A 57,671-nucleotide genomic window follows, 5' to 3' on the forward strand; every position below is an offset into this window, starting at 1 on the left:
TTGGTGCGGTGTTAGGAGCTGCTCTTTTGGGAAAAGCAGTCGGATTTTATCCAATTGAATCTGCTATTACAGCTGGACTGTGTATGGCAAACATGGGAGGAACAGGCGATGTAGCTGTGTTATCAGCATCAAAACGAATGCAGTTAATGCCGTTTGCCCAAATTGCATCAAGACTGGGCGGAGCGATTATCTTATTATTGGCAGGTTTGATCATTCCATTCTTTATATAAACGAATTAAAAAAACCGATGCTTAGATGATAAGCATCGGTTACCTCTTTTGTTCATAAACCTATTCATGAGTAAGTTACGAAGTTTAAAATGTCTAAATTTATACTTGATAAGTAAAACCAATTATTAATAGGTTTTATTTCGAGAATTAGCTGCCCAAGATGAAAAACGCGAGTACCATTGCATTACATGATTCTATTGTAACACGTGGGTAAGACGTATGCCTTAATAGTGTACGTACGAGGACCCTCTCTAAAAGGCAAATGGAACTAAAAGAATAAGGATACAACGATGAAAGTTCTGATAAAGTTTTTACAACAATGTTACAGTTTCGAAAAAATGAATGGTGTGTGATATGAATCACCGTCTTCACACAACAGTTTTGCTAGGGTAAAGGCAGTCACCTAAAACTTTATGAAGGGAAGAAGGATGTAACGTTCAATTGGTTGATATGTAAAGGGTTATTCGAGAGCAATAACAATCCAATTAAAGAACGTAGAAGGATATCATGGTGTGGCAATTGAAGGTGCGGATTTGAAAATTGACGGGGATGGCGAAGCAACAGTGACTCTTGAAGCAGGAGAATATATCATTTATTGCACGATCCCTTGTGGTGGTGGACATGAGGAAATGACAGCAAAACTCATTTGTAGAGTAAAACATTTTTTAAAAGATAAGAATGTATAAAAATTTGAATGACGATTCAAGCAGTGTGAAGGTTGTAACAATTCCTGCTTAATTAAACAGGAATAGGGAAGGAGTACAACGATGAAAAGAACTGATTTACCTCTAGTGTATTCATGCTCTGGATGTTCCTCGGCCGCACAAACAGCTAACATGATTGCGATAAAAATGGATCGAGAAAAAGTTGCCGAAATGTCCTGCATTGCTGGTGTTGGTGGGGATGTCAAACCACTTGTCAGAACAGCGAAATCCGGACGAGATATCATTGCAATTGACGGTTGTCCCTTATCCTGTTGCAAGAGTTCTTTAGCTAGGCATGAAGTTCAACCGAAGCATCATTTTGTACTATCTGACTTTGACGTACCAAAGGTAAAAGGTGAAGGTCCAAACCCTGACCTTTATATGAGTGCTTACAAACAGATTTTGGAGCTCACTACTAATAAATCTTAATTACAAAGCCCATCTAATGTAAGGAACACGTTTATGTCCAAACGTGTTCCTTTTCATTTTTGGCATAAGCCTTGCTCCAAAGTGTAATGGATATGTCATTCCCATTGCCAGAAAGCTAACTGCTTCTCACCTTTTGTACATCAGTTTATAGAAAAATACGTTTTGTGATACGTGACTTAGATCACTTTGCTTCCTTGAAAAAATTGATATCTTTAATGATAGAAATGAGGGGACCTCTTTCTAGCTTATAAGTTTTCTATTTAATTTCTAAGGGGAGGGGATAGTAAATGAGAATAATTAAGGTACCTTCTCTACAGTTGAGTGGGTATTTTCATTTCATATCTGAATTAAATGCACTTGTTAAACGAGGGGTGTTAGTCTCGAATGTGCTACCTGTTTTTATTGGGTTTTGGTTAGCGCTGCACTTTTCCAATGATTCTTTTAGCAATCATGTGGGTGCAGTTTTCCTAACGATAATAGGAAGTACATGCGTAGTTGCGGGCGCTCTCATCCTCAATAACTGGTACGAGGTTGATATAGATCGATTAATGGAAAGAACGAAAAAACGTCCAACGGTAACGGGGACGATTCCTCTTCAGGTCATTTTAACGATGGGGATTACCTTGACGATACTGGGCTTTATTCTTTTACTTTTTACAACTGTGGAAGCAACGATTTACGCATTTATTGGGTGGTTCACCTATGTTGTTCTGTATACAATGTGGTCAAAACGAAGATATACACTAAATACGATGATTGGAAGTGTTTCTGGGGCTGTTACCCCTTTAATTGGCTGGGCTGCTATAGAGCCTGCTTCACATATCGTTCCAATTGTCTTGTTTCTTCTCATGTTTATTTGGCAAATGCCACATACTTTTGCGATAGCGATGAGGAAATGTGAAGAATATAAAACGGCAGGAGTTGCAATGCTTCCTGTTGTACATGGATTTAACGTAACGAAGCGGCAAATGGTTGTCTATGTTGCCTGCCTGTTGCCACTGCCATTTTATTTAATGCCACTTGGAACAATCTTTGTGGTTATCGCTTCTTTCTTAAACGTAGCTTGGTTGGTTCTAAGTCTATACGGATTTTTCACAAAAAGTGATCTGAAATGGGCTCGTATCATGTTCTTTTATTCTGTCAATTATTTAATGATCCTATTTCTCTTGATGATTGTCGGTACATCACCAATATTCAGTTAACCAAAATATAGATGCCCTGGAGGTTTGCAATTTAATTGTAAACTTTCGGGGCCATTTTTTGCTATTCTCCTTCAATCTCTCTATTTCTCATCTCTATTTTTTAGAAAATAGATTTATGTTTTTCTTTTAGTTAGTTAGCAGTTCACTGCTTTGTCACTTTATAAGTGATTCAACTCACCATCTTGAGAGGCGTTATCAAATAGTATGTGAGTAAGAAGATAAGGAGGTTGATTATCTATGAGGGAAAAAAAGAATAAGCAGGAAGCTATGGTAGAACACGGTGCGCGAGTAGGTACCTGGTTTTCCTTGGGAGTAGTAGCGGCAGTTATTCTCGCAACGTATCTATTAATGTTTTCGGTATATTTAGCTAGAGTATAGGGGGATTAGTGATGAAATTTCATCTTGATGAAAAAATATGGCTTATTGTAAGTTTTGGTATGATCATAGGATTCATGTTTTTTACCGGTTATCAAACATTTGTTTTAGGCATGGGGCCACCAAGCCACATGGAAACCATTGATCCACAAAAGGTGGATGAAACAGCACCATTTGATAATCCAGGTGTGAAACAAATTGGTGAGAATGAATATGAAGTGGTTATGACATTGGAGATTTTTAGATTTAATCCAAATAACATTGAAATCCCTGCTGGATCGACGGTACATTTTACGATGACCTCAAAAGATGTGGTCCATGGGTTCCAAGTTGCTGGAACCAATTTAAATGCGATGGTGACGCCAGGACATATTCAAAAAATATCACAGACATTCAATGAACCAGGTGAGTATCTAGTCGTATGTAATGAATACTGTGGCATCGGTCACCAGCATATGGCTACAACGATTACGGTGAAATAAAGGGGGGAACCAAAAATGGAAACAGCTATAAAAAAATCATTAAACGAAAAAGCGAATAAAATGCTCGGTATAAGTCCACAAGATGCCATACTATCAAAATCCTATCTACTTGTAGCATTTGCAGCACTACTGATTGGTGGAGTTTTAGGGTTGTTGCAAGGGTTAAATCGAGCAGGACTTTTGGAATTACCATCATGGTTTACTTATTATCAAGTTTTAACCGCGCATGGTTTACTATTGGTTCTTGTGTTAACAGCGTTCTTTACGGTTGGTTATTTCTATGCAGCACTCTCTCATACGTTAGGGGGGCTTCTTCCTAAAGTAAGAAAGCTGGCATGGATCGGTTTTGGACTGAAAATGATCGGATTTGTGTTTGCGGTTGTCCCGATCCTCATGAATGAAGCATCGGTTTTATATACATTTTATCCGCCTATGGCCGCATCTCCGATTTTTTATATCGGTTTAGTATTTATTGTACTGGGTGTTTGGATGTGTGCTTTCGGAGCATTTATTCAAGTTGCGAACTGGAGAAAGCATAACAAAGGAAAGCACGTTCCCATTCTTGCTTACTTTGCTACTGGTGTATTCGTCCTATTGTTTTTCGGGAGTATCCCTGTGACGATAGAAGTTTTAACGATTATTCCTTGGGCAATAGGATGGGTCGAGACCATCAATGTGATGCTTGCTCGTACACTATTTTGGGCGTTTGGACACACATTAGTGAATATTTGGTATTTGACAGCCGTTTCCGCCTGGTATGTCGTTGTACCAAAAGTAATCGGTGGAAGACGATTTAGTGATACGTTAACTCGTGTCGTTATTATGTTACTTGTCATTATGAATATTCCGGGAGGGTTCCACCATCAAATTATTGACCCTGGAATTACAGAGCATGTTAAATTTTTGCACGTGTTTATGAGCTTAGCGATTGGTTTTCCTTCGTTAATGACGGCGTACGCCATGTTTTCTGTGTTTGAGAAAACGGCAAAGAAAAAAGGAGGCAAAGGCGTAGTCAGTTGGTTTAGAAAATTGCCATGGGGCGATGTTCGTTTCCTAGCACCAATGATTGCCATGATTGTCTTTATTCCAGGTGGAGCAGGGGGAATTGTTCAAAGTACGAACCAATTAAACCAAGTCGTTCACAATACGATGTGGGTTGTAGGTCATTTCCATTTAACTGTAGGAACAAGTGTTGTTCTTACGTTCTTTGGAATTAGTTACTGGTTAGTTCCTTATTTATCAAAGAGGGTATTAACACCTAGGGTAAATAGACTAGGTGTGATCCAAACACTGATTTGGACAGTAGGTATGTTATTTATGGCTGGTGCGATGCATTGGGTTGGCTTACTAGGTTCACCTCGTAGAACTTCTTATACAACCTATTTTGATAATGCCACGGCCTTAAGTTGGGACCCATATTTGATGTTTTTAGCTGTCGGAGGAACATTGTTAATGGTTGGGGTCATTCTCCAAGTATATGCAGTCGTTCATCTCATGTTTTTTGCGCCAAAAGGAGAAACAGAATTTCCTATCGCTGAAGTAGAAGATCATTCAGCGAAAACACCATATTGGACAGAGCGTTGGGGGCGTGTGATTGTTATTATGCTAGTAGTAATTGCCATAGGGTACGTGCTCCCGTTGTGGGAAATGATCGGGAATGCCCCACCTGGCTCACCACCATTTAAGACTTGGTAATTATTTGAAAGAAGGAGATAGCCTCCTGGTTATCTCCTTCTGTTCTTCATTGGTTCTAAACCGAATCTTTATTCCTTGCAAAACTGAATAAAAATCAGACATACTTCCGTCTTAATTTTGGTGAAACAAGTCATAGTATATCTACTTTTCGCTTTCTAGGATATTTCCTTGAACTTTGAAGGTTAGATAATGTGATCTACACGACTTTGTTCATGAACCATCAGTTAAAGTGAAAGATCTCACAGTTTATTTTAGACATTATTTATATAGTGAGTAAGAACCTTTAGAAAATATATTACTTGCTCGGAAATGAAAAGGTAAGTGACTTTTCTTTTAGAACAGGAGAGGAGAGAGGAAAAAATGAAAGATGAGTTAATTATTGGTGGTGTCAAGTTGAACAATCGACTTTTTATAGGGACCGGAAAATTTCATAATGACGGGGTGATTCCTGACGTGATAAAACGTTCAATGGTGCAGGTTATTACAGTAGCTATGCGTCGTGTTGATCTACGTTCATCTGAGGAAAATATTATGAACTTTATTTCTAAAGATATGATTCTACTTCCGAACACTTCTGGTGCAAGGACGGCCGAAGAAGCTGTTCGTATCGCAAAGCTAGCAAGGGCGGCTGGCCTTGGAGATTGGGTGAAAATCGAAGTGATTACGGACCAAAAGTATTTACTCCCTGATAACTATGAAACTTTAAAAGCAACGGAACGTTTAGTAAAAGAAGGATTTGTTGTCTTACCTTATATGAGTCCTGATTTAGTAGTAGCTAAACAGTTAGAAGAAGTTGGGGCAGCAGCCGTTATGCCTCTAGGCTCACCAATTGGTTCAAATCGCGGTTTTAGAACGAAGGAGTTGGTCCGTATTATGATTGCAGAAAGTAAGGTTCCCATCGTTGTTGATGCAGGGATTGCTAAGCCTTCCGAAGCTTGTGAGGCAATGGAGTTAGGAGCGGATGCTGTGTTAGTCAATACAGCTATTGCGACTTCAAACAATCCTATTGATATGGCAGAAGCCTTTGCAAACAGTGTTAAAGCAGGAAGAACAGCTTATTTAAGTGGGGTGGGTGCTACTACGTTAGAGGCAAGAGCGTCCTCTCCATTAACAGGGTTTTTGACTTAGAGAATAAACCAACCAAAAATAGATTGTGATCTTTAGGGAGGGGACATAGATAGTGAGTTTTTATCATGTATATAAAGAATTAAAATTGTTTGATTTTGAAGGCTTTCTCAATTCGGTAACGAGCAATGATATACATAGAATAATGCATAAAGAGTTGTTAAACGAAAAAGATTTTTTGATGTTATTATCACCTGCTGTAGAGGAATACTTAGAGGAGTTGGCTCAAAAAGCCCATCAACTAACCGTTCAACATTTTGGAAAGACGATTCAGTTGTTTAATCCAATCTATATTTCCGACCATTGTGTTAACCACTGTACGTATTGTAGTTTTAGTGTTATTAATCAATTTAAACGACAAAAGCTTACGATGGAAGAAGTAGACAGGGAAGCGAAAAACTTAGCGAGCATGGGGATCAAACATATTTTAATTTTGACTGGAGAATCGAAGCTACATTCTTCAGTTGCGTATATTAAGAAAACTGTAGAAGTTCTAAAAAAATACTTCTCCTCTATCTCGATTGAAATCAACCCACTTGACACAGCCGAATACAAAGAATTAAAAGAAGCAGGGGTTGATGGGGTTACTGTTTATCAAGAAGTATACAATGAAGATGTATATCGGGATTTTCACGTGAAAGGTCCAAAACGCAATTATCGCTATCGTCTTGATACACCTGAAAGAGGATGTCAAGCTGGTCTCCGCAGTGTCAATATCGGTTCCTTGCTTGGCTTAGATAACTGGAGGAAAGAGGTATTTTTTACAGGCATGCACGCTGTTTATCTACAGAAGAAATACATAGGTACAGAAATTGGTTTATCACTCCCGAGAATCCGACCGCATTTAGGCAGCTTTAAACCGCGATCCGAAGTCGATGATAAAGCATTTGTTCAAAGCCTCATTGCTTTACGGTTGTTTTTACCTAGATCGGGCATTACATTATCCACTCGTGAAAGTGCGGTTTTTAGAGATCATCTTATACCTCTGGGAGTAACGAAGATGTCAGCAGGAGCATCAACGGAGGTTGGAGGCTATTCCCTTGAAGCTTTGGGAACCAATCAATTTGAAATTTCCGATGAACGTGGAGTAAGAGACATTTGCGATGCACTTTATAAAAAAGGCTACCAACCTGTTTTTAAAGATTGGATTCAAAGTTCCTGTCCCCCAGTACTTTAAAGGATTACATGTTAAGAACGTATACTTGGAACCTATTCTTAACTAAATGAATAAAATCCTCACCTTTAGGAAAACTAACTTCTGAGGTGAAAGTAAAATGGGTTTTTTTGGTATTGTTCGTCAATGGACTGAGACGAGAAAGAAGAAAAGAATTGCAAATTTTGAATTACAGGGTACTTGTCCGAATTGCCAAGGTAAGGGCTTTAATATGTTAGAAAGTGAAATGATGATGGGCTCTTATTATGACTGTCCTGGCTGTAGTGGCAGCGGTTCGTTTTCTGATTGGGCAGATTTAAATCAATAAAGTAGGAGGCTCTCATTCCTTTGAAGAATGTCTTTTCTCATGTACTCATCAATATAATAAAACTATAGTGATTTTATATATGACACTGAAAATTTTTCTAGCTCTGTAACAATCGACCCTTTGTGTATTATTAGCACTTTTTTGTTGATTATGTCAAGAAAAGAAGGGTTTTCTTTTCCTTTATTGAAAGAGGACATAGGAGTAATCCATGCTGTTTATATTCCTGGTCAAGACATATCTCAAATTAACGATTGTATTCTGCCGTAATGATTGAAGACAAGCTTCTAGTACGGTTTGTTGATGTTGATCTAAGTCCCTAATTGATGTGATTTTACCTGTGGAACCTAATGAATCATAATTCGACAAGTGCCAGGTACCTCTAATGAATAAGTTAAACAATTTTTGAAAAAACTAAATATGAACAACTTTAAAGGGGGGGTAGTATTGGCAACTGGAAAGAGCTTTAACCATAAGAGAAAAAGTCATCCCGGTGCATTTCCAAAAGGAAGCGAAAAGAAAAAATCGAAAAATAATATAGAAGAAGAGGGATATTTGGTTACAAAAGAGGCTTTTAGAAATCGTGTGACGGAAGAGTAGCAATAATATCACGATAAAATCCTTAAAACGGACTTCGAACGAGACAAAAACAATTTCTCACTATCGATATTTGTTTCGTTAAAAAATCAGAGTTCTTATGTATTACTGATTTCTCCAATTATTTAAAATAAACAAAGAGTGTAAAACCACCCAAATTACATTTTGGGTGGTTTGTTTCTGATTATACTTTTGTAACTAAGTTCAAGAAAAGCTAGCTTCTCTGTCCGTTTTATATGCCTTTACCTTTTTCCTTCAATAGAGAAAACGACTATTTAAAAAAGTCATGGGAGTCTTTTGATAAGAAATTCAGGTGCATGTTCAAGGTGAATCGTTTGAAATTCAGGATAGGAACTTTGCTTATAGTAAAAACCGATAATGTATTCACCCTGATAATTTCCACTTGCTTGTTTGAGGACTTCTTCTAATTGTTCTGAGTCCCCTATTTTAATCGCATCGTCCCTCTCGGCAAATGTTGTATCTAATCTGTTCTCATGTACGAACTCATACAACTCTCTGGATTCATCATTCTTCATTACGTAAGCATGTGATAGATCGTCTGCGGTTACTCGTGCTTGGGAGAGCAGGCCTTTTTCTTCTAACCAATTTTCAATATGAGTGTAAGATTTTTTCCACGGGAGATGAAGGTATTTCTTATCTTCAAATTGATATTCGATATGCGACCAATCACCCCGTTGATCAAAGGTGTTCTCTAACGTTTGGTCAAGTACATCAGCTTGTAACAATTGATGAAACTCTTCTACGTCCTCGGGATCTGTTAACCTTACTCGATTTCCTGCCATATATGAATTGATTGTAATATGGTCAATAGTTGTGTGGTCTTCAATCTGAACGATCGGGTTTTGATTTTGTTTGTATTCAGTTGATTCAACAATGTCCCTATAGTGCTTTTGGTACGCTTGAATCGGAATTTGATAGTATCTAACGATTTGATCGCCATTATTTAAATCATAACGAAAGGCAACGGAATTAGAATAATTGGACATTGTATTAAGGTGATTTTGCTCTTTAACAATTTGTTCATGTAAGCTGCGAATACTTTCTATCGTCTCTAGTTGTTCATAATAAAAGCTTGGCTCAATATATTCGGTCGGTGGCTGTACATGACCAAGCCCCGTGTTTGGATCGCTATCTAGGACACTAAAGATGTGTTCTCCAAAGTAGACACCTTCAATTTCCTCCACGTTCGGTATCTTTTTTTCGAATCCGAACACATCAACCTGAAAAGAAAACCCCAAAACAGCAACAACTGCCAAATAGATGAGATATCCTTTCCATTTAGAAAAAACTCTCCACGTTTTTTCTAAGATCATCGTAGCAAGGAAGTAGCCCAATAAAGCTGCTGCAATGTACCCAAAGATAATCCAGCCGATGCCGCCTTGTAAACTACCGAAATAAAGTCCACCAACTAACATCGTGCAAAAGGTAATCCCGTATTTAAAAACAGGACGCATGTGTTCAAAGGCAATGGCTTGTGTAGCTGTTTCCGCATGTCTTTTCTTATAAGCGAGCATCGCGCAAAGGTAAAAGACGATACTAAGGATCAGGTAAATAAAAATTTCATTCATCGTAAGCGGAACACGTTCTAACTGAGTAATTCGCACAAATGGAATTAAGCTTTCGATTTGTTGAGTTAAGTAATAATTAGCTGTAAACCCAAATAAATAAAATTCCAAGTTTGTTAAGAAGAGAACCATAACGCCGACAGGTAAGATAAAAAGAATATACGTAAGGGCTCCTTGTAAAATCGACATGCCTGTAAACATCGCTACAAATACCCCTGCCATAAATACAAAGACATTAAAGACGGTCGTGAGGCTCATCCATTTTAAAATAGAAGAAACAGCTAAGAGCTCGTTGTATGGAAGAAACTGACTTAAAACTAGTAAACTAATAGCTGTTAAGAGAACGGGAACGATTAAGACAACGAGACCAAATAAAACGTGTTGGTGTAACAACTGTTCTCTTTTTATTGGCAAACTGTGCGTGAAATCACTAGAGGACTTCACTTGAATGTAACGAAATAAGAAAATAGCAAGCAAAACAGGAAATAGAAACGTCATGATCGTTTGAAACTCGTTTGAAAGGCCAAATAAACTTTTCGGAGGGATAAATTGATAAAACTCGTTCTCTCTTGTATACGCCATGAGAAGCTGCAATGGAAGAAAGAAAAGCAAACAGAGCAAATAGCTTAAACTGATCCATCCAACGTTTCGAATGTCTTGAACAAGAATTCCCACGTTAAACAATGATGTTTTCAATCTCATAGCCAACATCCCTCATTTCATAGATAAATATTTCTTCTAAGGTTAATGGAAGTAAATCAAAAATAGCCGGCTGATGGGCTAGCACTTGAGCAGATATAGTACTTTCTTTTCCACGCACGATGTAGAGAAGCACACTGCCACGTTCTTCTTTATAAAGGATCGGAACTTCTTTTAAAAGGTCAACAGGAACGCCTTGTTTAAAGGCTACTTGGATTTTGTGGACATCTGATTTCAAATCATCCAAATCCTTCTCAATGATGATTTTTCCACCATGCATGATCCCGACATTGTCGCAAAGATCTTCTACTTCTCGTAAATTATGAGACGAGATGATAATTGTCATTTCGCGTTCAGCAACATCTTGTATGAGAAGGTTTTTTACTTTTTGCCTCATGACAGCATCTAACCCGTCTAGTGGCTCATCCAAAATGAGAACGTCAGGCATCGTCGACAACGTCAGCCAGAATGCTACTTGGCGTTGCATTCCTTTAGAAAGACGGTGGATTTTCTTCGTTATGTCGATTTGGAAGACGTTATGTAACATCTTAAAGCGCTGTTCGTTCCACGAAGAATACATTGATTGATAAAAATGAGCTGCTTGTTGAATCGTTGTATTCGGGTAAAAATACAAAGAATCGGCGAGAAAGATCATTTTTTCTTTCAATTTCACATTTTCAAATACTGGTTCATCATCGATTAAAACGTTGCCAGAGTCGGACTTATAAATCCCAGCAAGCATTTTTAAAAGAGTAGTCTTTCCGGCACCGTTTGAACCAAGAAGACCGTATATCGATCCCTTTCGGATATGAACGGTTACCCCATTCACCGCCTCAAAGCCCTCAAAGCTTTTTTTGACATTTGTCACGTTAATCATCTTGATTGCCCCCTTTTGTTGATTGCTCGGCAATCGTGATTAAGGATAGAATTTCTTCTTTTTCAATACCGAGGTAGAGTGCTTCTGATAATAACTTAAGCAGTTCTTGTTTCATTTTCATCACCTTTTCGTTATTTGTCGTTGTCGCCTGAGGAGCAACAAACTTTCCTTTACCTGGAATTGAATAAATATAACCTTGATGTTCTAACTCACGATAAGCCTTTTGGATTGTATTAGGATTAACGGTTAATTCTTGTGCGAGCACTCTAACAGAAGGCAGCTGCTGATCCGGCTGATACACTTCATGGATAATCAGTTCTTTCCATTTCTCGACTAATTGTTCATAAATGGGTACTCTGCTTCTGATGTCTAGTTGAAACATATGGGCCTCCTTTCAAACTGAGGATAATTCGTATTAACTGAACTAACTGTATTATTTACTATAATACGGTTGGCGCAATTGTGCAACTGAAAAATTTCCAATTTATAAGGTTAGAAATTGGAAATTTTTGTTTTCTTTTGAAAACTAGAGAATAAATAGTCTGATTATTACAATCTTTTTTGAAGAGGTTAAATATCTAAACCTACCATAGATAACTAGTTCCTATAATTAGTGTATACTTATCAAATAAACTCTTTATACAAAATTGGGGGAATAGTAGTGGCATTGAAACCTAAGGCAATTTTCTTAGACATGGATGGTACAATACTAAATCATCGTAATAAGGTAAGTATTCATACAAAAGAAATCATTGATGACCTACGAAGCCAGGGAATATTCGTTTTTATAGCTACAGGTAGAGCTTTCGATGAAATAGAGGGAGTCGTACCCGAAGGCTTTCAAGTGGATGGGTTCATTACTTCGAATGGAATGGCGGGGTATGTAGGGAAAGAAGTAGTATTTGAACATTCACTTACGCTCGAGTTGGTGGAAACCATTATTGAAAAAGCTAGAAAAAACAAGGTGTATTATGAGCTTTTCCCATATGGAATGTCTCGAGTTACATTAAAACAAGATAAACAATATGTGGAAGAAGAAATTAGAGATCCAAAACCAGACGGTGTTGGAATGAATGAGTGGCTTTCTCGTAAACAAGCGATCAAAGAAGAAATTGCTTGGGAGGATCACATAGAGGGAAATAAATTTTCGAAATTTTACTTTTTTGCTAGAACGAAAGATCATATAAATGAATGGAAAAATGAGCTTAATCAATTAAAGCAAGAAATAGATTTTACTACGTCCATATCCTCTTTACACAATGTCGAAGTGATGGTGGCAAACGTGAACAAAGCAACAGGAATTAAACAGATGTTACAGCAGTTTGATTTGTCTGCGGATGACATTATGGCTATTGGTGATAGTGACAATGATTTGCCTATGCTACAGTTTGTTACTTATGCTGTAGCTATGAAAAATGCACCAGATCACATTAAAGAAATTGTTGGTGACGTGACGGAATTTACTTGTGATGAAGACGGGGTATGTCATTACCTTAAATCTAAATTCACACTGTAAAAATCGAGTAGAAATATGCTCGGTTTTTTTGCCTATGAAAAAATATCTGTTAAAGAAGAATTGGTCGGTCAGCTGTTTGGTATTCTGTAGAGGATATTTCTCCTTATGAGGATGGTCAATTAATAAGGATCGAATCGGAATTCATGATGGAGCGTTATCCTGCACAATCTGAGGCCTTACGAGTGCAGATTGTGCAGAAGTAATAGAGAGGTCTTCAATTGTATAAACTTACAGCTATCCTATCAGAACGATACTCGATTTATTTATTTAGAAAAAACCGTGCCAAAACCCTTTTTATTATTCTTGGATGCATCAGTATGGTTGTAGGTTTAAGAAGGTGCATCACATTTATAAACGAGTTATATATTGTTTTATTTTGTGATGATAAAAGAAATATGTTCTTTGTGTACCATTGCTGGAATTTGAGACTAATAGGCTTCTTCCCAGAAATACCTGGATAACGGAAATCTTCTGTAATGACCATATTCCAAATGGGGGAAATGATTTGTGAGACTTTCTTATGGAAAAGCGTTGCCGTTTTTGGTAGAGTATTTTTATCTCGGAGTAGCTTCTGTAAGGCAAGTGCTTCTAATACAGCAATACTCATTCCTTGACCAAAGACGGGATCTAGTCTACAAACAGTATCACCAATCAATAATAGTCCATTGGGCAACTGCTCTACCTTTTCAAACCGCTTCCAATTGATTTGTGGTACACGGTAAACAGAGGTTTTCGTTAAAGGAGTTCCATCTTTAATTTCGTTATATATATCTAATTTAGGTAGTTTTTTTGATAGCTCTAAAAAACCATTATCACTCTTTAAAACTTCTTTTTCCTGAATTTTGTTTTGGTAACCCAATAGTGTGACAATATATCGTTCTCCTTCGACCTTTGAGATCGTACCACCTATTTTTTCGTGAGGGGGATTAGGATAAATTATTTTAATCATCCAGTCCCTGTTTTTGCTATCTGGCAAATGGTAAAGTCTACTGAAATAACTCAAACCGATTGCGATCTTTTCACTTGGAACAGTAATTCCTCTTTGAGTTAACCAATTCGTTGTCAAGCTGTCTGCTCCACTTGCATCTACTATTAAATCTGCTGTTAACGATTTTATGGAGTGATCAGAGTCTTTTATTTCAACTCCATAAACACGATTTTCTGCAACATTATATAAATAGTTTTTGACATCTTGGTTGTAGTGAAACGATACATTTGGAATTCTTTTCATATATTGTTCAATATGCCATTCCAAATGTGGGCGTGTTTGAAGAGTTGTCGTATATTCTCCAGCGTAACGAAGTTTCCAAACCCCGTGGTGAAACCATGCCAAGTCTTTCGTTGAATTTATTTTCACTGCACCACTCGAGTAAAACTTCTCTGTAATTCCTGGAAATAACTCTTCTAGTCCGTATTGTCCTGCAAAGAGGAGGGCGTGTAAATGTTCGCCTTGTCGTGTCCCTTTTCTTGGAAACGGTCCTTCAGGTTCTTTATCTCGTTCTAAGATTACTACCTCTTTGAAAAAGTCTGACAATATACGTGCGGCCAATTTTCCGGAAATACTCCCACCAATAATAATTGCTTTTTTTTTACTAAACATAGAGATGTACACCTGCCACAAATATATTTTACTTCATAACCATAGCATAATATAGTTTTGGTTACTATTGGATAATCGAAGCGTCTTATCAATCAGTCAGTAAAAAGCCACCTCTTCCAATTTGTATGAAGAAGTGGCTTTGTTACGGTCTGCAAACGGTTAGTTCCCCGCCCCACGATATTTCTTCACTCCAGTATTCCATAATAGAACAGCAATGAATAAAAAGACGACTCCCATCACGGGTGTTAAGAATGCATACACATACCATTCTTCACGTTGTAAGAAATAAGCAGCGGGATACACACCAACAAAGGCAAACGGCAAAATCCATGTTAAAACAAAACGAATTACACTGTGATAAATATCGACTGGGTACCTTCCATAGTTCCCAATGTTATACATCATCGGCATAATGTCAGTTCGACTATCTGACCAAAAGCCAATACTCGCAATCGAAATAAAAATTCCAGCATAAATAAAAGCCCCACCAATCACCATGGCAATAAAGATCAAGACATCATACCAAGCGAATGTTAAACCTAAGCTCATTACCGCATAATACATAATTGCTATACCTGTAATCACGCCGAATAATGACTCTAACTCCATTCGTTCTATAATAATTTGGAAAAGACTATGAATGGGACGTGTTAAGACACGGTCGAACTCACCTTTAACGATATAGCGCTCATTAAAATCCCAAATGTTAAAGAATGATGTAAACAAGGCATAGGGAACGAGGAAAAACCCGTAAATAAAGATGATTTCTTCGCGGCTCCAACCACTTAACAAGGTCGTATGACCAAATACCACTAATATAAAAATTAAATTCACTGCTTGAAATAAGAAGTCAGAAAGAATCTCTACAACCGTATCAACACGATACGTTAATCTGGTTTTTAAATATTGAGAGGCATATTGAAAGAAAATAGAAACGTAAAACATTCATTAGCCTCCCTGTACAATTAATTGTTTTTTTGCTAAAGACCATAAAAGCTGAATAGGAATTAGTAAAATAAGGGCCCAAAACGCTTGTAATATAACGGCAGTATAAATCTCACTTCCTACAAATCCTTCAGTGAAAATCATACTCGGAATATAGCTAATTGCCTGAAATGGCAAATACATCATGACGGATTGCGCCCAAAGAGGATAAAAAGAGAGCGGGAGTAAAAGACCTGAAAACAGATCAATCACGACACGCTTTGCTCGAATTAACCCCGAATTATTAAATAAGAAGAACGTCATAATTCCAGTCAGTAAATTGATTTGCGTATTTACAATAAAACTAAAGATAAGCGATATGAAAAAAAACAACCATGTCGTAAAACTAGCAGAAAAGCTGATTGGAAAGAGTAAGCTTACAATTATCATGCCAGGAACGGAAAAAAACAATAAACGGAATAATCCTTCTCCAAGGCCTTGCATCGTTTTCATTCCTAAATAGTTATAAGGCCGGATCATTTCAATCGCAACTTTGCCATCTTTGATTTCATTTGCGATTTCACGGTCAATATTATTAAAATAAAAAGCTCTAGCCATCCAAGCGACTGCCACATACGTGGTCATTTGCAGAACCGATAATCCTTGAATGTCTGCCTGCCCACCATAAATCGCTGTCCATAAAAAATAATAAGCACCAATGTTAATACTATAAATTAAAATCCCACTATAATAGTTCGTCCGATAAGCGAGCATCATTAAAAAACGAATCCTGATCATTTCTATATATTGACTCATGAGATGGCCATTCCTTCTTCATAAATCTTTCGAATAATCTCTTCTGTGGAGATTTCATTAATCCGAACATTTTTGATTGGGTTCTTTTGAACGACATCGCTAATTAATTCAGATACCATCCTTTCATCCCCATTAACATTTGCAAGCCACGTCGTTGCATCTTTTTGTTCCCAAAGAACCTTTGATGTACAAGGTAAATCGCTGTCATGAATCTCTGTCAAAAACTGAAATTCAACTTGTTTCCCTTCAACCGCATTTGCTTGAAGTTGAGTAAGTTTGCCATCATACACGATTTTTCCTTCATCTAACAAAACAACCCGCTCGCAAAGGGCCTCGATATCCGTTAAGTCATGTGTTGTCAGGAGAATGGTCGTTTTATATTGCTCATTAATTTCTTTTAAAAACTTTCGAATCTTTAATTTTACTAATACATCTAACCCAATCGTTGGCTCATCTAAAAATAGAAGAGGAGGATTATGAATGAGAGCCGCTCCTAACTCACAACGCATTCGTTGCCCTAGCGAAAGTTTTCGCACTGGTTTATCTAATAAAGGACCAATTTCTAATGTTTCAATCACATGACCCATATGGTTGTTATAATCTTTATCCGAAACACGATACACCTTTTTTAATAACCTGAAGGACTCTTGAACCGCAATATCCCACCATAACTGGGACCGTTGTCCGAACACAACGCCTATTGAGCGCACGAATTGTTCTCGTTCTTTATGTGGATTCATCCCATTCACGACAATCGATCCTGATGTCGGAGTTAGGATCCCGGTCAACATTTTGATCGTCGTCGATTTGCCAGCCCCATTTTCACCAATGTAGCCTACCATTTCCCCTTGCTTTACGTTTAAAGAAATATTATCAACGGCAGCAAGCACTTTATAATTTCTTGTAAATAAGTCTCGAAATGCTCCTGATAAACCAGAGCGACTTGAATATGATTTAAATTCTTTACGTAAATCTTGAACCTGAATTATGTTCATTTTCATTCCCCCTAACGCTAAAAAACAAAGCCAAATTCTTTTCTTTAAAAACAAGTTATAGTTTACCTTGTACTTATGGGTACAGCAAGTAGGATTGCTTGTGTATGCCCATGAATTTGTACGAGTGGAAAGTTAGTTTCCAGATTCGATAATATTAATGATGCTCTAGCTTTTCTTTGAAGATTACTTTACAGTTAAAGAAAGAAAATGCAATACGTTTTATTGATTGATCGAATTTTCGGAAAAAGATTGACAGCAATGACCAAATCATGATACAAACGGTATAAGGTATTTTAGTACATAAAAGCATAAAAGTGTTAAAGTGTATAACGTTAAAAGTGTTACGTTTTTAAACTAACATAAGAGCATACTAAAAAAAACAGAATTACAGGAGGAAGGTATTACTATGGAACATACTAGCAAAATTATAGATTGTACCATTCGTGATGGAGGTTTGATTAACAATTGGGATTTCAGCGTTGAATTTGTTCAAGACTTATATAATGGCCTGAATAGCGCTGGTGTTGAATATATGGAGGTTGGTTATAAAAATTCTCCTAAGCTTCTTCAAGCGACTGAGCCCAATCCTTGGAGATTTCTTGATGATAACTTCTTGAAAGAAATTATCCCTGAAAAAAAGTTCACGAAGCTATCTGCTTTAGTCGATATTGGCCGTGTAGATCCAAATGACATTCTGCCACGTGAACAAAGTGCGTTAGATATGATTCGGGTCGCATGCTATATCCGCGAAGTTGATAAAGGGTTAGAGCTTGTAAAAATGTTTCATGATCTCGGTTATGAAACATCACTGAACATTATGGCTCTATCAAGTGTACCTGAAAATCAGCTGATTGAAGCGTTTAATATGGTAAAAGAAAGCTCAGTAGACGTTGTCTATATCGTTGACTCTTTTGGAAGCTTAGACCCTGCAGATATTGAACATCAAGTGAAAAAGTTCAAAGAGATGATCCCTAATAAGCAACTTGGAATCCACACGCATAACAATATGCAGTTAGCATTCGCGAACACATTAACGGCGATGCGAAATGGGGTTACGTTCCTTGATTCCTCTGTTTATGGCATGGGCCGTGCAGCTGGTAACTGTAATACAGAGCTACTTGTTAGCCACATCCAAAAACCTAGCTATGAGCTTAAGCCCGTTCTAGGAGTAATTGAAAAGCATATGCTAGAAATGCGTCAAAAATGGGAATGGGGCTATATCATTCCTTACATGATCTCTGGTACAATTAATGAACATCCTCGTGTTGCAATGGCTTACCGTGCAAGCGAAGACCGTGACAAATTTGAAGAGTTCTATGACAAAGTAACTTCACCTGAAGCCTCTGTTGCTCCAGAGTCAAATTAGGTTAGATTGCTAAAAGTACCTCGATTGATCGAGGTACTTTTTTGCGGTTCCTGTAGGGAGTAGGTAGTTTGGATACATGTAATTATTAGTTCATAAATGAATGAATTGATAAGACCTATTTCCCTTTTTTAACACCTAGAATGAAGTATCTTTATTTTTTGTCTCCTGCAACTATGTATAGGTTCATTGTGGTAGAGTAAAAGAAGAATGAAAAATTACTAGAATTTTTATATTTTGTTGCAGTTTATTTAGGTTCTATCTAGGAAGTGGGGATTACGGTGTTTATCTTGTCAGCTTTTAATTTTTTGTTTTATGCTGGTTATTCGATTATTATATTTTTTCTGCCACTTTACCTTCGCTCAAAAGGATTAATGACTGTTGAGGTAGGAGTTGTAATGGCTGCAGGGGCGTTTGTTTCCATCTTTGCCCAACCTTTTTGGGGAATCATGAGCGATCGGAAAAAAACAGTGAAATGGATTCTGTTAATTGTATTGGTTTCCGGTCTATTCATTAGTATCCCTCTGTTTTTAGCAGATCAATTTCTATTAATTGTTGTTTTAATGTTTCTTTTTATGTTTTTTATATCGGCATGTTTGCCGTTAACAGATAGTTTGACTTTTAGGTTTGCACAGGAAAACGGACGCAATTTTGGTTTTATCCGATCTTGGGGAGAAGTGGGGGTTGCTGTTTCTACTATTTCTGTAGGTCTGCTTATTGAAATCTATGGAATTAGATATTTAGGATTTATGTATATGTTCCTTGTATTCCTCCTCATTTGCACAACCTTTTTAGTAAAGGATGTCGTTAGAAAATCAGAACCTGTAACAAAAGAAGGGTTAGTGAAGCTCTTTACGAATACGAGAATCATCTGGTTTTTAATTCTTGTGCTATTTCTGGCAATACCTCATCGAATGAATGACAGTTTATTAGCGATCTATTTAATGGATATGGGAGCGAAAGAATCGCAAGTTGGAACGGCATGGATGGTTGCAACATTAAGTACCGTGCCAGTATTGGCATGTATGGGGTACCTTGTACGTCGCTATAATGAATTCGGATTATTTGTGATTGCAGGGTTCATGTATTCTCTGCGTTGGATTTTGTATAGTATGGCAAGTGAGCCAAACACACTTGTGTTTCTGCAAATCCTTCACAGTTTAACGTTTCCTGTCTTTTTTGTTTCAGCAATCACTTATTTAACCCGCATCGTCCCAGATGAATTACGAGCAACTGGACAAACGATGTTTGCTGCTATATTTGGCGGGATAGCAGGAATTATTGGAAGCTCTACTGGAGGTTTTTTATATGACTTTTTCAGCCCGCAAACGGTTTATCTTTCTGGTGGCATATTATCATTAATCGGTGCATCTACTGCATTATTTACCTATATTGTAATGAGAAAAGATCGTCAAATGAATGTGAAACCTACAAGAAAACAGGGAGTATCGTGAATTCAGAGTTTGTGACCCTTATGTGTTAAAGAGGCTACTGAAAAAGGTGAAAACCTACCTTTAGTGCTGTTTTTGATACACATTCTTATCGATACACTCTAACATTTTCTGAATGCTCAGCATCTTCTCATCAATATGAAAATGGCAATCTTTGTTGTTCATAATATTGTCATTAATTATAATGTAGTATTTTGTCTGCTATAGTAATTCATCTAATAGTTTAACTGGTATAATAATAGAGAAAGAAAGCAAATTGATGGAAGGGAAAAGTGGTAGACACAAATGGAATTAAAACACAAAGAAGAAGTAAATAGTAAAAATAGCTCCTTGAGAACGAACATTAGACAGCTGGTAGAGCATAGAAATTTCCAACCGATTGTTATAGGCATTATCCTGTTAAATGGACTTATTATCATCGCAGAGACGTATTTCACTGGTAATAATCTATTACTAGTTCTAGATAAAATAATAGTCTGGATCTTTGTGCTAGAACTAATGGTGAAAATCATTGGTCTCGGTTTCAAAGGTTATTTCTCTGATAGATGGAATGTATTTGATTTCAGTATTGTCATAGGAAGCTTATTGTTTTACGCAACTCCTTTCGTAAGCGTTCTGAGGCTAATAAGGGTATTGCGTTTGATAAGAATGATTCCAGCAATTCCTGCGTTACGAAAAATAATCGACTCATTAATGAAATCCATACCAGCTTTAATAGGGATTTTAGGTTTGTCGATCTTGATCTTTTCCGTTTATGCAATTATTGGAACAACCTTTTTTCGTGATGTTCTTCCATATGAGTTTTTTGGAAGTTTTCATACAGCACTTTTCACCTTGTTACAAGTCGTAACGTTTGAATCGTGGGCCAGTCAGGTAGCAAGACCGATTATTCATGAGGTGCCATGGGCTTGGGCCTATTTTGTTTCATTTATCATAATTGGGGCATTAGTTATTTTAAACCTTGTAGTTGCAGTCATATTAAGCTATTTGGGCCAGGAGGACGAAGCGAATCTAAAGGAACAGATGGATCAATTTTACAAAGAGAATCAAGAACTAAAGAGAGATATTCAAGAAATTAAACAATTAATTCTTGACAGGAATAATAATTGAATCATAAGAACAGCAAAGTTAGATCAATCTCAACTTGAAAACAGTTGGTTAACTTGGTGCGGTGAAACCATATCACAAGTTACGGAAGTTTAAACAATCAGACGCTAATCTTTAAAGGTTCAGCGTTTTTTTATTTGGGACCAGATTGATTCAAGCACATTATTTCTATATAGGTAAGCGTCAAATAGTATTCCCGCATCTAAGAAGCTTCTTTTACTCTTATTTTTATATAGTAGCAAATGCACTCTTAATTACTTTATTATGGAAATTGAAGAAGCATTAGAGGTGGAAATGTATGATTTCCACCTCTATTTGAAAAATTAAGTAGTACCCTTAAAAAAATGGGACGAAATATACAATCGTAAAGGCACTTATTGATCCAAGCATCGCGCCAATCATGCAATCGGTTGGATAATGTAAACCTAAATACATTCTTGAAAACCCAATTAAGCTAGCAAGAGGTAGTAAAAAAGCTGCTAGAACAAATGAATGTAAGGCAAAGACAACAATGGTTGAAAAGGCAGCGGTTGTATGACCAGACGGAAAAGAATAATCTCTTAAGGGATGTGAAGATAAAACAATATTTGCAAGCTTTTTATAAGGACGCTCACGACTGTAGATTTTTTTAATGATATGAACAACCACGTGACTTAAGGTTAAAGAAAGTAATGCTTGGAAGGCTAAAAGCTTAATCGGACTAGATGAAAGAATAATGATCAAAAACAATGAACTTAATGTAAACGTTGCACCGCCAAGATGAGTGATCTTCGGAAGTGTGAAATCTAGCAGACGACACCGTAATTGTTGATGAACAAATTGAAGCAGTTGGACATCATTCAGGCTAACCCAAGTTAGAAGTCGATTCATTATTTCCCCCACCAATCATGTTCTTTTTCGTTACTTTAATTTTTTTAGCGTACTTGTGCTTTTAATCATAACCTTTAATTATTAAACGAACGTTAGTGTTTTGTTGAGTTTTCCTCAGGAAACTTAACGTTAACTCAATATGGTTTTCATATTTCTTTGTTACATTATAGAGAGTGGGTGTAAAGAGAAAAAATCAAGGTAGGGAGTGTATGTGAATGCGGATTGCCATTTTTTCTGATACTTATGTACCTGAGATCAATGGAGTTGCCAGAACCTTAAAACGTTACACAGATTACCTTGAAAAACAAGGGATTGAATATCGTTTATTCGTTCCTGAAAGCAGTACACCAGTACCAGCCGTGCCTCAAGTTCAACGGTTAACAAGTATTCCCTTTTTGTTGTATCCCGAATGTCGTTTAGCTCTTCCGAATCCTCTTCATATTAAACAAAGTTTGGACGAATTCAAGCCTACGTTAATCCACATTGCCACTCCGTTTAATCTCGGTTTATATGGAATTCACTATGGGAAAAAACACCATATCCCGATGATAGCCTCTTACCATACTCATTTTGATGATTACCTCGAATATTATCATTTATCTTTTTTTGAGAAATGGATCTGGAAGTATATGAATTGGTTCCACCGTTCTTTTGTAAAAGTTTATGTTCCTTCGCAAAGCACAAAAGAAAAATTACTATCCAAAAATATTCACGATGAGATTGAGCTGTGGGGGCGAGGGGTGAACCATCAAATCTACTCACCAACAAAGCGCTCAAGCGTGTTTTTCAAAGAGAAGTTTCAGATCCATGAAAAAAACATCCTACTATATGTTGGACGAATTGCTCCAGAAAAAGACATTCATATTGTCTTAGAAACATTTCATTCATTACCGGAGCACATTAAGAAAGAGACACACTTAGTGATCGTTGGCGATGGTCCACTGTTTCGCCTCTTATCAGATAAGCAGCATTCAAACATTACCTGGACTGGATTCATGGAAGGCGAGCAGTTAGCGCAAATCTATGCATCTAGTGATCTGTTTTTATTTCCATCGCCAACAGAAACGTTTGGCAACGTCGTCTTAGAAGCACTCTCATCAGGCTTACCGATTATTGGAGCAAATGCCGGTGGTGTCCAACATTTAGTCAACAACGGAGTAACTGGATTTTTGTGTGAACCAAAGAACATTGAGGAGTTTGTGCAACAAACATCATTATTATTAGAAAATCCTTCACTACGTTCAAAGTTTTCAATAGAAGCCCGTGAGTTTGCCCAAACATTGTCTTGGAATGAAATCTTTGCACAACTAATCGAAAGCTTTGGTGACGTATTAAAAAGAAAGAAGCGAATTTCTGCTTAATTGATCCTTCGAAACTTCAGACCTGATGTAATTATTAATACCTTAGCAACATGTGTTGTCACAAAACTGGGTGGAATAATTTTATCAGAAGTACTGACAGCAAATGTACCAATTGCTTTGCCACGAGCAACTCCAGAACAAGAAAAAGAAAATGCTCTTTTTTTTCAAAATCATGGGGCAGCAATATCGTCTGAAAAATGGGAACAGCTTGTTAAAGAAACGCGCCAACTTGTTCATGATGATGCGCGATACAACAGATGAAAGCTTCATTAGAAAAAATCTATGTTCCTCATGCGACTGAAACGATTGTAAATGATGTATTGCAAACCTGTAATTGGAAAAAAAGACACAACACAATTTATTCAAAAGTGTAAGAGGAGGAGTGTCTTGATTCCTTTGAAAGATTCATTTGATGCCAAGATTTCGAATACGTACTTATAAGGATCGCAATGATTCAATAACAAGAACAAGTAAACAAAAGAAGAAATTTCTAAAATATAATTTCCCAAAAAAGTAAATAAAAAAAGCCAATGGCAGCTAATAAAGTGCCTTTGGCTTTTTTTATTAAAAGATGGATAATGAAAGAGCCAATCATGTAAACATTCCTAGGTTTTTAACAGTTATATTTATCATGAAAAGTCACTTACTTTCATTCCATTGTTTTTCGGGTAACTTTATGATACCAATCATTTTCGAGGCTGTAAGTGATTCTGTTAGGAAATATGACATAAAAATATATTTGAGATACCTCTTTAAAGAATAGAACTAAGATGTTGAACAATTACAAATTCAAAAAAGTGACCGGATCAGGTTAGTTGGCCCTACTGGCAGTGGAAAGACGACATTGTTGAACGTATTGGATGGAAAGTTATCTTCAGAAAATGGGGCAGTTATTCGTCATGCCGAGTGTGAACTTTTGCCACAGCTAAAAAGAACAGATACAGTAAAAAGTGGCGGAGAAGTTACACAGGGGGGCATGTACTTGAAACCCTTTGATTGTTCTTACGTATATAAAAGTGGAAGGAGGGAGTTAATCAATGTATAAAAAAATCATTAGTGTCATGTTCATAGCTGTATTCTTTTTTATTCCAACACAAGTATTTGCTGTTGATTACCAAATTACAGATGTCGAAATTACTGCATTTCTACAAGCTGATGGGGATGTTTCTGTTCAAGAACGACATATTTATAAGTTTAGTGGTGAATTCGGGGGCATTATACGTGAGTTAATCCCGAAAGAAGGAACCGAGATTGTTCAATTTGAAGCATTTGAAGAAAATCAGCCTTTAAGAATGGAGTCAAACGAGACGGAACATCGTATTCATCGATCAGGAGAAGATGAAACGGTTACGATTGATTTAGTTTATGAAATAAAAAATGGCGTCGACGTTTATGCGGATGTCGCAGAGTTTTACTGGCCATTCTTTGACCGAAGCAACGAATCGACGTATGAAAATATGACGATTAACGTTTTTCCACCAGAACCTGCAACCGATGTAATCGCCTTTGGTTATGATGAGGCGTTTCAAAAAGAGGACATTTTACAAGAAGGACATGTCCAATATCAGTTAGGAAAAGTTCCAAATAAACGAAACGGTGACATTCGTGTCGCTTATGACGCCAAGCTTTTTGGGGCTGCTGCCGTTTCTTCCAATCAACCGATGCGAGCTGAAATAGAAGTGGCAAAACAACAGTTACTTGATGAAGAGATTGCGAGTGCAAGGAGAAAGGAGTTACTCGCATCGATCGGCGTCATTTTAGTTCCGCTCTTTGGTTTCCTCTTGCTTTTTCAACTTGTGCGGGCATGGCTTTTTGCCAAAGGAAAAAGAGCTGCACTAACGCGAGAATTAACCAATGATGGTGCCATACCTAAACAAACGCTCTCATTACCAACAACCATTTTTTACACGAATTATCACCAGCTCTTACCAGAAGCAATTGCAGCCGCACTATTAGACTTAGTGCGAAAAGGTCATGTTACTAAGCTTGAAAATGAACGATTTCAATTAGTGAACCGAAGCGGCTTACTTGATCACGAACATGTCTTAGTTGAATGGATATTCGATGAAATTGGGAGAAAAGCTGAATTTAGCTTTGACGATTTATCCAGCTATCTCAAAAATAAGAAGAACCACCAAAAATACCAACTTCAAAAATTAAAATGGCAGAATGCCGTGAAAGCCGAATTAAAAGAAGCAAGATTGTATGAAAACAAAGTCAAATATCGCTTAACCATTGGCTTAGCAAGTTTTATCTTAGTGCCGTTTATCATTTTATTTGCGATAAATGATTTAATCGGCTTGTCTTTATCATCAGCTGGACTATTTTTGGGACTGTTTATCTTCGCCATTTTTTACTACCCGAAAACATGGGAAGGTGTGAAAATCACCCTTGAGTGGCGCAGGTTTAAACAACAATTTCCTAATATGCTGCAATCAACTTGGCAGACATTACCTGAAGATGACAAAATGCGCGCTTTTATTTACGGCTTAGGAATAAATGAAGAAAGCCTTAAAGAGAAAAATAAATCGTTAGCTGATGCGTTTAAAACTCCGATGAGTGGGCATCAGTCAAGCACAGCATATGGCTTTGACCCGACATGGATCATCATTGCAGCAGCTGCCACGTCGAACTTTAATAGTGCAGAGAAGATGACGGGCGCTACTAGCAGTAGTTCAGGAGGTGCCGTTGGCGGAGGTGGATCCGGAGCAGGTGGCGGCGGAGGCGGTTCAGGTGCGTTTTAAGTGCCAGGAACTTTTCGAAATAGCGATAACGATTACGTCCCGTAACTATACTGTTTAAACGTCGTTTTGATACGGCGTTTTTTGTATTAAAAGACGGTTAACTTAAAAGCTTTCACAGCGGTTTCAAGGGAATGGTTTTAGTTTCTGATTTTCAATGTCTTGATTTGACGGTTTCAAAGAAAAATTGATCGATGAAAACGAACAGAAATATGGGATAGAAATTCGCAAAAACTATGGCATAAGATAAATGGTTTTTGCTTTCTTCTTATGAAAGCGAACTTTTTATCATTGAATATTCTTTTTAGGACAAATTAAAGGTATCACTTTTTTAAATAGGAGAGATTCATCTTGTCTCAAATACCTTTAAATTTAGTACTCATCCTTTTCATATTACTTATATTATCAGCGTTTTTCTCTTCGGCAGAAACAGCCTACTCAAGTGCCAATAAATTAAGGTTAAAAAGCTATGCAGATGAGAATAGACCAGGAGGTGTAAAAGCCTATTTTATCTCGCAAAACTTTGATCACGCGCTTTCCACTATATTAATTGGGAATAATTTAGTAAACATTGCAGCTGCTACGATATCAGCACAGGTTGCAACGGTATTATTTGGTGGGAATACGGGGCTTCTGATTAGTACGATTGTCATGACTATTCTCATTCTTATTTTTGGAGAAGTTCTTCCGAAGTCATTAGCGAAAGAGAACGCTGAGACATTGGCATTAAAAATTTCAGCTATATTACTTTTACTTATGAAACTTTTTACGCCGTTAACGTGGCTACTAGTTAAATTAAAACAAGTTATGACAAAGTTCGTCTCTAGATCAGAAGTAAGTCCTTCTGTAACAGAAGAAGAATTAAAAGAAATGTTCACGATAAGTCAAGCAGAGGGTGTAATTGAACTGAATGAAAAAGAACTTTTACACAACACTTTGGAATTTAATGATACTACAGTAGTGGAGGTTTTAACACCTCGTACAGATCTCATAGCGATTGATATTGATATGTCTATTGAAGAGATAACCACAATATTAGTAAGAGAAAGATTTTCTAGATTGCCCGTTTATGAAAAATCGATTGATAATATCATTGGGGTCTTATCAGAAAGAGATTTTCTTTCCCAGCTTGTTACAAAGAAAGAGGCGGATCTAAGAAAGTTAATTCGAAAACCTCTGTTTGTTGTTGAAACATTAGGCATTTCTACCCTTTTGCCAATGTTACAAAAAGATCGAGTACATATGGCAGTTGTTATTGACGAATTTGGTGGTACGTCTGGAATCGTTACTTTAGAAGATATATTAGAAGAATTGGTTGGTGAAATTTGGGATGAACATGATGAAGAAGTCAATGAGACCAATAGGCTTGGTCCAAATGAATTTGAATTCTATGGGGATTTCCCTTTAGATGATTTTGCAAGGATGGTGCAAGTGGAATTACCGGACAGTAGAAACCATACTCTTGGCGGCTGGTTAACAGAGGAGTTTCATTATGTACCGGTTGTAGATGAAGAGTTCATCTATGATGGAATTAAATTAATTGTTACTGAGGCAGAAGATAGAAGAATCATAAAAGTCAGGGTGGTATTAAGAGAGGAAGAATACTCATTCGAATAATGTAGTATAGGTTGAATCTTGAAAATTAAAGTAACAAGTATAGGGCAAGGTGTTGCTGGTATTGATTGCCCCTATTTTGTTTTAATAGTTAAATAAATGGTTTATATTATAATAACTACTGAATAATAGAGTTCAGTAAAATTACATGGTTAAAGGATTGAGTATGTTGAAAAAGATTGCTGTTCTAACTAGTGGAGGAGATTCTCCAGGAATGAATGCAGCTGTTCGAGCGGTTGTAAGAAAAGGTCTTTATCTTGGTTTGGAAGTGTTTGGGATTTACCGTGGATATACGGGACTGATTAATGGAGAAATTAAGAAGTTTGACTTAGGTTCTGTAGGTGATATTATTCACCGGGGAGGAACGATGTTACATAGCTCTAGAAGTGAAGAATTTAAAACAGAGGTAGGTCAATTAAAAGCAATTGATCAATTAAAGACTCACGGAATTGAGGGAGTCGTTGTTATTGGTGGTGATGGGTCTTATCGTGGTGCGCAAAAGTTAACTGAACATGGTATTGCAACGATTGGCATCCCAGGGACGATCGATAACGATATTCCTGGAACGGATTATACGATAGGTTTTGATACGGCTCTTAATACAATCGTAGATGCAATTGATAAAATTAGAGATACAGCCATGTCACATGAGAAAACTTCAGTGATAGAGGTGATGGGTCGTGACGCAGGTGACTTAGCCTTATGGAGTGGGTTAGCAGGGGGAGCTGAATCCATAATAATTCCAGAGGTTCCAATTGATATTGATGGAATTGTTGAAAGGATACAAAAAGGAACAGAACGCGGAAAAAAACACAGTATCATTATCGTAGCAGAAGGGGTCGCTAGCGCTGAAGAGGTAGTAGAACAAATACAAACCAAAATGAATCTTGAGCCACGCGTGACAACGTTAGGTCATCTTCAAAGAGGTGGAAAACCAACTGGATTTGACCGTGTACTAGCTAGTAGATTAGGGGCATATGCTGTTGAATTACTGAGTGGAAATCAAGCAGGTTTGGCTGTAGGAATTGAGCAAAACAAATTAGTGCATCATTCTTTTGATGAGGTTCTAGGGAAACCTCATCAAATAAATAGGAATATGTTTGAATTAGCAAGACAGCTTTCTATCTAATGAGTTGAAAAAAGGAAGTCGGATGAAGTAGCAATGGCTCTTCATGTTGCCCCCCTGTTATGAGAAACCTAAAATGTCCCCTGTAGATAGACACTTGAAAAAGACTGTTCTACAGGGGATTTTTGTGTACAGAGAATCGACACAGGTGCCTGGCACCTGCTTTCAAAGAGAAAGTGAAGGCAATGTTATTTGGTGTGTGTAAAGGTTCCAGGGTACAAAAAGACTCCTTATCATTAGGTTTGGAGTTCTGTCCTAATCCCAATTAAAAGGAGCCATCCCAAGACGACCATAAAATTTACAAGTAAAGAAATAAGCATAAATATAAAATTATGGATAATAACTACCGTACGTATTTGTTGTCCTTTTTTCACTTAGACTTGAACAATGCAATAAAATTACTAAAGAATATTAAGTGCTAGAGGGAGGTTTCAATAAAGAAGGGCTATCTTGTAAACGCCCTTCAACTAAAATCTTACCAGTAATAATGATTTGACTGTGTTGATTGATTCCTTTAAAAGTAATACGAGCATCAAAACATGTACGTTCAGCAATTTCCCCATAAATATGAAGAGAATCCCCAATTAAAAGTGGATAACGGAATGAACTTTCATATTCTTTTATGAAACAATCACTTGATAACCAAGGGGAAATAAGCTTTGTACTGATGCCCATTGTCATCATGCCATGAACGATTCGATCAGAGAAACCTGCTTGTTTAGCTGCTTTTTTATCAAAGTGGAGAGGATTGAAATCATTTGAAACTTCACCATATGTTGCAATATGCTCCTCTTTAATCTTTGAAATATAAATAGTTGGTAATACAAGTCGATCCATCTTTTCACCTTACTTTTTAACTATTAGTAATGTAGTACGTGCTGTTGCATGAATACAATCGTTATATGAAAGAAGTAACTCATGATTAGATCGTTGCATGATCTCACGGTTTATTTGTTTTTTCTTTACGTCTTTTAAATGAATGACACAATCATACGTGCGATTGGCTATCAAGGTATGCTCGTATGAAAAGGATTGCTTCCCGTGTACGACAGGTCCGACATCTTCTAACCAAGGAACGTTGATAAACGACCAAAAGATGATCGGCATAGTTGGTGGAGCAGGGATGTCTTGGTACCCAGCTTTCTTGGCTGAAGCGATGTCGACATAAATGGAAGTGTCGTCATCGATCGCTTTTGTGTAGGATGCAATCATTTCTCTTGTGATTGTAATTTTTACAACTTCTGAGGTTGCCCCTGTCCATGTTTCATCAATCATGTCCAATTCCTCTATTCTATTAATTCTACTAGAGTTGCTAAGCCTAATCCGCCACCAATTCCTAGTGTAGCGAGGCCGCGTTTGAGATGATGACGTTTCATTTCCGTGTATAGCCTCGTTATTAAAATAGCTCCTGAGGCGCCGTATGGATGACCGATTGCTAACGCTCCACCGTTTCGATTTACTTTCGCTAGTGGAATTTCGAGCTCATTTAAACTCGCTATGACTTGCGCGGAAAACGCTTCATTAAATTCAACAATATCAATGTTGTGAACGGATAGTTGTTGGCGTTTTAATAATTTCCTTACAGCAGGAACAGGCCCAATGCCTAGAAAATTCGGGTCAACTCCAGAACTTACTGCATCAACAAAACGCAAAATAGGTTGTAAGCCTAATTCCTTACATTTATCCAATGACATAATTAAAACAATAGATGCCCCGTCATTAAGTGGACAAGCATTACCGGCTGTCACCGTTCCATCTTCCTTAAAAACAGGAGGAAGGGCGCTCAGTCTCTCGATCGTTAAATTTTTGCGTGGACATTGATCGGTGATTTGACCTTTGACTGGGACAATTTCTTCGTTAAAAGAACCAGATTCGATGGCGGTAATAGCCTTTAATTGACTTTGATAAGCAAACTCATCCTGAGCTTCTCGCGAGATATTGTAGGCTTCAGCTACATTTTCTGCTGCTACCCCCATATCAGGGTCACCGATCTCATCTGGGGAAAAACGAGCCCTCATAAATAATTGCGGTCCTTGTGGGTCATGAATTGAAGAAGGTTTCGCAAACTTCCACGGGGCCAAGCTTGTGCTTTCAACCCCTCCGGCTAAATAAATGTCACCAGCTCCAGCCTGAACAAGCCTGGCTGCTACGTTTATAGCCTCTAGACCTGAGGCACACTGACGGTCAACCGTAACTCCCGGAACAGATAGAGGTAAACCCGCTGAGAGAGCACAAAGCCGTGCGATATTTCCTCCAGGGCCGACGGCATTTCCGAGGATGACTTCATCAATCGATTCTGGATCTAGCTGATATTCTTCCACAATCTGTTGAATAATAGGAGCAGCTAAGTATTCAGGGGGGACGCTTTTAAACATTCCACCTGACTTACCTACTGCCGTTCGTTTGGCTGTTATGATAACGGCTTCTTTCATAGTTTATTCACATCCTTGCTTGCTCAATTTTTCTTTCTACTAGCTTTATGACTTCTTTTCTAGCTATTTTATGGCTTGTTGTGTAGGGAAAGCTTTCAAGCTCAATGAATTGTTGTGGACATTTGTAGGAAGCTAGTTTTTGCTTGCAAAATTGTTTTAGTTGCTGGTTAGTCAGACGGTTTCCTTCTTGCCATTTAATAACGGCAACAAGTTTTTCACCCCAGTATGTATCCTCTAGCCCAATGACGGTTACTTCATCAATTTGAGATAGGGTGGATAATACCTTTTCAACTTCCTCTGGATAGATATTTAATCCGCCACTAATAATCATATTTTTCTCCCGGCCGACAAGAGTGATGTAGCCTTGATCATCTAGAAAAGCTAGATCGCCGACTGTTGCAAAGCTTCCATAAAACACTTCGTTTGTTGCTTTCTGCTCATTGTGATAGCCGCTGAATACGAGTTTGCTTTTAACAAATAGTTTTCCTATTTCTCCAATACTTGCTTTCGTGCCATCTAGTCTTCGAATGGACACTTCAACTCCCGGGACTGCCCGTCCGACCGACTCAGAGTTTTCGAGGTAACCTTTTTCATCTAAAACGCTGACCAAACTTAATTCGGATGCTCCGTAAAATTCAAATACTTCTGCATGAGGAATGAGTACTTTGGCTTTCTGTTTTAAACCAGTTTGCCATTTCGCGCCAGCAGAGATGACTTTTTTTAAGTTTGTAATGGGTGATCCAGTTTTCGAATAGACGTCATTCAGTGCTGAAAACATCGTAGGAACAAGGTATAAAATCGTAATTGGATAAGTTGTTAATGTTTGGTGTACAGCATCTGCACGAAATTTCTTTGTAATGAAGACAGTAGCTCCAATATGAAGCGCGTGAAGAGCTGCATATAAAAAATGTGAGTGCACGAGTGGACCAGGTGCAAAGATGACATCTTTATTTTCTATATTAAAAACGATATCACTTACTGAGAAGCTGTGAATCCATGAAGAATGGGTGCGTAAGTAACCTTTTGGTTTTCCCGTTGTACCTGATGTATAGCCAATATAAAAAAGGTGATCGTCTGAAATATCTTGGACAGGCAAATGTATCGCTTTTTGCTCTGTAAGATCATGAAGAGAGAGGCTAACAACTTCAGGAATGATAGGCTCACCAATGAAAAGATCAGGCGAGCAATCGGTAAGGATATAGTGGAGGTCGTCCTTACTCCATTTTGGATCTAAAGGAATGGCAATAGCACCTAGTTGACTGATAGCTAAAAAGAGCGATAAAAATTGGTGATCGTTTTCTAGTAAAAAGGCAACCTTTTTTTTCATTGGGGAACGAAGAACCGTGACAATTTGTTGTTTCATGAAATGGATAGTTGTATGTAATTCTTTGTAAGTTATTTGTTCTCCATCACAGGAAATCGCAATTTTGTCGGGGTATCTAGTGGCTGTTTGTTTGATCGTTTCGCCTATGATCATGTTCTTGACTCCATTTCTTTTCATTCTAGTAAATCAAAAAGAATAAAAGGATAGCCCTTTTATTCTTTTTGTTAAGCTGCTTTTTGTAACTTGGTTGGTTTCTTAATGAGCGGATAAGCTTTCTTAATTTGCATCGCAGTAATCCCGGCTATTACAGCTTTCCCCACATCACCTGGAACATAGATGAGTGCTTGAAGTGCAGCTGTTGTCCAAGGAATTTCTGTAACGAAGGAAAGATAGCTGATTCCACATGCATACACAAGGAGAACTCCTCCAATGATATTAAATAGAATAAAACGGGCAATGTTCATCTTATGCCAATATTTTTCAACTAAATATCCGATTACAAATGCAGCAATTGGCCAACTTAGAATATACCCTCCACTTGGGCCAAGTAATACGCCAAAGCCACCTCGTCCGCCGGCTAGAAGCGGAATTCCAACTGCAACGAGAGCGACAAAGATCCCGAGACTAAGTCCGCCTCTTCGTGCCCCTAAAATTGCACCGGCAAGCATTACCCCTAAGGTTTGAGCCGTAATAGGAACAGGGGAGATAGGAAGAGTAAGCGGTGGCAAAATCCCTAGCGCACCGACGACAGCAGCAAACAGTGAAGCATAAATCATGTTACGTAGTTTCATATTAAATCCCTCATTTTTATAAATTTCGAAGACAATCTTTCCTCGTAGTATAAAAGGAGCGATTGAATTATGTCAACATGAAAATCGTTTAAGTTGACAATAGGAGGGGAATTATCTTTAAATCACAAAAAGGTTGCTTACTCCAATAAAGGGATATCAATAGATTTATGGTAGTCGTTACCTTGGTGACTCTCTTGAAGTAAAGTGAATTAAATCAGAAGAGGGTGTCTTAAAACGTCTTAAAACACCCTCTTTTGATTCTTATTTATCCATCATATAGTAGTGCTTTGTAAATTGTTTACTTGGTGCCGCTCCTACTGTTCCATAATGTTCTTCATACATCTCTTTTACTTATTGAACAGTCATATCTTCATGCATTGTTAACTTTTGTCCGAAATTAAATGTACCATAAGCGTTTCCCTTTTTGTATTCTTCTTCCATCGCCAATACATTACAAGTTCCAAATATAAACATTGATGCTGTTAGTGGAGTTTTTCTTATTCTTAAAAGTTGTTATTACAATCTTTCTCTCGCAACTAATAAAGCCCATCATTAAACGTTGATGGGCTTCTTCTTTATGGCTCTTCTATTTTGACTGATATCTTATTTGTTTGCTATCAAAAGAGTTTACAAATTCTTTAAGCACTTCTTGGTATTCTCTCACAGAGTCTACATAAACCATTTCATTCTCACCATGCCAGTCAAAGCCAACTGGTCCAAATTCAACGGCAGAACCTCCATACTTTGTAAAAAACTGACCATCGTTTGATCCGTGCTGGCCATAAATATTTACTTGTTCGAGTTGAGTTTGACTTTTTATAGACTCCACCAGTACTTCCACATATGGGTTATCTTCTTTCGTCTTAACTGGACCGTTGCAAATATGAATGTTTACTTTATCTTCCGTAATGCCTTGAATCTGTTTGAAGATCTCATCAGGTGATTGGTCTGGTAAATATCTGATATCAAGAGACATCTCACATTTCTCGGGCACCTTATTGTATACGGTTCCGCCTTTTAGCTTAGCGAGATTTATAGATGGTTTGTCATACATCGGCGGGGCGGTCTCTTGTGCAAAAGGAAGCAGAATAATGTCTTCATAGAGATTATAAGCTTTCTTGATTGCATTATGGCCTTCCCAGGGCCGACTTCCATGAGCAGGTTTGCCATCGATTTCAAAGTCTAGCTGTAGGACTCCTTTAGATTGGATGGCAATACCAAAGTGTGTCGGTTCACCACAAATAATAAAATCACCGACGTACCCTTTTTCCGTCAAATATTTTGTACCAAAGACCCCGCCTGTTTCCTCATCAGGCACGATCTGAAGCATTACTCGCGTTGCTATGTTGCTGTCTTTTAACTGTGCTATCGTCTCCATCATAGCCGCTACTCCTGCTTTCATATCCACCGAACCGCGACCATACATTTTTCCATCAACTACATAAGGTTGAAACTGTGTATCCTCAGCTTCGATAACATCGACATGACCATTCAAGACGATTGTGTTATCACCTTGGCCAATTTCACACACTAACATGTGAAATCCATTATTTTTAATTTTTTCCACTTGGAGTCCTTGGTCTTTTAACCACTTTTCACAATATGCAACAGCCTCGTTCGCTCCTGCTTTCGTAGAGCTGTCTATTTTAATTAGTTCTTCTAATAAGGGAATTGGATCCCCCATTTTATCCCTCCTACATGTATAACAGTAATTTTATCGTCAAGCTTTTTTACCCTCAATTTATCCACTAACTTATACAAAGAGATCGCTTAGAAAACCAGTCAGATGATAGTCGTTTTACTTAGTTTTTCAATTAAAGGGCATACTTTTCTTTTTGTTTATCTATCCGAACAACAATGTCATGGCGGGCTAATTCAAGATCTGAATCTTGAGTCAACCAATCTTCCTTTACCTCATTGCCGTCCGTTAGCGCAATGATCGCAGCAGGAATATCCGCCCCTGCTCTGTGGGAAAATGCATAGCCTCCACCAAAGCGAGGATTTATATCAATGACATAATAATCGGTTCCATCGTAATACACATCTGTGTTCATGTAACCCGCATGACCTAGGTTTTCTCCCATTCTCCGTGCAATTTCTAGCAATTCAGGGTGGTTCTCTGTAATACACCTATCGACATCTCCGCCTCTCATATCCAATTGCTTCCGAATAAGGGCAGTGAGAAAACGACCATCTAAATCGTTGAACATATCAACACTAAATTTTTCTCCTTCAATTACATCTTGGATAATGACATTGTCCTCTGGTTCTTTGTAAGTGGCATCATCTAAAGGAGATTCCTTGATTTCACGCACGGCAAGCTCGTAAGCGAATTTTAAATCTTCGACATTGTAGGCAATTTCAACACCTATCGACGCAGATCCGTTACGAGGCTTTACGATTAACGGAAATGATACTTCATTATTTTCTAATGCATTCACAGCATCATCTATGTTGAGGTAAGAGAGCGGAGCTTTTACCTCGAACGAGTTCAGTAGTTCTCGGTATTTTCCTTTGTCCCGAACCTTATCGACAATGTTTGGCTCCGGTGTAAAAACGGATACTCCTATTTTTTCAAGTTCCTCTTTGTGAGCAGATAGTTCGGGCACTTCCCAATCATTTAACGGAACAAGACATTTCACTTTATGTTTCTTACAAATTTCAACTATTGCTTCCATGTACCGCGAGTCTGTTTGATGTGGAATCACATAGTTTTCATCTCCTGCTTGAAGCGATGGTGCGTTATGCTCTGGATCGGCAACAATCACTTTTCCATTTATACCAGCGTTTTTTAAAGCATCGTGAAAAAAACCTACGAAGTCTATACGTCTAGCACCTGATGTTAGTAAAATATTCAAAGTTAATCCTCTCCTCGCTCTATTAATTTGTCTCCTAAACAAGACACTTCTCTTTATACCCATCATCAAAAACCTTAATCTAGATTTTTTTAAAATAATTAATTCATGTGTCGTACTAAAAAATATTATGTTTACCTTCATGATTTACTGGGAAATCGTTTAGTGAACAAAATGTTAAGGAGGCAAAAAATTATGAATAAAACAATTATCGGTGGAGTATTCAGAAACCAGGAAGAAGCAATTCGTGCAATTGAAGGTCTTCATACTATCGGCTATACAAAGGAAGACATCTCGGTTTTCGCAAAAGATAGTGATGATGTAGAAAGTATTCAGAATGAAACAAGAAGTGAAGTTACAGAAAAAAATAGTGGACGAGCTAAAAATGCTGGAAAAGGTTTCGGTATCGGTGCTGGATCGGGCGGCGTTCTTGGTGGTATTGCAGGAATCATTGCTTCGGTCGGGTTATTAGCTGTTCCTGGAGTTGGTGTTCTTGCAGCGGCTGGACCGCTAGCAACTGCATTGACCGGTGCAGCTATTGGTGCAGGAGGTGGTGGACTCGTTGGAGCTCTGACAGGTGCAGGAATTCCAGAAGGACACGCAAAAGAGTATGAAGACCATCTAAACAAAGGTCATATTGTTGTCCTAGTGGAAGCTGATGAAGAACGTGAAGATAAATTATATGGTCATTTCTATACTAACAATTCATTAAATACTCATACGTATCCTGAACGTGTACGAGTAAATAATAGGTAATATTAACCCCGGTAGAGTAATTTCTACCGGGAATTTACTTTCTGATAAAAGACATTTTTCAAGCAGCCGATGCTTGAATAATGTCTTTTCTTATATACAAACCAGTAAAGACCTGTCGATAAACAGGTCTTCTTGAATCGTATATTAAAGCTTAAACGAACTTTTCAATGGAACAATTAAATTAAACACAAGGTTGTCTTTTGTCGTATGCTTTTGATCGACATTGAAGTAACCGTGTCTAAAGAATTGAAACTTCTCTTGCGGGGTAACCTTTTTCATGTTTGGCTCTACAAAGCCTTTTAATACTTGAAGGGAGTTAGGGTTTACATGATCCAGGAACGTTTTTTCTACTTCCGTTTCATTTTCCGTTGATTCATCTATCACTTCTTCTGTTTCTTCATTTAAAATGAGCGGCTCATATAAACGGAACTCAGCTGGCACCGCTTGTGTTGCCTCCACAAAGTGCAATGTTCCTTTTACTTTACGACCAGTAAAGCCTGTTCCACTTTTTGTTTCTGGATCGTACGTACAATGGATTTCAACCACGTTTCCGTCTTCGTCTTTTATTACGTCCTCACACTTAATGAAGTAAGCATGTTTTAGACGAACTTCGTTACCAGGGAATAGACGGAAGTATTTCTTCGGAGGGTTTTCCATGAAATCCTCTTGTTCAATGTAAATTTCTCTTGAAAATGGAATTTGTCTTGTACCCATTTCAGGGTTTTCAGGGTTGATTTCTGCGTCAAGCATTTCGACTTGTCCTTCTGGATAGTTGGTAATCACTACTTTTAACGGACGAAGGATTCCCATAGTACGAGGAGCTTTCATTTTTAAATCTTCTCGTACAAAGTAGTCCAACATTTGCGAATCGACAACGCCTGACCCTTTAGATACTCCTGTTTCCCGTACAAATGCAAGAATGGCCTCTGGTGTATAACCTCTTCTTCGTAAACCTGAAATTGTTGGCATACGTGGGTCATCCCAACCATCGACAATCTCTTCATCAACTAGTTGTTTTAACTTACGTTTACTCATGACTGCATTCGTAATGTTTAAACGGCCAAACTCGATTTGTTGTGGCGTACTCGTCATTTCACATTCTTCTATAATCCAGTTGTAAAGTGGACGTTGGTCTTCAAACTCTGTTGTACAAATCGAATGTGTAACATCCTCGATCGCATCCTCTAACGGATGAGCAAAGGCGTACATTGGATAAATACACCATTGATCTCCCGTATTATGATGTGTTGCGTGAGAAATACGGTAAATAACCGGATCACGTAAATTAATGTTAGGAGATTTCATGTCGATTTTGGCACGTAATACTTTTTCGCCGTTACCAAACTCTCCTTTACGCATACGCTCGAATAAATCTAAGTTTTCCTCAATCGAACGATTGCGATAAGGGCTATCTTTTCCTGGTTCCGTTAATGTACCACGGTATGCACGAATTTCATCTGGTGAAAGGTCATCCACATATGCTTTCCCTTTCTTAATAAGAAGGACAGCTCTTTCATACATTTCTTGAAAATAATCGGACGCGAAAAATAGACCATCCCAGTTATAGCCTAGCCACTCTACATCCTCTTTAATGGCATGAACATACTCTGAGTCTTCCTTCAACGGATTAGTGTCATCAAAGCGCAGGTTCGTTTTCCCATTAAATTCATCTGCTAAATCAAAGTTAATGACGATGGATTTCGCATGTCCAATATGTAGGTATCCATTTGGTTCTGGTGGGAACCGAGTAATAATATGGTCTCGCTTGCCGGACTCTAAATCTTCTTTTATGATATTTCGAATAAAGTTCGAAGAGTTATGTTCCAAGTTTATTCAACCTCTTTCATCATGTATTGTGCATTGTTATATTTCCCATAATGCACCATGTAATAGACAATATTGTATCACAAGTGAGTGTGTGAGCAAATGCTCGTTTGTATACAACGCTCGATTCTCAAACCCCATCTATAATCCATTTATCATTTATGATCAATAGTTTCTTGGACAAATGACATGTGCATAGAATCCTCCCTCTGCTCTATGCATGATTTGTCCAACTTGCGAATAGCTATAAACAAAGATGGAAGAGACCATTACGAATGTAGGATCATACGAAAATTCGGTTTCATTTGAACTATTTAAATGTTAGAGCAAATAGGGGGAATTTGAATGGTTGAAGCTATATTGAAATTATTTATAAGTGAACAGCAAGCTCAAGCTATATTATCTAATCCAGTGATTGAATTTATCTTCATTGTGTTATTCTTAGCATTTGCCGTAACAATTTTCATTCATTTTAGTTTGTATAGCAAGTTACGAAGAATTCGGAATTATGTTAGGGATACAAATTCATTGGATATTGCCCCGTTAAATCGGTATAAAGGAGAGTTTGAACATAAGAGTCAAGAAGAATCAGTGAAAGTAGAAACTTTTGTTCAGCAAAAGTTTTCTAGCTGGCGTGCATTTAACGTGCCGGTAGTAAGTCTCATTAAAATGATTCAAATGACTGTTTCCGTTTTTATATTAATTGGAGTACTCGGGACATTCATTGGGCTTGCTATGTCGCTCGGAAGTATTGATGCAACAGGGGATCAGTTAGTCGATAATGTGGCATTGGTACTTGCTGGCATTGATGTGGCGTTTTATACGAGTATTGCCGGTATGGGATTATCGCTAATGATGACTGTCGTTACTCGTGTAGCGAATACGGAATATATGTTAACAGATATTATGTTGAAAACCGAGTCGTATTTAGAAGAAAATGAACAAGATGGATTGTCCCGTCTTATTGATGTATCAGAAACGATTCATTCCTCCATTGTCGAGCTCAGGGAAACGAATCAAGAATCGTTACAAAGCATTGTTGACTCTTTTCAAGGCTTTCAAGAATATACTGTTGGTTTGCAACAATCTGCAAAAGATCTAGCGAAGTTTAATGAGGGCCTAACAGAAAATCTAAAGGATTTCACGGTCATTTTTGAAAGTGTGAAAGAAGTAACCAATGGATTTGATAAAGGCGTTTCAAAACTAAATAAGAATTTTGATCAATTGTTTTCTTATTTTTACAAAATGGATCAAAGAAATGAACGGATGACGAGTGCGTTTACTGAAACGTATCAAAAGATAGCAGAACTTACAAACTCTCAGACGGAAACGATGAATCATTTCCAACAATCAGTTGTGGATTTGAAAGACTATTTTTCCTCCATTGCGGGGAGACAGGAATCGATTCATGCAGCATTTGAGAGAATGAATGTTCAGAGTGATCAGCTTGTAAAAACGATGAAGGAAAACATTCATCAGTTTGAACGTATATTTGGAGACGATGTCAGCTCAAAACTTTCAGGAATTACTACGTATTTAAGTGAGTTAAGAAATGATTTTTATAAACTTGGCAACTCTATCGAACGTCTGCCTGATGAATTAGAAACGATTAACCGAGCACAAAGCGAATACAAAACTCTTTTGTCGAACCGATTTGACGAATTGAAACAATTTAATTATGAGTTTCATAATCATTTGAAAACTCATTCAGTCAATACCGGAGCTTATGAAAAGTATTTGAACGATGCATCCCGTTACTATGAACAATTAGGAACGAATAACCAGCAATTACTGGGTGAAGTCAATCGAACGATTTCGCAAATGTCAGATTCATTTACTCATAGAGAAAATCAGCTAGAGTCAAGCGTAGTTGTACTAAAAGATACGCTCTCAAAATATGTCGCTAATTTAGAAGGAACCCTTGGCGAAAAATTGGAAAAGGTAAGTAGGAATATTGGTGATTATGTAGTCGATATCAATGACGCAATGAAGAAAGAATTTAAGCAAATAGGGGAAATAACGGAAGATAACCAACAAAGAAGTGCTCGTTACATGCAGCAAACTCTCAAGGAATTGAGTCAAGAATTTCAACAGTTAAATCGTCAGCTTCAGTCCTTCTCACAAGATGCAATGAAGCAAAGCTATCGAGTAAGGGTTGGATCCGATGATTAATAAATATAAGAGACTATTTCATCGTGAAGAAGAGGAGAGTCATTTTTGGCCGTCATTCACGGATTTATTAACATCAATCTTGCTTTGTTTTATCCTCATCTTTATTATCATGATGGTGATCAAATCGTTTCAAATAGAAGAGATGAAACGAACCATTGATCAAATTATGGGGGTGAGAGTCAATATCATCCAAGATCTAAATGAAGAATTTAGTGATTCAGCTCTAAGCGTTGAGATCGATGAGAAAACGGGTGCGTTAATTTTTAATACGGATATTTTATTTGAGTTTGATGCAGCTGTGTTAAAGCCAGAGGCGTTTGTGTTTTTGGATGAGTTTGTCCCCGCTTATTTAGATGTGTTACTCGAAAATGGGTATGAAGAGTATATTTCAGAAATCATCATCGAAGGTCATGCTGATCAACATGGTAGCTATTTGTACAATCTAGAACTATCGCAGCAAAGAGCTTTTAGTGTTGCAGAGTATATCCTTAGCGAAGATTTTCCTTACAAAAGCATCCAAGAACATTTACAAGCTAAATTAACGGTAAACGGAAAGTCTTTTACCGAAGGGCGCACCGATAAAGAAGGAAACTATAGCAATCAAGATTCTCGACGGGTAGAATTTAAATTTCGCTTAAAAGATGAAGAGATTTTAGAGAAAACACGCGAGTTGCTCGGGAAGTGACAGTAGGAATCCTAATTATTTCTACCGATAGTTCCGAAAATGCTAAGGAACGAGATGGTCTACTTCGATCAGGAAGGCACAAAGCACCTGAACAAACAGAGTACGAAGTCGATGGTTTTTCAATCGAGATAACTTATGGGATTCGAAAGAAAGCCAGCAAAACTAAAAGAGTTCTAGGATATGTCTTAAATAAAGACTAAGAACCAGAGAAATCTTAATTTCTCTGGTTCTTTTTTTGTTTATGGAATATTACTAGCACGTTAGATAGAAACAAATTAATAGTTAATATTAAAATGCGAATTCTACACTAAAGTACTGGTTTCTGTCCCCAGTACTTTAGTGTAACGGATAGGATTATTGGGAAAAGCAAGCATGACTGAAATGCTAGAGACCCTTTATAGCAGATTTAGCATTGAGACGGGATCAGAAATGATGGACATATTCTTTCCCAGGGCGGCATGTCCGATATGTACACGATTATCTTCTTAGCTATGATTGCACTTGGCTTTGGCGGCGTAATGAATAAGAGTGGAATGCTTCATTCAATTGTAATGGGGATGATGCGGTTTGTGAACAGTACGGGGAATCTAGTATCGTCTGCCCTGGCCTCAGGGATTGTTATAATATTTTCAGTGCCAATCAATATCTCGCCGTTATTATTCCGGGTCAAATGTTTAAGGAGCCTTTTGAAAAAAAGAATCTTCATCAAAAGAATCTTTCGAGAGCAATGGAAGGAAGCGGCACGTTGCCGAGTTTTTTTACTAGGTACAGTTGTTCTTTTAAATTCCATATTTAAAACTATTTGGAAGATGGTTTAACCGATCGAGTCGGAGCAAAGGTAACTGTTTTGACATGTAGAAGATTTACATTATTATTAGAAATATAATTTAAAACAAATAGCAGAAAGGAAGTCAGTATGCAAGAAATCATTCAATATTTCAATGGAAATCCGATCATTTATAAAATATTTTTATCTTTTATTATCTTGCTTGTATACATCAAACTTATTAGAATCACTAATAAAGTATTATTCAAAACGATTAAAGACAATGGTATCTATTATACTACTCGTAAAAGGTTATATTACTTGCATTCTGTAATCTTGTTCGTCATATTCATCATTCTCTGGTCAGAATCAAGGTTAGATCTAACCATTTATGTTGGGTTCATTTCTGCAGGGATTGCCATTGCACTTAGGGAAATATTCACTAACATCGCAGCTTTGCTAATTATTGTCATTCAAAAGCCCTTTGAAGTGGGGGATCGCGTCATTGTTAATGACCATGCAGGAGATGTGATCGACCAAAAAATCTTTCATTTTGTTATTATGGAAGTCACAGCTAAGACAGATGGGGAGCAATGTACAGGGAAAATCGTCCACATTCCGAACAATTATATCTTTTTACATCCAGTATCTAATGCCAACAAAGGATTTGGATACATTTGGAATGAACTTGAGATTCGACTTACAATTGATAGTGAGTGGGAAGAAGCTAAAGCTCAACTTGAAACTATCGTGAAGAAACATGCGGAACATATTACTGATGAAGCAAAAAATAAGGTACATGAAGCTTCAAAAAAATATATGCTTCACTCTCAAAACCTAAACCCAATTGTCTACGTTACCGTAAAAGATGGCTTTATTAAACTCACTATGCGTTACTTAACCGAACCGAGAACATCTACAATTACCGAAGACACCATTTGGCGTGAAATTCTGCTATATGTTAAAGAAAACAAAGCTGTTACGTTGGTATAATGAATAATAAGAGTTTAGTGAATTTGAAAAAACGAAAAAATAATATAATAGCTTCCTCGCTAAAAAGTATGGATTTATAGACTAGATTCATTGACTATACTGGGTACTATTCTTTGAGCGAATTTGGAGTCACTCCTAATTTTATAATAATACCTATTAACCTACAGCAAATCCTATAGTCTTATTACACTAACGGTGCAGGAATACTTCAAGAAGGATTTTCCATTTATTATCCAAAATATTAGATGAGTGCGTTATGATTAAATGAAGTCGTTAATGAAATGAAGGAGGTTCTCTAGTATTAAAGATTACTCTCAAAAGAGCCAAGGTATTTATTGTAAAAAATAAGACTATTGTTATAGAGAAATTGTAATTTATTGAGGAGTTTTTCACTAAGTATGTATATAAACTTTTCGAATTGTAGGGGGGATGTTATTAGGATAGTGTAAACCTGTGTGGTAGTGAAAAAATGCACCAAACTCCATTCTTGTTGAAAAGAGCTTGGTGCATCGCTTTGTTTTATTATAGAGCTTTCTTTTGTAAAGCGGCATCAGCGTCTGCTTGCTGCTTCAATTCATCTTCAGTTAAATAGTATTCTTCACCAAATGAGTTCTTTGGTTCCTCTAACATAAAGAAGCAAACAAGGAAGCTGATGAATGCTCCAGAAGCAAGGATAAAGAAAAACTGTTGTGTAGAAACGAGTGTAAACAATGTTAGGTAAATCGTTGCACCGACATTTCCATAAGCACCAGCCATCCCAGCAATTTGTCCTGTTACACGTTTTTTAATCATCGGGACGATAGAATAGGTTGCGCCTTCAGCACCTTGGACAAATACAGAAGTTAATACTGTAACCGCTACAGCCAATACTAATGGCCAGCTAGAGTCTATCATACCCATGCCGACTAGTCCGAGACAAATCCCAAACATGTATACGAGCATGACATTACGACGACTTCCCATTCTGTCTGAAAGAACCCCACCTAATGGACGAGCTACTAGGTTAATAAAGGCGAAGGATGCAGCGATAAGCCCAGCTTGTGATGGTGTAAGTGAAAAAGTTAATTGGAAGAACATTGGTAGCATGGAAACGATAGCTAATTCCGCGCCGAAGTTTGCAAAATACGTACTATTTAAGGCAGTAACGTTTTTAAACTTGTATTTGTCGTCTTCTGGAACACCTTTTTTAAGTTGTGGAACGTTTACTTTTAAAATATTGACGATTTGAAAAATAAGAACACCTACAATAACCGCATAGATAATATTAAGAGCTGTGTCTGAAATAAATCCAAGACCATTTAATCTCCATGAACTAACCGCAACAGCTCCACCAAGAGGAAGGGTAAAAATAATCAGTTGAACTAAATCACCCCAACTACTAACTTCAAGCGCAGACGCTTTTTTCGGTTTCACTAATGCTTTACCTTCAGGAGTATCACGAACACAAATATAATAAATAATACCGTAAATGAAACAGATAACACCGGTAAAGGCAAGAGCATATCTATAACCATTGTCGCCACCGAACATTGTAAGAGCAAACCATGGTAATAACATCGCGCCAGCAGCAGAACCGAAGTTACCCCAACCTCCATAAATACCTTCAGCAAAACCTACGTTTTTAGGTGGAAACCATTCTGCTACCATACGAATCCCGATTACGAAGCTGGCACCTACACTACCAAGAACAAGACGTGAAATCATTAATTGAGCCCAAGTATCACCAAATGCAAATGTAATCGCTGGAATAGACATGGTAATTAATAAACCTGAGTATACAATTCTTGGACCATATTTATCGAGTAACGATCCGATGATTATTCGAGCAGGGATAGTAAGTACTACGTTACAAATCCCTAAAGCAGCCATATGTTGAGGTGTTAACCAATCCATATCCGCCATCATGGTTGTTGCTAGTGGTGCCATACTGAACCAAGCGAAGAAAGAAACAAAGAATGCAAACCACGTAAAATGTAAAACCTTAATGCGTTCATTTTTAAACTTAAATAAATCTGTAACGGTCATTACTTAAACACTCCTTATAAATACATGTTTTGTTTGTTGCATTTAATATCGCACAAGCTGTTGTTTTTTGTCTGATAATTTGAGAGATAAGTTAACAAACTTTTTGAATTGGTTTGTTTTTCCAAACGTTCGCTTTTTATCGTATCTCCACGTGTAAACTGAGGTCTAAAGACTGAAGCTTTTCCTGTCAAAGAAGTCTAATGTTAAGTTTTTAAATGAACTTTGTGAGCACGCTCTAATAGAGAAGAAAATGGATTAATAAGTAAAATCAAGAAACGGTTTAGCCGTTTAGATCTATTATTTATTGAGAGTTTGTCATCTCTAAACAATATGAAAAAAGAGGAAAAGTATCAAAACGTCAAATGAAGAGAAAGTATTAGCAACCGCTATTTTAGATTGTTTCCTTCATCATGATGCACAACATGTAACCTACATTCACGCATTTTTATACCTAGGCTCTTGAAAAGCCCATAAACACTGCATTTTCGACTTTTCATAGGTATAATAATTTATACCTATTAGGGAAAGTCATTCTTTATAAATACTAAGCCTATTCAGAGGCTTTTAGATAAAGTTCCATCCTATGCTCATATCTTTTCAAATGGGTTAGGGATGGTATATGAAAAAAGAAAAAACTGAGATTGTTGCAGAAAATTTTGCGTGTAATCGTTTTTCTAGGTACTTGAGAAATTATGAAAATCATTCCTAATAAATCGACACAAAAAAGCAAACTATTAATAATGGATTGTTAATGATTTTCAAAGCGTTTTCAAAAAACTATTGACGAATTAAATCTAATGATCTAGAATGAAAGCGTAATCAAAAAAATATGTGGGATTGTTACTGATCAGGCAGGCAAGACCTAAAATGGAGCATAGACATACGTGGATCTATCTACGTATACCTATACCCATTTTAGGTCTTTTTGTTGTCTTATAGAGGACTCTAAATGTAAACGCTTTATATGCGCATTGAAAATCTCGCTTACAGACGTGTGGTGAGTGAGTCAATTGCATATTCTTAAGCGGTCTGACCAATAATAGCCTAAAAAACGAGGGGGAATTCCAAATGGATTTAAACAAAGTAGCTAGTGAATTAGTTGAACTTTTAGGTGGAAAAGACAATGTGGTAAGTGTAACTCATTGTGCTACAAGATTACGTGTTGTGTTACATGATGATAGTAAGCCGAATAAACTAGCTATCGAAGATCTTGAGGGAGTAAAAGGGGTTTTTAGTGCATCGGGACAATTTCAAGTGATCTTTGGAACAGGGCTTGTTAATAAAGTATATGCTGAATTTGCTCACATTACAGGAGTTGGCGCAAAAGATACAGATGGTGGTGAGAAGCAGGTGGATCATAGTAATGCAGCGAAGAAGAAAATGAATCCGCTTGCACGTATTGCACGTACTCTTTCAAATATTTTTGTTCCAATTATTCCAGCGATTGTTGCAAGTGGTTTGTTAATGGGACTACTTGGAATGATGAGAGCGTTTGAATGGGTCGAGCCAGACAGTCCTTGGATTTTATTTTTAGATATGTTTTCAAGTGCGGCCTTTATCATTTTGCCGATCTTAATTGGTTTTAGTGCCGCAAAAGAATTTGGAGCGAATCCATTTTTAGGGGCGGTGCTTGGTGGAATTATGACTCACCCAGCCCTGTTAAACCCTTGGACATTAGCAGATGGAGTTCCAGAATCGGTTGTCGTTTTCGGTATGAACGTTGAGTTACTAGGGTATCAAGGGACTGTTATTCCGATTTTACTCGTTGTCTACATTATGAGTAAAATTGAAAAAGGACTTCGTAAGGTTGTTCCAAATGCAATTGATCTATTGGTTGTTCCATTCGTAACAGTTATTTTAACAGGATTTATTGCGATGTTATTTATCGGACCACTTGGAACATGGATTGGTAACGGACTGACTTGGAGCCTTGACTTTATTTATAATACAGCTGGAGTATTTGCTGGTCTGATTTTTGGTGGTTTGTACTCAACCATTGTTATTACAGGGGTACACCACAGCTTCCATGCGATTGAGGCAGCTTTAATTGCGGACTTTGGTGTCAACTTCTTATTACCTATTTGGGCGATGGCGAATGTCGCTCAAGGTGGTGCGGGTCTTGCGGTATTCTTCTTAACAAATAATAAAAAAGTAAAGGAAATTGCCCTTCCAGCTTCATTCTCCGCATTCCTTGGGATCACAGAGCCTGTCATCTTCGGTGTGAACTTACGCTTCATGCGTCCATTTATCGGTGCTGCGATTGGTGGTGCATTAGGTGGTGGGTACGTCGTATTTACAAATGTGATTGTAAATGCTTATGGCTTAACAGGTATTCCGATGATCGCCATTGCGGCACCGTTTGGAACGGCTAACATTATTAATTACCTTGTAGGAATGCTGATTGCACTAGGTGGTGCCTTTGTTGCAACGTGGATTCTAGGATTAAAAGAAGATGCTACGAAAAAATAAATGTTGAAGAGAGGCAGTGGTATTGTACATTGCGCTTCAACGAATCTTATAGCTCGGCATCGCACTTTGCGGAGTCGGGCTCTATTTCATTACTAACTGAAAATTATTGGAGTTTCATTACCAACTTTTATTGATGTTTGGTTAACTCCCTTCATGCTGGAATGAAAGACTATACTGAACAATTGGATGGTGTAGAAGTAATCTATGTTGATGCCCAGAATGAAGCTACTCAACAACTAGCTCAAATTGAATCTTTCATAACGCGTGGCGTAGATTCAATTGTAATCATGCCTGTTGATATAACTAGTGCACCGGATATGGTTGCTCGAGCAAATGAAGATTCAAATGAGTATAAAGTCACGATCACAATGGGTGTCTATGCAGCGATTGTTATTTATATAGGGTTAACCATGGGCATTTTTGGTTTTGTGCAGATTGCTGAATAAAGGTAATCGCTCTTTTATTATTAAGTAAAAACGCAAGTTAGTTGAAGATTGAATTGGATTTTTATGGTAATGCGGAAATGAGGAGTGGAGGTGAAAAAAGTGGAAAATGAAAAGGGAAAGACGTTTTTTGTAATTAAGATTGTTACTGCGATAATTAGTATCTTGATAGTTATGGTAGGGGTATTTAACAACAGTTTAAATGTCAATATCTTATTTTTATTAGCCGGTTTTATCTTTTCCCTATCTGTCATTGAAACTTATTTTTTAAAAGGGAAAGATGGGAATTTTATTGCTGATACAATTCTTGCAATTGGTTTTTTATTAGCATTTTTCCTAATCTGATTTCAAAATTAGTTCTGTTACAGTTCCTTATTACATTAACAGGTGCTTGAACGAAATAGTTGGAGTTGTCGTAAAGACAACTCAATCGTTTATTGCGGAGCGGGTTAGTTCAAAAATACTGTGTATTTTTTGTTCAACAATCGGTCATTTAATGGAGTAAGGCTTTTTGAGTTTAACAGCGCCTATCCTAAATAAGATAATACAATCGAAGTACATTCTCTAAACATAGGCATATGATAAATTTGATAAACCTTTGAAGGGAATGAGCAAAATGTATTATCCTAAAACGTATTCATATCCTTATTACGCTAATGTTAGCACACCAATATATAATCCAGACTTCATGGCAAGGAATCATCACGGACAGAATCAACAAGTATTTGAAGCTCTACTTGTAGGAATAAAAAGAGAGGCTTCAGCGATTGATCTATATAGGCGATTAGCAAATGCAGCGCCAAATCAAAAGCATAAAAATGACATTCTTCATGCTTTAGAAGAAAAAAAAGCTCATTTGACACAATTTACCAATCTTTATATTAATCTTACTGGAAGTCAGCCTGTGTACCAAACCGATAAAGTTCCTTTTCAAAGTTATAGAGAAGGTTTACAAAAGGCTTATGAAGAAGAAGTAGAAGGGTATGAACAATATCAAAGAAGTAGTGTACTTACTCAACATCCGCAAGTTCGAAATGCATTTTTATGGGCTTTAACTGGTGAACAAGAGAATGCTGCCCGATTTGGTTGTTTAAATGAGGACGTCCGAAATCGATCAACGGATTATGGATCAGAACCGTTTGTCGTTAATATTGAGGAGGCTACAAAACAAAACAATACGTTCCGTACCGCTTTATGGACAGGAGACCATTTGCAAGTGACCTTGATGAGTATCAATGTTGGAGAAGACATCGGCTTAGAGATTCATCCGGAACTCGATCAATTCCTACGTATTGAAGAAGGGCAAGGAATTGTTCAAATGGGTGATAGCAAAGATCATTTAGATTTTCAAGAAGAAGTCTTTGATGACTATGCGATCATGGTACCGGCTGGAAAATGGCACAACCTAACTAATACGGGTAATCAACCACTTAAACTTTACTCGATCTATGCGCCGCCTGAGCATCCATATGGGACAGTTCATGAAACGAAAGCAATTGCAATGGCTGCTGAAGAAGATCACCACTACTAATTAATCGAATTAAAAATTTATATGAGGATGAGAAAAAAGTTGATTATTCTCATCCTCATGTAAAGGTGAAATAAACCTTAAAAAGTATTATGCGATCGGTGCGTTTATTTAGCAACGCTCTCCAACAATCAGGCGCTATCCTTTAATAAGGTGCGTCTATTTTTTTCGTTAAAGTACATTATTAAAAACAGCTTCAAGGATAAAAAAAGAAATGAAATGATAAGATTTACAAAACAGGGTGAAAAATATTAGGTAAGTATACAAATTTCAAAAGGATTTCACATTAGCATGCTAAGATAAAATTAAATACGAATTCAAAGTACAGCACTTCAAAAAGGAGGTAAAAATGAAACGTTCTATCTTAGTTTTATTATTATGTCTTATTATGATTATAAGCGGATGTAATGTACAACATTTTGAGATCCCTAAGGCAAATATTCCAATTCTCATGGTTTCCCATGTGAAAGAGCAGAAATTGACTTTTATAGATGTTGCACATAATAATGTACTGCTTTCAGAAGATAGCCATTTTCCTGTAACAGAAATGGTGAACATTGGGAACGGAAATATTATTGCAACAAGCCAAAGTGAAACCTCACTCATGCTCTATGATATAAAAGAGGGAACCATTTCACCGTTTCTAAAATTAAATCAAGGACTAACAGCAATGCAATATGACTACACGTCACGAAGTCTTTTCGTGACAGATATCATGAATGACCAAGTCCATCGTATTGACATTGATAAAAAAGAAGTGGTTCAGAGTATAGAGGTTGGGTCATATCCTACTGATTTGGAGTTTGGAAATGAAAAACTATTTGCTCTTAGTGGTGATAACAACGATGTAACTGTTATGGATCTAGAACTGAAAACTACCTTACAAACGTTTCCAGTCCTTGAACGTCCTTCTGGTATGTATTATGACGGAGAGAAACTTTGGGTAGGTGGTCATGGTTCATTCGGAGATTTGAATAAAAGTATTTTTGCGTATAATCCTGAAACAGGGAAATTAATAAATGAAATTCAAATAGGATTAATGCCTATTGCCTTTTTTGGTGATCTTTCCTCGCCATATTTTTATGTTTTGTGCCATGGGGATCATGCATTATATAAGGTAGACAAGGAGGCAAACAAGGTTGTAGCAGCCATTGAAGTTGGCCAAAATCCGAACTTTGTAACCGGAAATGATGAGACGTTATTTGTGACAAATCTGGATAACAACTCAATCTCTATCATTGATAGAGTTTCATTTGAACTAATAGACGAACTAACTGTTTCAGCTGGTCCGTATGCAATTGTGATGGAGGAATAAATGATGAAAGATACTCGTCATATTTTAGTTGTTGATGATGAAACTGAATTACTTGAACTCGTAACCTCATTTCTTGAAAAGGAATCTTACAAGGTCCTAACAGCCAAAAGCGGACAAGAAGCCATTCATCTTATGAAAATACATCTGGTTGATTTAGTTGTGTTAGATGTCATGATGGACAAAATGGACGGTTTTACTGCCTGTGAAAAAATAAGAGAATTTTCACAAGTACCGATTCTTATGCTAACAGCAAGAAGTGGTGAGGAAGATAAGATTAAAGGCTTGAAAATTGGTGCGGATGATTATATTGTCAAACCATTTAGTTCAAGGGAGTTGGTAGCTCGAATAGAAGCAGCGTTAAGAAGGTCACAAGGATTACAAACAACTACAAATATGTTGAAAATTCAAGAGCTTGAGCTAGACAAAAGTGGACGAATCATTTACGTAGAACGAGAACCAATAAATGTGACAAGAAAAGAATATGATTTATTACTCTTTTTGATTGACCATCGTGGTCAAGTCTTTACAAGAGATCACCTCCACGAAAGTATATGGGGGATGGATTCGCAAATGGGAACGTTACGCACCGTGGATACCCATATTAAAACATTACGATTAAAATTGAAGTCTGCAGAACGATTTATCAAAACGGTTTGGGGAGTAGGCTATAAGTTTGAGGAAACCTCATGAAGAAATGGTCAATCAAAAAGAAAATCTGGATCACGATGATTTGCATGTTAATGACGGTTATAGTTGGCTCTATATTTCTCACATTATTCTTATACGACGAGCTTTACGTTGAAAAACAGATTGATTTATTAGTGACGGAAGGAGAAGGACTGGCTGAATTTTACCGTGAATACGGTGCCGAGGATCCTTTTTTTGAACGCTTGAATTGGTCAGAGCAAAATATAGCTTCAGATGTTCTCTTTTCCGACGATCCAATGCAATTAGGGAGTGGGGCACCGTTTGAACCTTATTCCAATGAAAACATCATCACATTTGAAGAAAGACAACTATTGCTAGAGGGAGAGACGGTCGTGATGGTTCGTCCTCACCCTCATTTTGGGCAAGATATTCTTGGAGTTGCGATTCCATTATTTCAAGACGGTCATCTGTCTGGATCTGTCTTACTATCAATGCCTTTGTCTGAAGTATATGAACCGTTCATACAAATCCGAACCATTTTAATCGTATCATTAACTCTTGTTATTTTGGTTATTATCTTGATTGGTAATAAAGTCATTAACAATGTTGTCAAACCATTAAGTGATATGAAACAAGTGTCAAAGTTGATGGCAGAAGGAGACTTTTCAAAACGTATTGATGTTACTTGTGTCGATGAATTGGGACAGTTGGCTCACTCATTTAATATTCTTTCTGCATCATTAGAAAAAGTAGAGGACAACAGACGAGAATTTCTTGCGAATGTGTCACATGAGCTACGAACGCCTTTAAGTTATATGAAGGGCTATGCAGAAGCTATGGAAGAAGGAATCATTGAGCAGAAAAAGGGACTTGCGATTATTCAAAAAGAATCAAACCGTTTAGAGCGTCTAGTCAATGATTTGCTTGACTTGGCCCAACTAGAGGGTGATTCTTATCCGTTACAGTGTGAACCAATAGCCTTTGCGCAGCTTATTAGCGATGTCATTGAATCGTTTGAACTAGTTGTTACACAAAAGAACATTCGCATGACCAAAAACATTGACGAGGGTAGTATTATCTATGGCGATAGTGATCGTCTTGAACAGGTAATTCGTAACTTGTTAGACAATGCGATAAGGTATACGCCAGCTACTAAGGGTATAACCATTACATTGACAACAGACAAGGAATGGAGCGAACTAATCATTGCTGATGAAGGAATCGGTATTCCTGAAGAAGATCTATTAGCGGTAACAGAACGGTTTTACCGAGTGAATAAAGCAAGGACACGTAATAGTGGAGGCACCGGACTCGGATTAGCCATTGTATCACAGATCATTAATAAGCACGGTGGTATGTTTGAGTTGTCTTCTAAAGTTGGTCAGGGTACGAGCGCGAGAATTAGGCTTAAGACAATGTAATCTACTACTTTCTCTTTGTATAAAAGGATGATTCAAAGGTCTAACAAGACTTTTCAATCATCCTTTTTTCTATGCTTCGTTAAATTATGAACAATTTCAAAATAAACCATCATAATTCACTAGCATTTCACAACCTCTTATTAAACTAGAAAAGTCGAAATGATTCGCGAGTACGCAAAAGGAGCTAAATAGATGGAAGCACATAAAGAACAACCTCAAATGGAAAACTTTGAAAAGAAAAGAAGAAAGACTCTCGCTTTATACCAAACTGTTTGGAGATGGCATTTTTATGGGGGGGTTATCTTTTCGCCATTTTTACTCATTCTTGCCTTTAGTGGGGGTGTTTATCTTTTTAAACCACAAATTGAGAATTATCTTTATCAGGATTTATATTACGTTACGGAAGGTGAAGCAGTCGCATCTCCTTCTACACAATTGGTAAATGTGAAAGAAGACTATCCTGATGCCTTGGTCCGTTCCATGCGGTTTAATGATGGGCCACGAACAACTGAAATCAATGTGTTGAATCAAGGAGAATCAATGTCCGTATTTGTAAATCCGTATACTGGTGAAGTAACAGGATCGCTCTTGACGAATCAGAAATTCACCGAAATCTTCAAAAAAATTCACAGTGAACTATTTATTGGTGGAACGTTTGCTAAACGGCTCGTTGAATTAGCCGCTTGTTGGGCAATTATCCTTTTAGTAACGGGTCTTTATATGTGGTGGCCACGAAGTAAGGCATCGATTTTGGGGACGGTTCTACCTCGCCTTAACAAGAGAAGGCGTACGCTATGGCGTGATTTACATGCTGTACCAGCCTTTTGGCTATCAGCATTTATTTTTATTTTAATACTAACAGGGTTACCATGGTCAGGTGTAATGGGGGATCAGATTAATAAGCTAGCAACGGCGACAAATACAGGATATCCACCTTTTGCTTTAAGCTTTAGGGAGAAGCCAGAGTCGGTCGTTAAAACAAAAGACGTCGCTGATGATGTTCCATGGGCGACTGAAAATATAGCTGTCCCATCATCATCCTCTGGTGTCTATGTCCCACTATCTCTTGAGGATGTCACGTATATAGCGGAAACCAAAGACATTCAAAAACCTTATACGATTTCGATGCCACAAGGGGAAACGGGTGTTTATACGATTGCTACTTCTCATTCAAGGCCAGGTGATAATGCTACCTTGCATGTCGATCAATACAGTGGCAATGTTTTAACAGATGTGCGTTTTGATGATTATGGTATCATGGCAAAAGTCATTACAATGGGGATAGCTCTTCATGAAGGAAGATTATTTGGACTGGCTAACCAAATTCTTGGATTGATGACATGTTCAGGACTTATTGGTATGATTTTAAGTTCTTTTATCATGTGGAAAAAACGTAAGCCTGAAGGAAAATTAGGGGCACAAACTAAATCGAAAGATAAAAAGCAGTCAAGAGCAGTTCTTATCATTATGCTTGTTTCTGGATTGCTAATGCCTTTAGTTGGACTTTCTATTATTGTTGTGTTTATTCTTGATCGTTTTCTTTTTTCAAAAATAGACAGATTTAAGAATTGGTATGCTTGATAGTGAAAGTGAACTGTAAAAAGAGGAAGTAAGGAGAGAATATGATTAAAAATATCTTATTTATAAAAATGACAATGGTTCTTTTCGTTTTAACAGCTTGTACGGTCAATACGCAAGAGTCAGATGATGTTCAAGGAATGCTAGAAGTTGTTACTGTTGATATTTTCATTCCAGAAACGATCCCATCACAAGAAGAAGTCATGCTTCAAATAAAAGTGAATCAAGGAGATGAGGATGTCGAAGATGCACAGGATGTTGAATTTGAAATCTGGAAGCATCATGAGCGTGATGAAGGAGAAATGATTGCAGGAGTCCATCAGGGGGAAGGAATCTATCAAATTACACATACATTTAAGAAAGATGGTATTTACTTTGTCCAGACCCACGTTACAGCTCGTGACATGCATGTCATGCCTACGAAACAAATAATCGTTGGTGATGTTTCCGAAGAAGAATTAGAATCATTGAAAGATGATGCTGTTCAAACTGAATCTGGCGGTCCCGGACATCATTAGAATGTTGCTAACCAGCTGAATGTAATTACTTCCACAATCAGGCGCTTTTTCGTTATAAGAAAGCGCCTATTTCAATTTAATTGAAAAATAATAGAAACTATTCAGACAGAAAAGTATCAATTCTTTGCTGCCATATTCGAATCAACACAGCTTGAAAACTATATACATAGGTAATAACAGACCGTTTTTCCTTAAAGGTTAATAATTCAAACCCTCTTGTATATCTAAGCATTCTTCTTTATCCATCTTTTTCATATATAGCTTGTCTATTATACGTGCTTTGTGGAGGGACTCGGAGACTGATAAATAAATCTTCTAGCTATCTTTATAAGTTGTTGTTTTCATATACAAAAACCGGGGGGCACTGAAAAAGGTAAAAAGCAACCTTTTTCAGTGCCCTCCTAAGTAGGTGCTTTTGTACTACATCAACTGCATTGTTGTAATGCAAGTGTTGTCTCCCTCAAACGTGGAAAGCTCAGACTCCACCATTTTCCCGTCATGTTCAATCGTTACGCGATACGTTTTTTCTCGCGGTAGCCACAAATCAATAAATCCGTTAGATTGGGATGTTAATGTTTCATCCAATATCACGTTACCTTCCGTATCTTCAATATATACGTAAAACTCTTCGTTCACGATCTCTCCTTGACAACCTGTCAAGTTATGGTTGGCTCAAGGATGGGTTTGATCGAAGTATGGCGCGATGGAAACAAAAAAGTCGTCTTCAGGTAAGTCATAGATTAACTGGCTTCCGTCGCTGTCGGTCAAGATAAGTTGATGCGATGTGATGGAAGCGGACTGATTTTTTATATTACCTACACTGTAATCATACACCAACTCCTTAATATTTTCGGCTTCATGCTCTTTCGTCATATTACTTTCGCCGTCTACCGCGAAAAAATACACCGCTACGGCAACAGAAACTAATCCAATAACTGCAAAGATTTTTGTTTTCATTTTGTACTTCTCTCCCTCTCTCTCTTTCTATGATGTTATTCTCTTTGTTTGTGTATGTCATATTGTTTTTGTTAAAGTACATTTGCTAAAATTACCTACATTTATTTTAGCATGAATAGTCTAGATTACTTGTGAAACTACTATGAACATTGGAATTTAGTAATATAGTTATGTATGATAATTTGAATACCAACTTTCAGGTCAAAATGTAGACATATACCAGCTACTGTACGTAAACTACGAGTAACTTAAATGAAAACGAAGGTTTTCAAAGAAACGGAAGAGTCAAAAGCTGCATAAATTGCACGAAAAACATCGGGTAAGGGAACCGGTGTTTTTTGGTTGTTTCTTTAATTTTTTATAAGAGATTTTCTCACTATTTGTCACTAGCATTGCATAAAAGTAGTTTGAATTTTCTGTTAATATATTTTAGTAATTTTGAGCCAAAAAGACAAAGCTTGAAGAAAGGTGGCACTGTCCATTTGGTAAAAATATACAATTGAATCAAAACGACAACGACAAAATCTCCTTTACGGACTAGAGCGTTCATCAAACCTCCGTATCCAAACATAAGATGGTTTCCAGATCGCTCGCTTTAACCAGCGAGGATTCGAAGGAGAGATTTCTTACTTTTCATCTCCAATTGAACCAGAACAAGTAAGCAATATGTGATAAGGGCTAAGAAAACTTGATTTTGTATAGCTGTTTCACTCATTCCATAAAAGTGTTTAATTTCTACGTGTTGCTTGAGCCATTTAAAAAAGAGTTCTATTGCCCAGCGATATCGGTAAATTTCACTTATTTCTTCTGGTTTTAAATCAAATCGGTTAGTGATTAAGCGAAGTAGATTTCCCTTTGTATCCATAACTTCAAGAAAACGAAAGACATTTTCAGTACGATTTTGTGTGCTACCAATGTAGACCATTTTATCTGATAGAACAGGACAATCGTTAGGTAGTGTAAAAGAAGAAACTTCACGAATGACAGCGTTTTTCTTCAGTCTTGAAACGAAGAAATAGCCATCATCTGTCATCCGATCAAAACGTTCATAGTCCACATAACCGCGATCAAACACATACATGGCTTCTTTATCATCTACAAGAACCTCAAGTTGATTTCGGTCATGTTCTTTCGCTGTCGTAATCACTGCTTTTTCAGGATAGACGGTGTCCTTATCCATGAAAACAAGTGTAGTTTTACACCAGCCT

54 protein-coding genes and 1 pseudogene (1 of these 55 running past the window's edge) are annotated in these 57,671 nt (G+C 37.4%); 36 read left to right on the forward strand and 19 right to left on the reverse strand.

What is annotated here, in order from left to right; all coding sequences use genetic code 11:
• From SAZ04_RS09060 to SAZ04_RS09105, 10 genes are all read left to right on the forward strand, one after another.
• A partial coding sequence (locus SAZ04_RS09060; protein ID WP_332694294.1) for a 2-hydroxycarboxylate transporter family protein occupies window positions 1–230 on the forward strand: 230 nt, incomplete at its 5' end.
• A 512-nt stretch (window positions 231–742) separates the two neighbouring features.
• Entirely contained in the window at window positions 743–916 is a 174-nt protein-coding gene (locus tag SAZ04_RS09065) for a cupredoxin domain-containing protein (RefSeq protein ID WP_332694296.1), read from the forward strand.
• Between the two features lie 81 nt (window positions 917–997).
• Window positions 998–1,363, forward strand: a complete 366-nt coding sequence (locus SAZ04_RS09070) for a putative zinc-binding protein (RefSeq protein WP_332694298.1) — start codon at window positions 998–1,000, stop codon at window positions 1,361–1,363.
• 287 nt (window positions 1,364–1,650) lie between these two features.
• Complete coding sequence (gene cyoE, locus SAZ04_RS09075) at window positions 1,651–2,565, forward strand: heme o synthase (RefSeq protein ID WP_332694300.1); 915 nt, start codon at window positions 1,651–1,653, stop codon at window positions 2,563–2,565.
• A gap of 389 nt (window positions 2,566–2,954) precedes the next feature.
• Window positions 2,955–3,422 (forward strand): cytochrome c oxidase subunit II, encoded by a 468-nt coding sequence (locus tag SAZ04_RS09080; RefSeq protein WP_332694301.1) that lies wholly within the window; start codon window positions 2,955–2,957, stop codon window positions 3,420–3,422.
• A 15-nt stretch (window positions 3,423–3,437) separates the two neighbouring features.
• The gene (locus SAZ04_RS09085; RefSeq protein ID WP_332694303.1) at window positions 3,438–5,117 is read left to right on the forward strand and encodes a cbb3-type cytochrome c oxidase subunit I; all 1,680 of its coding nucleotides are present in this window, start codon (window positions 3,438–3,440) and stop codon (window positions 5,115–5,117) included.
• Between the two features lie 360 nt (window positions 5,118–5,477).
• Window positions 5,478–6,245 (forward strand): thiazole synthase, encoded by a 768-nt coding sequence (locus SAZ04_RS09090; RefSeq protein WP_332694305.1) that lies wholly within the window; start codon window positions 5,478–5,480, stop codon window positions 6,243–6,245.
• Between the two features lie 52 nt (window positions 6,246–6,297).
• Window positions 6,298–7,419: a 2-iminoacetate synthase ThiH gene (gene thiH / locus SAZ04_RS09095; protein ID WP_332694307.1), complete on the forward strand. Its 1,122-nt coding sequence runs from the start codon at window positions 6,298–6,300 to the stop codon at window positions 7,417–7,419.
• A gap of 97 nt (window positions 7,420–7,516) precedes the next feature.
• Window positions 7,517–7,723: a hypothetical protein gene (locus SAZ04_RS09100; RefSeq protein WP_332694309.1), complete on the forward strand. Its 207-nt coding sequence runs from the start codon at window positions 7,517–7,519 to the stop codon at window positions 7,721–7,723.
• Between the two features lie 444 nt (window positions 7,724–8,167).
• Entirely contained in the window at window positions 8,168–8,320 is a 153-nt protein-coding gene (locus SAZ04_RS09105; protein ID WP_332694311.1) for a hypothetical protein, read from the forward strand.
• Between the two features lie 281 nt (window positions 8,321–8,601).
• Here SAZ04_RS09105 and SAZ04_RS09110 read toward each other — a convergent pair whose 3' ends face one another.
• Genes SAZ04_RS09110 through SAZ04_RS09120 form a run of 3 tightly spaced genes read right to left on the reverse strand, consistent with a single transcriptional unit; the run spans window position 8,602 to window position 11,861 of the window.
• The gene (locus SAZ04_RS09110) at window positions 8,602–10,605 is read right to left on the reverse strand and encodes a DUF6449 domain-containing protein (RefSeq protein WP_332694313.1); all 2,004 of its coding nucleotides are present in this window, start codon (window positions 10,603–10,605) and stop codon (window positions 8,602–8,604) included.
• Window positions 10,580–11,479: an ABC transporter ATP-binding protein gene (locus tag SAZ04_RS09115; protein WP_332694315.1), complete on the reverse strand. Its 900-nt coding sequence runs from the start codon at window positions 11,477–11,479 to the stop codon at window positions 10,580–10,582. The genes SAZ04_RS09110 and SAZ04_RS09115 overlap by 26 nt, the downstream gene beginning before the upstream one ends.
• The gene (locus SAZ04_RS09120; RefSeq protein WP_332694317.1) at window positions 11,472–11,861 is read right to left on the reverse strand and encodes a GntR family transcriptional regulator; all 390 of its coding nucleotides are present in this window, start codon (window positions 11,859–11,861) and stop codon (window positions 11,472–11,474) included. Before SAZ04_RS09120 ends, SAZ04_RS09115 begins: the two co-directional genes overlap by 8 nt.
• Before the next feature lie 279 nt (window positions 11,862–12,140).
• Here SAZ04_RS09120 and SAZ04_RS09125 point away from each other — a divergent pair, with 279 nt between their 5' ends.
• Window positions 12,141–12,995 carry an HAD family hydrolase gene (locus SAZ04_RS09125; protein ID WP_332694319.1) on the forward strand — a complete coding sequence of 285 codons (855 nt, stop codon included), beginning with the start codon at window positions 12,141–12,143 and terminating at the stop codon, window positions 12,993–12,995.
• Window positions 12,996–13,054: 59 nt separating this feature from the next.
• Window positions 13,055–13,198: a DUF3221 domain-containing protein gene (locus tag SAZ04_RS23390; RefSeq protein ID WP_431308984.1), complete on the forward strand. Its 144-nt coding sequence runs from the start codon at window positions 13,055–13,057 to the stop codon at window positions 13,196–13,198.
• Window positions 13,199–13,254: 56 nt separating this feature from the next.
• Here the strand turns inward: SAZ04_RS23390 and SAZ04_RS09130 are convergent, their stop codons facing one another.
• From SAZ04_RS09130 to SAZ04_RS09145, 4 genes are all read right to left on the reverse strand, one after another.
• Window positions 13,255–14,595, reverse strand: coding sequence for an NAD(P)/FAD-dependent oxidoreductase (locus tag SAZ04_RS09130; RefSeq protein ID WP_332694321.1), 1,341 nt, complete (start codon window positions 14,593–14,595; stop codon window positions 13,255–13,257).
• 159 nt (window positions 14,596–14,754) lie between these two features.
• Window positions 14,755–15,540, reverse strand: coding sequence for an ABC transporter permease (locus SAZ04_RS09135; RefSeq protein ID WP_332694323.1), 786 nt, complete (start codon window positions 15,538–15,540; stop codon window positions 14,755–14,757).
• A gap of 3 nt (window positions 15,541–15,543) precedes the next feature.
• Complete coding sequence (locus SAZ04_RS09140) at window positions 15,544–16,335, reverse strand: ABC transporter permease (RefSeq protein ID WP_332694325.1); 792 nt, start codon at window positions 16,333–16,335, stop codon at window positions 15,544–15,546.
• Window positions 16,332–17,330, reverse strand: coding sequence for an ABC transporter ATP-binding protein (locus tag SAZ04_RS09145; protein ID WP_431308981.1), 999 nt, complete (start codon window positions 17,328–17,330; stop codon window positions 16,332–16,334). Before SAZ04_RS09145 ends, SAZ04_RS09140 begins: the two co-directional genes overlap by 4 nt.
• A gap of 406 nt (window positions 17,331–17,736) precedes the next feature.
• Here SAZ04_RS09145 and SAZ04_RS09150 point away from each other — a divergent pair, with 406 nt between their 5' ends.
• The 3 genes from SAZ04_RS09150 to SAZ04_RS09160 all read left to right on the forward strand — a co-directional run bounded on the left by SAZ04_RS09150 (window position 17,737) and on the right by SAZ04_RS09160 (window position 21,254).
• Window positions 17,737–18,696, forward strand: a complete 960-nt coding sequence (locus SAZ04_RS09150) for an aldolase catalytic domain-containing protein (RefSeq protein ID WP_332694329.1) — start codon at window positions 17,737–17,739, stop codon at window positions 18,694–18,696.
• Window positions 18,697–18,974: 278 nt separating this feature from the next.
• The gene (locus SAZ04_RS09155) at window positions 18,975–20,147 is read left to right on the forward strand and encodes an MFS transporter (protein WP_332694331.1); all 1,173 of its coding nucleotides are present in this window, start codon (window positions 18,975–18,977) and stop codon (window positions 20,145–20,147) included.
• A gap of 282 nt (window positions 20,148–20,429) precedes the next feature.
• The gene (locus tag SAZ04_RS09160; protein WP_332694332.1) at window positions 20,430–21,254 is read left to right on the forward strand and encodes an ion transporter; all 825 of its coding nucleotides are present in this window, start codon (window positions 20,430–20,432) and stop codon (window positions 21,252–21,254) included.
• A gap of 333 nt (window positions 21,255–21,587) precedes the next feature.
• On the opposite strand, the gene SAZ04_RS09165 is transcribed toward SAZ04_RS09160, so the two are convergent.
• Window positions 21,588–22,121 (reverse strand): phosphatase PAP2 family protein, encoded by a 534-nt coding sequence (locus SAZ04_RS09165; protein WP_332694334.1) that lies wholly within the window; start codon window positions 22,119–22,121, stop codon window positions 21,588–21,590.
• A 215-nt stretch (window positions 22,122–22,336) separates the two neighbouring features.
• Between SAZ04_RS09165 and SAZ04_RS09170 the strand changes: the two genes are divergently transcribed.
• From SAZ04_RS09170 to pfkA, 6 genes are all read left to right on the forward strand, one after another.
• Window positions 22,337–23,482 carry a glycosyltransferase family 4 protein gene (locus tag SAZ04_RS09170; protein WP_332694336.1) on the forward strand — a complete coding sequence of 382 codons (1,146 nt, stop codon included), beginning with the start codon at window positions 22,337–22,339 and terminating at the stop codon, window positions 23,480–23,482.
• Window positions 23,483–23,743, forward strand: a complete 261-nt coding sequence (locus SAZ04_RS09175) for a hypothetical protein (protein WP_332694338.1) — start codon at window positions 23,483–23,485, stop codon at window positions 23,741–23,743.
• Window positions 23,744–24,269: 526 nt separating this feature from the next.
• Window positions 24,270–24,527 (forward strand): ATP-binding cassette domain-containing protein, encoded by a 258-nt coding sequence (locus SAZ04_RS09180; RefSeq protein ID WP_431308985.1) that lies wholly within the window; start codon window positions 24,270–24,272, stop codon window positions 24,525–24,527.
• A complete protein-coding gene (locus SAZ04_RS09185) occupies window positions 24,520–26,226 on the forward strand; it encodes a DUF2207 domain-containing protein (RefSeq protein WP_332694340.1) in 1,707 nt (568 codons plus the stop codon). The genes SAZ04_RS09180 and SAZ04_RS09185 overlap by 8 nt, the downstream gene beginning before the upstream one ends.
• A gap of 348 nt (window positions 26,227–26,574) precedes the next feature.
• A complete protein-coding gene (locus SAZ04_RS09190; protein ID WP_332694342.1) occupies window positions 26,575–27,840 on the forward strand; it encodes a hemolysin family protein in 1,266 nt (421 codons plus the stop codon).
• Between the two features lie 166 nt (window positions 27,841–28,006).
• Window positions 28,007–28,966, forward strand: coding sequence for a 6-phosphofructokinase (gene pfkA, locus SAZ04_RS09195; protein ID WP_332694518.1), 960 nt, complete (start codon window positions 28,007–28,009; stop codon window positions 28,964–28,966).
• Window positions 28,967–29,374: 408 nt separating this feature from the next.
• On the opposite strand, the gene SAZ04_RS09200 is transcribed toward pfkA, so the two are convergent.
• The 7 genes from SAZ04_RS09200 to SAZ04_RS09230 form a co-directional block, all read right to left on the reverse strand.
• Window positions 29,375–29,800: a MaoC family dehydratase gene (locus SAZ04_RS09200; protein WP_332694344.1), complete on the reverse strand. Its 426-nt coding sequence runs from the start codon at window positions 29,798–29,800 to the stop codon at window positions 29,375–29,377.
• A 9-nt stretch (window positions 29,801–29,809) separates the two neighbouring features.
• On the reverse strand, window positions 29,810–30,238 hold the full coding sequence (locus SAZ04_RS09205; protein WP_332694346.1) for an FAS1-like dehydratase domain-containing protein: 429 nt from the start codon (window positions 30,236–30,238) through the stop codon (window positions 29,810–29,812).
• Between the two features lie 11 nt (window positions 30,239–30,249).
• Window positions 30,250–31,395 carry a thiolase family protein gene (locus SAZ04_RS09210; RefSeq protein WP_332694348.1) on the reverse strand — a complete coding sequence of 382 codons (1,146 nt, stop codon included), beginning with the start codon at window positions 31,393–31,395 and terminating at the stop codon, window positions 30,250–30,252.
• A gap of 7 nt (window positions 31,396–31,402) precedes the next feature.
• Window positions 31,403–32,872, reverse strand: a complete 1,470-nt coding sequence (locus tag SAZ04_RS09215; protein ID WP_332694350.1) for an AMP-binding protein — start codon at window positions 32,870–32,872, stop codon at window positions 31,403–31,405.
• Between the two features lie 71 nt (window positions 32,873–32,943).
• Window positions 32,944–33,510, reverse strand: a complete 567-nt coding sequence (locus SAZ04_RS09220) for a biotin transporter BioY (protein ID WP_332694352.1) — start codon at window positions 33,508–33,510, stop codon at window positions 32,944–32,946.
• Between the two features lie 586 nt (window positions 33,511–34,096).
• Window positions 34,097–35,194 carry a M20 family metallopeptidase gene (locus SAZ04_RS09225; RefSeq protein WP_332694354.1) on the reverse strand — a complete coding sequence of 366 codons (1,098 nt, stop codon included), beginning with the start codon at window positions 35,192–35,194 and terminating at the stop codon, window positions 34,097–34,099.
• Between the two features lie 130 nt (window positions 35,195–35,324).
• The gene (locus SAZ04_RS09230) at window positions 35,325–36,368 is read right to left on the reverse strand and encodes an ATP-grasp domain-containing protein (protein ID WP_332694356.1); all 1,044 of its coding nucleotides are present in this window, start codon (window positions 36,366–36,368) and stop codon (window positions 35,325–35,327) included.
• Window positions 36,369–36,560: 192 nt separating this feature from the next.
• Between SAZ04_RS09230 and SAZ04_RS09235 the strand changes: the two genes are divergently transcribed.
• On the forward strand, window positions 36,561–37,121 hold the full coding sequence (locus SAZ04_RS09235; protein WP_332694358.1) for a general stress protein: 561 nt from the start codon (window positions 36,561–36,563) through the stop codon (window positions 37,119–37,121).
• 144 nt (window positions 37,122–37,265) lie between these two features.
• Here SAZ04_RS09235 and SAZ04_RS09240 read toward each other — a convergent pair whose 3' ends face one another.
• Window positions 37,266–38,948: a glutamine--tRNA ligase/YqeY domain fusion protein gene (locus SAZ04_RS09240; protein WP_332694360.1), complete on the reverse strand. Its 1,683-nt coding sequence runs from the start codon at window positions 38,946–38,948 to the stop codon at window positions 37,266–37,268.
• 342 nt (window positions 38,949–39,290) lie between these two features.
• Between SAZ04_RS09240 and SAZ04_RS09245 the strand changes: the two genes are divergently transcribed.
• From SAZ04_RS09245 to SAZ04_RS09260, 5 genes are all read left to right on the forward strand, one after another.
• Entirely contained in the window at window positions 39,291–41,117 is a 1,827-nt protein-coding gene (locus SAZ04_RS09245) for a MotA/TolQ/ExbB proton channel family protein (RefSeq protein WP_332694362.1), read from the forward strand.
• Entirely contained in the window at window positions 41,110–41,802 is a 693-nt protein-coding gene (locus SAZ04_RS09250; protein WP_332694364.1) for an OmpA family protein, read from the forward strand. The genes SAZ04_RS09245 and SAZ04_RS09250 overlap by 8 nt, the downstream gene beginning before the upstream one ends.
• Window positions 41,799–42,002, forward strand: a complete 204-nt coding sequence (locus SAZ04_RS09255) for a hypothetical protein (protein WP_332694366.1) — start codon at window positions 41,799–41,801, stop codon at window positions 42,000–42,002. The genes SAZ04_RS09250 and SAZ04_RS09255 overlap by 4 nt, the downstream gene beginning before the upstream one ends.
• A 240-nt stretch (window positions 42,003–42,242) precedes the next feature.
• Window positions 42,243–42,620: a Na+/H+ antiporter NhaC family protein gene (locus SAZ04_RS23395; RefSeq protein ID WP_431308986.1), complete on the forward strand. Its 378-nt coding sequence runs from the start codon at window positions 42,243–42,245 to the stop codon at window positions 42,618–42,620.
• A gap of 98 nt (window positions 42,621–42,718) precedes the next feature.
• Complete coding sequence (locus SAZ04_RS09260) at window positions 42,719–43,561, forward strand: mechanosensitive ion channel domain-containing protein (RefSeq protein ID WP_332694368.1); 843 nt, start codon at window positions 42,719–42,721, stop codon at window positions 43,559–43,561.
• 522 nt (window positions 43,562–44,083) lie between these two features.
• Here SAZ04_RS09260 and SAZ04_RS09265 read toward each other — a convergent pair.
• A complete protein-coding gene (locus SAZ04_RS09265) occupies window positions 44,084–45,586 on the reverse strand; it encodes a NarK family nitrate/nitrite MFS transporter (RefSeq protein WP_332694370.1) in 1,503 nt (500 codons plus the stop codon).
• 1,068 nt (window positions 45,587–46,654) lie between these two features.
• Here SAZ04_RS09265 and SAZ04_RS09270 point away from each other — a divergent pair.
• The 9 genes from SAZ04_RS09270 to SAZ04_RS09310 all read left to right on the forward strand — a co-directional run bounded on the left by SAZ04_RS09270 (window position 46,655) and on the right by SAZ04_RS09310 (window position 55,506).
• Complete coding sequence (locus SAZ04_RS09270; protein ID WP_332694372.1) at window positions 46,655–48,055, forward strand: sucrose-specific PTS transporter subunit IIBC; 1,401 nt, start codon at window positions 46,655–46,657, stop codon at window positions 48,053–48,055.
• A gap of 161 nt (window positions 48,056–48,216) precedes the next feature.
• On the forward strand, window positions 48,217–48,501 hold the full coding sequence (locus SAZ04_RS09275) for a substrate-binding domain-containing protein (protein WP_332694374.1): 285 nt from the start codon (window positions 48,217–48,219) through the stop codon (window positions 48,499–48,501).
• A gap of 90 nt (window positions 48,502–48,591) precedes the next feature.
• Window positions 48,592–48,843 carry a hypothetical protein gene (locus SAZ04_RS09280; RefSeq protein ID WP_332694376.1) on the forward strand — a complete coding sequence of 84 codons (252 nt, stop codon included), beginning with the start codon at window positions 48,592–48,594 and terminating at the stop codon, window positions 48,841–48,843.
• Between the two features lie 271 nt (window positions 48,844–49,114).
• Complete coding sequence (locus SAZ04_RS09285) at window positions 49,115–50,029, forward strand: cupin domain-containing protein (RefSeq protein ID WP_332694378.1); 915 nt, start codon at window positions 49,115–49,117, stop codon at window positions 50,027–50,029.
• 346 nt (window positions 50,030–50,375) lie between these two features.
• Complete coding sequence (locus SAZ04_RS09290) at window positions 50,376–51,341, forward strand: YncE family protein (RefSeq protein ID WP_332694379.1); 966 nt, start codon at window positions 50,376–50,378, stop codon at window positions 51,339–51,341.
• Window positions 51,342–51,344: 3 nt separating this feature from the next.
• Entirely contained in the window at window positions 51,345–52,031 is a 687-nt protein-coding gene (locus tag SAZ04_RS09295; RefSeq protein ID WP_332694520.1) for a response regulator transcription factor, read from the forward strand.
• The gene (locus SAZ04_RS09300) at window positions 52,028–53,410 is read left to right on the forward strand and encodes a sensor histidine kinase (RefSeq protein WP_332694381.1); all 1,383 of its coding nucleotides are present in this window, start codon (window positions 52,028–52,030) and stop codon (window positions 53,408–53,410) included. Before SAZ04_RS09295 ends, SAZ04_RS09300 begins: the two co-directional genes overlap by 4 nt.
• 192 nt (window positions 53,411–53,602) lie before the next feature.
• Window positions 53,603–54,991, forward strand: coding sequence for a PepSY-associated TM helix domain-containing protein (locus SAZ04_RS09305; RefSeq protein ID WP_332694383.1), 1,389 nt, complete (start codon window positions 53,603–53,605; stop codon window positions 54,989–54,991).
• 41 nt (window positions 54,992–55,032) lie between these two features.
• Window positions 55,033–55,506 carry a FixH family protein gene (locus SAZ04_RS09310; RefSeq protein WP_332694385.1) on the forward strand — a complete coding sequence of 158 codons (474 nt, stop codon included), beginning with the start codon at window positions 55,033–55,035 and terminating at the stop codon, window positions 55,504–55,506.
• Window positions 55,507–55,926: 420 nt separating this feature from the next.
• On the opposite strand, the gene SAZ04_RS09315 is transcribed toward SAZ04_RS09310, so the two are convergent.
• A complete protein-coding gene (locus SAZ04_RS09315) occupies window positions 55,927–56,463 on the reverse strand; it encodes a CueP family metal-binding protein (protein WP_332694387.1) in 537 nt (178 codons plus the stop codon).
• A 530-nt stretch (window positions 56,464–56,993) separates the two neighbouring features.
• A pseudogene (locus SAZ04_RS09320) lies at window positions 56,994–57,671 on the reverse strand (IS4 family transposase) (it continues 430 nt past the right edge of the window).

The sequence above is a fragment of the Halalkalibacter lacteus genome, assembly GCF_036663595.1.
GTDB classification, from domain to species: Bacteria; Bacillota; Bacilli; order Bacillales; family Bacillaceae_D; genus Halalkalibacter; species Halalkalibacter lacteus.

What these genes read in the sequence shown, in the direction of transcription:
- SAZ04_RS09070 (WP_332694298.1), top strand. Translation starts at nt 998, where the DNA reads ATGAAAAGAACTGATTTACCTCTAGTGTATTCATGCTCTGGATGTTCC.
- cyoE (WP_332694300.1), top strand. Translation starts at nt 1,651, where the DNA reads ATGAGAATAATTAAGGTACCTTCTCTACAGTTGAGTGGGTATTTTCAT.
- SAZ04_RS09080 (WP_332694301.1), top strand. Translation starts at nt 2,955, where the DNA reads ATGAAATTTCATCTTGATGAAAAAATATGGCTTATTGTAAGTTTTGGT.
- SAZ04_RS09085 (WP_332694303.1), top strand. Translation starts at nt 3,438, where the DNA reads ATGGAAACAGCTATAAAAAAATCATTAAACGAAAAAGCGAATAAAATG.
- SAZ04_RS09090 (WP_332694305.1), top strand. Translation starts at nt 5,478, where the DNA reads ATGAAAGATGAGTTAATTATTGGTGGTGTCAAGTTGAACAATCGACTT.
- SAZ04_RS09100 (WP_332694309.1), top strand. Translation starts at nt 7,517, where the DNA reads ATGGGTTTTTTTGGTATTGTTCGTCAATGGACTGAGACGAGAAAGAAG.
- SAZ04_RS09110 (WP_332694313.1), bottom strand. Translation starts at nt 10,605, where the DNA reads ATGAGATTGAAAACATCATTGTTTAACGTGGGAATTCTTGTTCAAGAC.
- SAZ04_RS09115 (WP_332694315.1), bottom strand. Translation starts at nt 11,479, where the DNA reads ATGATTAACGTGACAAATGTCAAAAAAAGCTTTGAGGGCTTTGAGGCG.
- SAZ04_RS09120 (WP_332694317.1), bottom strand. Translation starts at nt 11,861, where the DNA reads ATGTTTCAACTAGACATCAGAAGCAGAGTACCCATTTATGAACAATTA.
- SAZ04_RS09130 (WP_332694321.1), bottom strand. Translation starts at nt 14,595, where the DNA reads ATGTTTAGTAAAAAAAAAGCAATTATTATTGGTGGGAGTATTTCCGGA.
- SAZ04_RS09135 (WP_332694323.1), bottom strand. Translation starts at nt 15,540, where the DNA reads ATGTTTTACGTTTCTATTTTCTTTCAATATGCCTCTCAATATTTAAAA.
- SAZ04_RS09140 (WP_332694325.1), bottom strand. Translation starts at nt 16,335, where the DNA reads ATGAGTCAATATATAGAAATGATCAGGATTCGTTTTTTAATGATGCTC.
- SAZ04_RS09145 (WP_431308981.1), bottom strand. Translation starts at nt 17,330, where the DNA reads ATGAACATAATTCAGGTTCAAGATTTACGTAAAGAATTTAAATCATAT.
- SAZ04_RS09150 (WP_332694329.1), top strand. Translation starts at nt 17,737, where the DNA reads ATGGAACATACTAGCAAAATTATAGATTGTACCATTCGTGATGGAGGT.
- SAZ04_RS09160 (WP_332694332.1), top strand. Translation starts at nt 20,430, where the DNA reads ATGGAATTAAAACACAAAGAAGAAGTAAATAGTAAAAATAGCTCCTTG.
- SAZ04_RS09165 (WP_332694334.1), bottom strand. Translation starts at nt 22,121, where the DNA reads ATGAATCGACTTCTAACTTGGGTTAGCCTGAATGATGTCCAACTGCTT.
- SAZ04_RS09170 (WP_332694336.1), top strand. Translation starts at nt 22,337, where the DNA reads ATGCGGATTGCCATTTTTTCTGATACTTATGTACCTGAGATCAATGGA.
- SAZ04_RS09185 (WP_332694340.1), top strand. Translation starts at nt 24,520, where the DNA reads ATGTATAAAAAAATCATTAGTGTCATGTTCATAGCTGTATTCTTTTTT.
- SAZ04_RS09200 (WP_332694344.1), bottom strand. Translation starts at nt 29,800, where the DNA reads ATGGATCGACTTGTATTACCAACTATTTATATTTCAAAGATTAAAGAG.
- SAZ04_RS09205 (WP_332694346.1), bottom strand. Translation starts at nt 30,238, where the DNA reads ATGATTGATGAAACATGGACAGGGGCAACCTCAGAAGTTGTAAAAATT.
- SAZ04_RS09210 (WP_332694348.1), bottom strand. Translation starts at nt 31,395, where the DNA reads ATGAAAGAAGCCGTTATCATAACAGCCAAACGAACGGCAGTAGGTAAG.
- SAZ04_RS09215 (WP_332694350.1), bottom strand. Translation starts at nt 32,872, where the DNA reads ATGATCATAGGCGAAACGATCAAACAAACAGCCACTAGATACCCCGAC.
- SAZ04_RS09220 (WP_332694352.1), bottom strand. Translation starts at nt 33,510, where the DNA reads ATGAAACTACGTAACATGATTTATGCTTCACTGTTTGCTGCTGTCGTC.
- SAZ04_RS09225 (WP_332694354.1), bottom strand. Translation starts at nt 35,194, where the DNA reads ATGGGGGATCCAATTCCCTTATTAGAAGAACTAATTAAAATAGACAGC.
- SAZ04_RS09235 (WP_332694358.1), top strand. Translation starts at nt 36,561, where the DNA reads ATGAATAAAACAATTATCGGTGGAGTATTCAGAAACCAGGAAGAAGCA.
- SAZ04_RS09245 (WP_332694362.1), top strand. Translation starts at nt 39,291, where the DNA reads ATGGTTGAAGCTATATTGAAATTATTTATAAGTGAACAGCAAGCTCAA.
- SAZ04_RS09250 (WP_332694364.1), top strand. Translation starts at nt 41,110, where the DNA reads ATGATTAATAAATATAAGAGACTATTTCATCGTGAAGAAGAGGAGAGT.
- SAZ04_RS09260 (WP_332694368.1), top strand. Translation starts at nt 42,719, where the DNA reads ATGCAAGAAATCATTCAATATTTCAATGGAAATCCGATCATTTATAAA.
- SAZ04_RS09265 (WP_332694370.1), bottom strand. Translation starts at nt 45,586, where the DNA reads ATGACCGTTACAGATTTATTTAAGTTTAAAAATGAACGCATTAAGGTT.
- SAZ04_RS09270 (WP_332694372.1), top strand. Translation starts at nt 46,655, where the DNA reads ATGGATTTAAACAAAGTAGCTAGTGAATTAGTTGAACTTTTAGGTGGA.
- SAZ04_RS09275 (WP_332694374.1), top strand. Translation starts at nt 48,217, where the DNA reads ATGAAAGACTATACTGAACAATTGGATGGTGTAGAAGTAATCTATGTT.
- SAZ04_RS09285 (WP_332694378.1), top strand. Translation starts at nt 49,115, where the DNA reads ATGTATTATCCTAAAACGTATTCATATCCTTATTACGCTAATGTTAGC.
- SAZ04_RS09290 (WP_332694379.1), top strand. Translation starts at nt 50,376, where the DNA reads ATGAAACGTTCTATCTTAGTTTTATTATTATGTCTTATTATGATTATA.
- SAZ04_RS09295 (WP_332694520.1), top strand. Translation starts at nt 51,345, where the DNA reads ATGAAAGATACTCGTCATATTTTAGTTGTTGATGATGAAACTGAATTA.
- SAZ04_RS09300 (WP_332694381.1), top strand. Translation starts at nt 52,028, where the DNA reads ATGAAGAAATGGTCAATCAAAAAGAAAATCTGGATCACGATGATTTGC.
- SAZ04_RS09305 (WP_332694383.1), top strand. Translation starts at nt 53,603, where the DNA reads ATGGAAGCACATAAAGAACAACCTCAAATGGAAAACTTTGAAAAGAAA.
- SAZ04_RS09310 (WP_332694385.1), top strand. Translation starts at nt 55,033, where the DNA reads ATGATTAAAAATATCTTATTTATAAAAATGACAATGGTTCTTTTCGTT.